The sequence below is a fragment of the Spirosoma litoris genome, assembly GCF_054776755.1.
Genome location: NZ_BAAHBI010000020.1, coordinates 248,712 through 306,382, shown reverse-complemented (window position 1 = coordinate 306,382; position 57,671 = coordinate 248,712). Strand labels below are relative to the sequence as shown.

37 protein-coding genes (1 of these 37 only partly in view) are annotated in these 57,671 nt (G+C 46.6%); 31 read left to right on the top strand and 6 right to left on the bottom strand.

Annotated features, from left to right (window positions below; translation table 11 throughout):
- The 4 genes from ACYVGR_RS13425 to ACYVGR_RS13410 all read left to right on the top strand — a co-directional run.
- Window positions 1-237, top strand: partial view of an imelysin family protein gene (locus tag ACYVGR_RS13425; protein ID WP_460957385.1) — the 3' end only. Its footprint begins 882 nt before the window's first position; only the last 237 of its 1,119 coding nucleotides appear in the window; its start codon lies beyond the left edge, outside the window; it ends in the stop codon at window positions 235-237.
- A gap of 4 nt (window positions 238-241) precedes the next feature.
- On the top strand, window positions 242-1,609 hold the full coding sequence (locus tag ACYVGR_RS13420) for an HTTM domain-containing protein (RefSeq protein WP_460957383.1): 1,368 nt from the start codon (window positions 242-244) through the stop codon (window positions 1,607-1,609).
- A 5-nt stretch (window positions 1,610-1,614) separates the two neighbouring features.
- Window positions 1,615-4,044: a TonB-dependent receptor domain-containing protein gene (locus ACYVGR_RS13415; RefSeq protein WP_460957381.1), complete on the top strand. Its 2,430-nt coding sequence runs from the start codon at window positions 1,615-1,617 to the stop codon at window positions 4,042-4,044.
- A gap of 279 nt (window positions 4,045-4,323) precedes the next feature.
- On the top strand, window positions 4,324-4,716 hold the full coding sequence (locus ACYVGR_RS13410) for a T9SS type A sorting domain-containing protein (protein WP_460957379.1): 393 nt from the start codon (window positions 4,324-4,326) through the stop codon (window positions 4,714-4,716).
- A 134-nt stretch (window positions 4,717-4,850) separates the two neighbouring features.
- Here ACYVGR_RS13410 and ACYVGR_RS13405 read toward each other — a convergent pair whose 3' ends face one another.
- Window positions 4,851-6,230, bottom strand: a complete 1,380-nt coding sequence (locus tag ACYVGR_RS13405; protein ID WP_460957377.1) for a vanadium-dependent haloperoxidase — start codon at window positions 6,228-6,230, stop codon at window positions 4,851-4,853.
- A 477-nt stretch (window positions 6,231-6,707) separates the two neighbouring features.
- Between ACYVGR_RS13405 and ACYVGR_RS13400 the strand changes: the two genes are divergently transcribed.
- The 18 genes from ACYVGR_RS13400 to ACYVGR_RS13315 all read left to right on the top strand — a co-directional run bounded on the left by ACYVGR_RS13400 (window position 6,708) and on the right by ACYVGR_RS13315 (window position 35,904).
- Window positions 6,708-9,335 (top strand): Kelch repeat-containing protein, encoded by a 2,628-nt coding sequence (locus tag ACYVGR_RS13400; protein WP_460957375.1) that lies wholly within the window; start codon window positions 6,708-6,710, stop codon window positions 9,333-9,335.
- 523 nt (window positions 9,336-9,858) lie between these two features.
- Window positions 9,859-10,449, top strand: a complete 591-nt coding sequence (locus ACYVGR_RS13395) for an RNA polymerase sigma-70 factor (RefSeq protein ID WP_460957373.1) — start codon at window positions 9,859-9,861, stop codon at window positions 10,447-10,449.
- A gap of 262 nt (window positions 10,450-10,711) precedes the next feature.
- Window positions 10,712-11,953 (top strand): FecR family protein, encoded by a 1,242-nt coding sequence (locus tag ACYVGR_RS13390; protein WP_460957371.1) that lies wholly within the window; start codon window positions 10,712-10,714, stop codon window positions 11,951-11,953.
- 242 nt (window positions 11,954-12,195) lie between these two features.
- Window positions 12,196-15,627, top strand: a complete 3,432-nt coding sequence (locus ACYVGR_RS13385) for a TonB-dependent receptor (protein WP_460957369.1) — start codon at window positions 12,196-12,198, stop codon at window positions 15,625-15,627.
- Between the two features lie 43 nt (window positions 15,628-15,670).
- Window positions 15,671-17,203 carry a RagB/SusD family nutrient uptake outer membrane protein gene (locus ACYVGR_RS13380; protein WP_460957367.1) on the top strand — a complete coding sequence of 511 codons (1,533 nt, stop codon included), beginning with the start codon at window positions 15,671-15,673 and terminating at the stop codon, window positions 17,201-17,203.
- Window positions 17,204-17,387: 184 nt separating this feature from the next.
- Window positions 17,388-19,427, top strand: coding sequence for a hypothetical protein (locus ACYVGR_RS13375; RefSeq protein ID WP_460957365.1), 2,040 nt, complete (start codon window positions 17,388-17,390; stop codon window positions 19,425-19,427).
- A 262-nt stretch (window positions 19,428-19,689) separates the two neighbouring features.
- Window positions 19,690-21,870 carry an outer membrane protein assembly factor BamB family protein gene (locus ACYVGR_RS13370; RefSeq protein ID WP_460957363.1) on the top strand — a complete coding sequence of 727 codons (2,181 nt, stop codon included), beginning with the start codon at window positions 19,690-19,692 and terminating at the stop codon, window positions 21,868-21,870.
- A gap of 14 nt (window positions 21,871-21,884) precedes the next feature.
- Window positions 21,885-22,859, top strand: coding sequence for a hypothetical protein (locus ACYVGR_RS13365; protein WP_460957361.1), 975 nt, complete (start codon window positions 21,885-21,887; stop codon window positions 22,857-22,859).
- 46 nt (window positions 22,860-22,905) lie between these two features.
- Window positions 22,906-24,270, top strand: coding sequence for an enolase C-terminal domain-like protein (locus tag ACYVGR_RS13360; RefSeq protein ID WP_460957359.1), 1,365 nt, complete (start codon window positions 22,906-22,908; stop codon window positions 24,268-24,270).
- A gap of 122 nt (window positions 24,271-24,392) precedes the next feature.
- Complete coding sequence (locus tag ACYVGR_RS13355; protein ID WP_460957357.1) at window positions 24,393-25,505, top strand: bile acid:sodium symporter family protein; 1,113 nt, start codon at window positions 24,393-24,395, stop codon at window positions 25,503-25,505.
- Complete coding sequence (locus ACYVGR_RS13350; protein WP_460957354.1) at window positions 25,486-27,810, top strand: outer membrane protein assembly factor BamB family protein; 2,325 nt, start codon at window positions 25,486-25,488, stop codon at window positions 27,808-27,810. Before ACYVGR_RS13355 ends, ACYVGR_RS13350 begins: the two co-directional genes overlap by 20 nt.
- Window positions 27,811-27,922: 112 nt before the next feature.
- Window positions 27,923-28,834 (top strand): sugar phosphate isomerase/epimerase family protein, encoded by a 912-nt coding sequence (locus ACYVGR_RS13345; protein WP_460957352.1) that lies wholly within the window; start codon window positions 27,923-27,925, stop codon window positions 28,832-28,834.
- A 15-nt stretch (window positions 28,835-28,849) separates the two neighbouring features.
- Window positions 28,850-30,799 carry a family 16 glycoside hydrolase gene (locus tag ACYVGR_RS13340; protein ID WP_460957350.1) on the top strand — a complete coding sequence of 650 codons (1,950 nt, stop codon included), beginning with the start codon at window positions 28,850-28,852 and terminating at the stop codon, window positions 30,797-30,799.
- A gap of 315 nt (window positions 30,800-31,114) precedes the next feature.
- Entirely contained in the window at window positions 31,115-32,398 is a 1,284-nt protein-coding gene (locus ACYVGR_RS13335) for a glycoside hydrolase family 71/99-like protein (protein WP_460957348.1), read from the top strand.
- A gap of 473 nt (window positions 32,399-32,871) precedes the next feature.
- The gene (mnmA, locus tag ACYVGR_RS13330; RefSeq protein WP_460957346.1) at window positions 32,872-34,017 is read left to right on the top strand and encodes a tRNA 2-thiouridine(34) synthase MnmA; all 1,146 of its coding nucleotides are present in this window, start codon (window positions 32,872-32,874) and stop codon (window positions 34,015-34,017) included.
- 198 nt (window positions 34,018-34,215) lie between these two features.
- Window positions 34,216-34,923: a 3-keto-disaccharide hydrolase gene (locus tag ACYVGR_RS13325; RefSeq protein WP_460957344.1), complete on the top strand. Its 708-nt coding sequence runs from the start codon at window positions 34,216-34,218 to the stop codon at window positions 34,921-34,923.
- Between the two features lie 37 nt (window positions 34,924-34,960).
- Window positions 34,961-35,212: a hypothetical protein gene (locus ACYVGR_RS13320; protein WP_460957342.1), complete on the top strand. Its 252-nt coding sequence runs from the start codon at window positions 34,961-34,963 to the stop codon at window positions 35,210-35,212.
- Between the two features lie 11 nt (window positions 35,213-35,223).
- A complete protein-coding gene (locus ACYVGR_RS13315) occupies window positions 35,224-35,904 on the top strand; it encodes an HAD family hydrolase (RefSeq protein ID WP_460957340.1) in 681 nt (226 codons plus the stop codon).
- A gap of 13 nt (window positions 35,905-35,917) precedes the next feature.
- Here ACYVGR_RS13315 and ACYVGR_RS13310 read toward each other — a convergent pair whose 3' ends face one another.
- The gene (locus ACYVGR_RS13310; RefSeq protein ID WP_460957338.1) at window positions 35,918-39,157 is read right to left on the bottom strand and encodes a leucine-rich repeat domain-containing protein; all 3,240 of its coding nucleotides are present in this window, start codon (window positions 39,155-39,157) and stop codon (window positions 35,918-35,920) included.
- A 97-nt stretch (window positions 39,158-39,254) separates the two neighbouring features.
- Between ACYVGR_RS13310 and ACYVGR_RS13305 the strand changes: the two genes are divergently transcribed.
- The 6 genes from ACYVGR_RS13305 to ACYVGR_RS13280 all read left to right on the top strand — a co-directional run bounded on the left by ACYVGR_RS13305 (window position 39,255) and on the right by ACYVGR_RS13280 (window position 46,643).
- Entirely contained in the window at window positions 39,255-40,298 is a 1,044-nt protein-coding gene (locus tag ACYVGR_RS13305; RefSeq protein ID WP_460957336.1) for an agmatine deiminase family protein, read from the top strand.
- A gap of 205 nt (window positions 40,299-40,503) precedes the next feature.
- Entirely contained in the window at window positions 40,504-40,842 is a 339-nt protein-coding gene (locus tag ACYVGR_RS13300) for a n-acetylglutamate synthase (RefSeq protein ID WP_460957334.1), read from the top strand.
- A gap of 20 nt (window positions 40,843-40,862) precedes the next feature.
- Window positions 40,863-41,588 carry a hypothetical protein gene (locus tag ACYVGR_RS13295; protein ID WP_460957332.1) on the top strand — a complete coding sequence of 242 codons (726 nt, stop codon included), beginning with the start codon at window positions 40,863-40,865 and terminating at the stop codon, window positions 41,586-41,588.
- Between the two features lie 98 nt (window positions 41,589-41,686).
- Entirely contained in the window at window positions 41,687-44,047 is a 2,361-nt protein-coding gene (locus tag ACYVGR_RS13290) for a peptidylprolyl isomerase (protein ID WP_460957330.1), read from the top strand.
- 139 nt (window positions 44,048-44,186) lie between these two features.
- Entirely contained in the window at window positions 44,187-45,563 is a 1,377-nt protein-coding gene (locus tag ACYVGR_RS13285; protein WP_460957328.1) for a peptidylprolyl isomerase, read from the top strand.
- A 117-nt stretch (window positions 45,564-45,680) separates the two neighbouring features.
- Window positions 45,681-46,643, top strand: coding sequence for an AAA family ATPase (locus ACYVGR_RS13280; RefSeq protein ID WP_460957326.1), 963 nt, complete (start codon window positions 45,681-45,683; stop codon window positions 46,641-46,643).
- Window positions 46,644-46,745: 102 nt separating this feature from the next.
- Here the strand turns inward: ACYVGR_RS13280 and ACYVGR_RS13275 are convergent, their stop codons facing one another.
- The 3 genes from ACYVGR_RS13275 to ACYVGR_RS13265 form a co-directional block, all read right to left on the bottom strand.
- A complete protein-coding gene (locus ACYVGR_RS13275; protein ID WP_460957324.1) occupies window positions 46,746-46,916 on the bottom strand; it encodes a hypothetical protein in 171 nt (56 codons plus the stop codon).
- A gap of 199 nt (window positions 46,917-47,115) precedes the next feature.
- On the bottom strand, window positions 47,116-48,120 hold the full coding sequence (locus ACYVGR_RS13270; RefSeq protein ID WP_460957322.1) for an ABC transporter ATP-binding protein: 1,005 nt from the start codon (window positions 48,118-48,120) through the stop codon (window positions 47,116-47,118).
- A gap of 67 nt (window positions 48,121-48,187) precedes the next feature.
- Window positions 48,188-49,813, bottom strand: a complete 1,626-nt coding sequence (locus tag ACYVGR_RS13265; protein ID WP_460957320.1) for an NADP-dependent glyceraldehyde-3-phosphate dehydrogenase — start codon at window positions 49,811-49,813, stop codon at window positions 48,188-48,190.
- A 228-nt stretch (window positions 49,814-50,041) separates the two neighbouring features.
- Here ACYVGR_RS13265 and ACYVGR_RS13260 point away from each other — a divergent pair, with 228 nt between their 5' ends.
- The gene (locus ACYVGR_RS13260) at window positions 50,042-50,698 is read left to right on the top strand and encodes a hypothetical protein (protein ID WP_460957318.1); all 657 of its coding nucleotides are present in this window, start codon (window positions 50,042-50,044) and stop codon (window positions 50,696-50,698) included.
- A 156-nt stretch (window positions 50,699-50,854) separates the two neighbouring features.
- Here the strand turns inward: ACYVGR_RS13260 and ACYVGR_RS13255 are convergent, their stop codons facing one another.
- Complete coding sequence (locus tag ACYVGR_RS13255) at window positions 50,855-52,579, bottom strand: hypothetical protein (protein WP_460957316.1); 1,725 nt, start codon at window positions 52,577-52,579, stop codon at window positions 50,855-50,857.
- 285 nt (window positions 52,580-52,864) lie between these two features.
- Here ACYVGR_RS13255 and ACYVGR_RS13250 point away from each other — a divergent pair, with 285 nt between their 5' ends.
- Together ACYVGR_RS13250 and ACYVGR_RS13245 are read left to right on the top strand one after the other, a co-directional pair.
- Entirely contained in the window at window positions 52,865-54,181 is a 1,317-nt protein-coding gene (locus ACYVGR_RS13250) for a glycoside hydrolase family 2 TIM barrel-domain containing protein (protein ID WP_460957314.1), read from the top strand.
- Window positions 54,182-54,273: 92 nt separating this feature from the next.
- Window positions 54,274-57,671 (top strand): glycosyltransferase family 2 protein (locus ACYVGR_RS13245; RefSeq protein ID WP_460957312.1); only part of this gene is annotated, 3,398 nt, incomplete at its 3' end.

Below are 57,671 nucleotides of genomic sequence, written 5' to 3'. Positions count from 1 at the left end.
ATAGGGGCTAAATCAAGCACTGGTGGCTCGCTGAATGATGTAATCAAGGCGCAGTTTGCCACAGCTACGGCTAAGTTGCAAACCTTGTCTGATCCGTTATCCGATGCCATCAAAACGAACCCAACCTCTGTTACTACTACCTATACCGAATTACAAAAGCTACTCGTGTTGCTCAAAACAGATATGACCTCCTCATTAGGCATTCTGATAACCTACGGCGATAACGACGGCGATTAAGGTTATGTCCGACTCCCTGAAGGAGAGAATGCGCTCCTTTTTTATTGGGCATCAGCACATTGCTCCCCTGGCCGTCTTCAGGATCGCCTTCGGGAGCATTATGCTATTGAGCACCATTCGTTTTGTGCTGAAGGGCTGGGTGTATGCTTTCTATGTCAAACCGAAGTTTCATTTCACGTTTTACGGGTTCGAAAGCGTACAGCCACTCGGCGAAACAGGCATGTATTGTCTGTTCGGGCTGCTCATCGTTTCGTCACTTTTGATTGCCCTGGGTTTGTTTTATCGGGTGGCTATCCTGACGTTTTTCCTGTGCTTTATGTACGTAGAACTCATTGATAAGACTACCTATCTCAACCATTACTACTTCATCAGCATCATTGCGTTTCTGTTGATACTGGTTCCTGCCAATCGGTATTTTTCGGTTGATGTTTTCCGTAAGCCCCTGCTTACCGTTACGCAGGTTCCTGCCTGGACAGTCTCCATTTTTAAGCTCCAGCTGCTGCTGGTCTATTTTTTTGCGGGACTATCCAAACTCAATTATGACTGGCTGATGGCCGCTCTTCCGCTCAGAATATGGTTGCCGGCCAATAGTCACTTACCCATTATCGGCCCCTGGCTAACGCAACTATGGGTGGCGTATGCTTTTAGCTGGTTCGGGGCTTTGTTCGATCTGGGCGTAGGCTTTTTTCTGTTATGGGATAAAACCCGAAAACCAGCTTATGCCTTTGTTGTCCTTTTCCATCTGGCTACGGGTTTGCTCTTTAAAATAGGCGTGTTTCCGTACATCATGATTGCCGTAACGCCGATTTTCTTTTCGGTTGATACTCACTTACGAATCATTACTTTCCTGCGGAAACTACTCTTAGCACCGAAACCTCAGTCGAAGGCAATCCAACGTATCTATCATCTTTCGGATAGGCAGCAAAACCTGGTTTGGGCCGTGTTGGGGCTGCATTTTACGATTCAACTACTACTTCCTTTCCGTTTTCTATTATATCCGGGAAAACTATACTGGACCGAAGAAGGCTATCGATTCTCGTGGCGAGTCATGCTCATGGAAAAAGGCGGAACGGCTTTTTTCCACGTAAAAGATCCCGCAACCGGGCGGCAATCCGAAATCGTTAACGCACAGTATCTGACTCCTTTGCAGGAAACGATGATGGCTACACAGCCCGATATGATTCTGCAATACGCTCATTTTCTGGCTAAAGAGTATGAGCAAAAAGGAATCAAAAATCCAATTGTAACGGCCGAAAGCTACGTAACGCTCAATGGCAGCGGCAGCCGTCTTTATATTGACAGTACGATTAATCTGGCGACAGAACAGGAAACTTTTGGCCACAAAGCCTGGATTCTGCCTTTTCGCCAATAAGCAGCATGAACAAAAACGGTATACTACTTTTCCTGATTCTAACGATAACCTCACCCGTACTGGCCCAAACCTTCACGGTGAAGGGGTACGTAAAAACAGCTTTAGGCGAAGGCATTCCCAATGCCTCCCTTGTATTAACCAACACCGACTATGCTACGGTTTGTGATTCATCAGGCAGCTACCGCTTAAAAAAAATAAAACCTGGCGATTACACGCTTGAAGTGTCGGCGGTTGGATATAAGTCGGCAGCCCGTACGCTCAAACTCACTAACAATCAGACCATTAATCTAACATTAGAAGAATCTATTCAGCAATTGACAAGTGTTGAAGTGAGGGCTGAAAAAAGTAAAACGTTCGGCATCACTCGCCTAAATGCGATAGAAGGAACCACTATCAATGCGGGTAAAAAAAGTGAGGTAATCGTACTGGACGATATTACGGCCAATAAAGCGACTAACAACAGTAGGCAGATTTATGCCAAAGTCGCCGGGCTCAACATCTGGGAAAACGACGGGGCTGGCATTCAGTTAGGCATCGGCGGACGGGGCCTTAATCCCAACCGGGTAACCAACTTCAACACCCGTCAGAATGGTTATGACATCAGCGCCGACGCTCTGGGATACCCAGAAAGTTACTATTCGCCACCCGCCGAATTAACCGACCGGATTGAAATACTGCGGGGCGCTTCTTCTCTACAATACGGAACGCAATTCGGGGGGCTTATCAACTTCAAACTGAAAGAAGGCCCGCTCAATAAACCCATTGAAGTAATATCGCGGGCAACTGCGGGATCGTGGGGATTTTTTAACACGACTAACAGCATTGGCGGCACCGTTAAAAAGCTGCAATATTACACCTTCTTCCAACATAAATCAGGCAACGGCTGGCGACCTAACTCGGAGTTTAACGTGAACACCGCTTACGCATCCGCCACCTATGCCTTCACGAACAAGCTGTCGCTTACGGTTCAGTATACCTACATGAACTACCTCGCTCACCAGCCCGGAGGTTTGACGGATGCGCAGTTTGCTATTGATCCGCACCAATCCGTTCGGGCACGGAACTGGTTTAACGTCAACTGGAATCTGGGAGCTGCCATACTGGATTATCAGATCAGCGACCGCCTGAAGTTTAACTCCCGCTTTTTTGGTCTGGCTGCTGGTCGGTTTGCACTGGGCAATCTGGATTATATCAACCGCTTAGATCCGGGTCTGTCCCGCGATTTGTACAAGGATAATTATAATAATTATGGCAACGAAAGCCGATTGTTATACACCTACAAGTTAAATGGTAACCCACAGAATCTGTTGGTCGGACTGCGGTATTATCGGGGTAATACGGATCGATCACAGGGGCTTGGCAATAGCAATTCGACCGGCACTCCTGCCGACTTCATGTTCGTCAATCTGGCCGATTATGCCTACTCGCAGTATACATTTCCAAACTACAATCTGGCGTTGTTTGCGGAACACATCCTGCGGGTCAACTCCAAGCTAAGCATCATTCCCGGCATTCGATTTGAAAATATTACCACGAAAGCGGACGGTTTCTATTCGGTGATCAATAAAGATCAGGCGGGTAATGTGATTTTCAATCAGCGGATCGAGGAACATAAAAACAATGTCCGGCATTTTCTGATCGGTGGTATCGGTCTGAGTTATTTCCAGAATCAGGCGCTTCAGGTTTACGCCAACATTTCACAGAATTACCGGGCCATTAATTTCAACGATATCCGTTCCGTAAACCCCAATATTCAGGTCGATCCAAACCTACAGGACGAACGGGGCTATTCGGCCGATATTGGCGTACGCGGCAACTTGTCTGGCACTCTAAATTACGATGTGAGTTTATTCACGATCAACTATGCCAACCGAATCGGGACGGTGCAAAAGTCGGACCCCGTAACGTTTAATATTTATCGCTATCGGACCAATGTTTCCCAATCCAGAAGTCTCGGCCTGGAGTCGTTCGCCGAACTGGAACTGTTGCATTTCATCGACAAACAAAACAGTCGCACCAGGCTTTCGGTATTTACCAATCTCGCCCTGATCAACGCCCGTTACATTAACAGCGACGAACCGGCCTACCGCGACAAAAAAGTGGAACTGGCACCCGATGTGATTTTCAAAACGGGCTTATCTTTTCAGCACAAACGCCTGTCCGCTACCTATCAGCTCGCTTACACCAGCAACCAGTTTACTGATGCCACCAACGCCGTCTTTCTGGCCAATGCCATTGATGGACTTGTTCCGGCCTATACCGTCATGGACCTGTCGGGACAATACAAACTGAGCAAAGTTTTCATGCTACAAGGCTCGATTAACAACCTGGCGAACGCCCGCTATTTCACCCGCCGTGCCGATAGTTATCCTGGCCCCGGTATCATCCCTGCCGATGCCCGCAGCTTTTTCCTGACAGTGCAGGTCAAGCTCTAATTCCCAGCTTTAGCTAGTACTTGTCCAATTTAGATTCTAGAGATTCTCGGGTTCGCCCGCGCGGTTGATTCTAATTGATAGTCTAGGCATTGATTATTGATTATTAGCAAAATAGATTCTAGGGGATTCTATTTTGCCAAAGCACTAGCTCCATCGCTCGACGAGCCGCATTAGCTCAAAAGTGCTAGTAATTGACTCATTTGAGATAATGCCTTTCCCAAAACCACCCGACCTTTGACCTGTTCAAAAACGAAACACAAACACAAATACAATAAGGTCATGAAAACGCTCATCAAACCCCTGCTTGTTGCTTTCACCCTGGTGATCACCACTGCCTATACTACGTTCGCTCAAGCTCCTGCCAACGCTCAACCAAGCCCTGCTTTCCAAAGTGGCATCTATACCAATAAGGCGGGCAAATTGCAGATCGCTCTGGATAAACAAACGGGTCATGCTATCCAGATTCGGTTGGCCGATGGCACTGGGCAACTGTTCTTTGTGAAACGAGTGGGTAAACAAGAAACCGCTGTTCGCTTACAGCTCGATATGAGTGACTTACCTGACGGAGCTTATCAATTGAGCATCACCGACGGCAAGCAAACCACTCAACACACGGTAACGCTGGGAACCCCGAAACCCCAGGATATCAGCCGATTGGTAGCCATCAACTAATAGCGCTCTATCTGATCTATTCGCCATACCCTTAATCAACATGCGTCCTCCCGAATTTTGTTAGAAGCTTCTCAAAATTCGGGAGGACGCATGTTGATCAATTCAGATGTAAAGCACTTGAGTACTATTGCTCTTTAGTGCCATTTCAATGCGTTAATATTTCCCCCAATCTTAACTCCTTCAACTAAACCTACTTCGTTGTCGTAACGGGTATGAATACCGCCCATTAACCGGGATTCAGCACATTCCTGAGCCGCGTCCCAAAATGATTTATAGTGCCGGGATTTATACTTCAGTTTGTTGGTATACGAGTTAAAATAAGCGGTATAATCCGCCTGCGTTGGTTTGTCAGGTAGTTCATGGCGATACGTATATACGAGATCGGGGCGAGTGACGTGGGTATCATCCGTGAAGGGAAAACTAGTACCGTATAGCGCTGTCAGCACAGTAGCAGTAGCCGCCGACTGAACAGCATGACCGGAATAGAACGACGGAAAAGGTGGCTCTAGAAAGAACGGTAACCATTGAGGCCACCATTGGCCATTTTTGCCATTCGGACGAAGTATGTTCTGGGCGTATGATGAGGGGCGCTCCACATTGTAAGCAAATTTCACTTTCCAGCAGATAATGAAAGCATCGGCCACTGCCATCCCAATTCGGGCATAGGTTTCAGCGGCTTTCACCAGATCAGCAGAACTGTTCCAAATCGCAATGCTACCCAAATTATACGAGTGGCCAGGAGGAGAGCAGGTTTCAGTAGGGTCATCGCCCCACCACATCACAATTGCCCGATCGGCCTCAGTAAGCGTTCGATTACGATCAACTACTTCTTTATAGTGTTTGTAATACAAACTGGTTGTATCGGTCGAATATTCCAGGGGCTTTGGCATCGGCAATTCCTGATTTCGGCGAGAGAATGTCCGATTCTGGCCCCAGGTTGGATGCATGGGAATTTTTGTATTCGATTGTCCAATGGCAGGTGGTACCCACAATCCCTCTCCATTTGGTCGCACAAAATCTGCGGGAAAATTGCGTAAATAGCCTTCGTGCCCGCCATCATTTTTTGCCCACTGGTAAATTTTAGCAGCAATGGCTTTCCCATATTTTTCAGACCGCTCAACAACATCCAGACTAAACTGAGCTGCATATCGGTCATGAATTTCCTGCTCTAGGGAGTCGATTGGTTGCGTTTTTTCGGTATAGGCATAAAACGCTTTGAGCATATAAGCCTGACCGGCGTTGAGCGCCAATTCCCAACAATACGCTTTTTTCGGATCAACTTTAGGCAAGGCGAGTGTGTCGACTAGTTGACGAATGATTGATCGATTTTTGGGCGCTGAATGGACAACGGTTTCGTACATAGTCAGCCCCAGATACCCAATCGCCCGAGACCCATAAGTAGGTGTATTCTTCGGCGCTCTGGTCATGACTCGCACCGTCATGTCAGCCCAGGTAGTAGCCACTGAAGAGGAGGTCGCGCCTGTATTAATTGATTGAGCCTGAGTAATAGACACATAACTACATACTAGACAAACTTGAAATATACAAATTTGAATAAATTGTTTCATGAGATGGCTCCGTTGTTACTAACTAATTTGTAGGCAGACAAAAATCCTGCCAGATTGGGAATAAATTAACATTTATACAAGGATCACAACTGGCCAGACCTTCAGGAGAACAGAGCGATAGTTCAATAAACTCAAGCAATACCGACAAATTACGACTCGCTATACAAAGGCAGCTCGAAGCTTCATTGATGTTTATTCTATCCGTCTGGTACTTTTACTAATTAGACTTAAAAGTTATATTTTGTAAATTTTCTAATTAGATTCAGTAAGCATTGCTCATTTTGATAGCTAATGAATATCCAATAAATTAGAGGCAATAGGCTATAGAGCAGAGCATATACTTGTGTGTTCAGTAGAAAGCAACGAACCAGCACTTAGCTTTCCCGTTATAGAAGTTGAATACGATTAGCAACCAGAAGAACCTTGACAATCTATCGGTATATATATCATCGATTCGTACGCGATATCGCTTACTGCGTAGTTGCGCTATTGATGGCTTCGACCACCATTCGTGCCCAATCGTACGGATTACATTTTGTAGGACATGAAGAAATCCAAGATAGTCGTACTTCCCTGAATCTTACCCCTGACCATCCGCTGTGTCTTAAGGGCATTGTCGAGGTTTCGTTTGATCTGGCGCTAGTCCCCAATTATCAAACGTACTTTGGCTATATCTTCAGAATTATTCAGGATGACAAGCAAAATCTTGATCTCCTGTACGATCAGAAGTCCAAGAGCTTCAAACTGATTATTGGTGGTCGTCTGGCCCAATCGGTAATTCAAATTGATTCGGTAACGCTGTTTAACAAATGGAATCACTTTACCATCAACTGGGATCTTAACCAGCGATCGTTGCTTGTGTCTGTCAACCATAAAGTGATTAGTAAGGATCATGTACCTTTTAATGAGAGCGGGTGTTTCAAACTGTTTTTTGGCAGCAATGAGTTTGGGCAATTCAAATCGAAAGACTTGCCTCCCATGAACATCAAAGACATTGTTCTGACAGAAAATGGCCAGCGAAAACATTACTGGCCGTTGCAGGAAGTGAATGGCCTAATAGCCAGAGATGAGGTTGGTGGACAGCTAGCTACGGTCAAAAACCCCATCTGGATCAAATCCTTGCATACTGAATGGAAAAAGGCGGATCAGCTTACCTTAAAAGGCAACGCGAGCGTTACTTTTGACCCCATTACCGAAACAGTTTACGTGATTGGTTCCGATAAGCTATATCAATACGCCGTTCCGACGCATCGGACTACTGCACAGCTCCATAAAAACCCTCCCCAAAATCTGTTTCAGGGTAGTCAGGCCATTTATAATCCGTTTACTGGCCGACTCTATAGCTATTTTGTCGATCAAAAGTCCGTATATAGTTGCAACCCAGCCACTAACGACTGGACTGTCGAGACCATTACCCCAAATGCGGTTAAGGTAACGGAATACTGGCACGCGAATAAATTCATTTCCCGATTTGATTCGTCACTGTACATTTTAGGCGGTTATGGCCAGTTAACGTATAAAAACAGTATTCTGCGCTACCATTTTGCCTCCAGAACATGGGATACAATTAGTTCGAACAGCAACGTATATACACCACGTTACCTCGCTGCTTTGGGAACAACTTCTTCGATTGATACGGCTTATATAATAGGAGGCTATGGAAGTCTAACGGGAGAGCAGATGCTTAACCCTAAAAATTCGTACGATTTATTAGAATATCTGGTTAGGCAAAATACCTTCCGAAAGGTCTATGAGTTAACTGTTCCAAAAACGGATTTTGCCTTCGCCAACTCGTTGATGATCGACGCAAAATCGAAGCAGTATTACGGACTTATCTTCCCCAATCAGCAGTTCAAGGCTCAGTTGCAGCTGATTCGAGGGTCTTTAAAGACGCCATCGTACGAAGTGTTGGGAACCCCTATACCTTATTCGTTTCATGATATTCACTCGTACGCTGATTTGTACTACTGTCCAGTCAGCCAAAAACTAATCGCTGTTACATTATATCAGAACGAGGATACCAATACAACGGACGTAAAACTCTATTCGATTTCATTCCCTCCCAATACCCTGACCGTGCAGACACATCAGGAAGAAGCAGCAATTCTCTCCTATTGGTGGCTTGCCTTTGCTATCTTGGCAGTTAGCGGAGCGGTCTTCCTGTATACCCGTCGGAATCGTCGCTTAGAGAGTGCTGAGCTACATGACCTGGAGTCGGCTCCTGTTCAACAACCGCCGTTATTAGTCGATAATTTGACGCAACCAGCTTTACTAATAACCCCGGAAATTCCGTCAACTCGCTCTGACTTGCCAACGGAATCAGCGTTGACATCCAGCATTTTCTTTTTTGGCAACTTTCAGGTACTCGATCACTCGGGTAGCGATATAACCAAATCCTTCACTCCGCTGTTGAAAGAGCTTTTTCTACTGCTGTCGCTTAATAGCTTAGGTAAGCAACGGGGAGTAGCCTCCGAAAAGCTGAATGAAATTCTCTGGCCTGATAAGTCGGGCCGGGAAGCCAGTAATAATCGCTCGGTCAACATTACGAAACTGCGAAATCTGTTAGAGAAAGTGGAATTTTGTTCGCTCTCCAAGGACTCTGGCTACTGGAAAATAGAATTTAATTTTAGCCAGCAACTATATGTTGATTATGAACGATATACGGCCATTATCAATGACAAGACCATTCTGACGAAGCAGGCCATTATTGAGTTAGGGGAGCTTACGAAACGGGGGCCTTTCCTCCAAAATACGGAGTATTACTGGTTAGACGACTTCAAGGCAGATATTTCCAACAAGATTATCAATACGTTCCTAAAGTATGCTAATACGCTAACGATCAGCGAGGAGCCGGAGCTTTTAATCCAGATTACAAATTATATTTTTGATTATGATCCCGTCAATGAAGATGCCATCATTTTAAAATGTAAAGCCCTGTCGTTGATGGGAAAACATACGCTGGCCAAGAACACCTTCGAGCGGTTTATTCGGGACTATAAAACTATTTATGGCGAAGAATACGAACAGCCCTTCTCGGCTATTATTGACTAAGGTCGGTTGAATTCGAGAGACGAGGGTTTACCTATTTCGTATTTTGGCCCATAGGGCCTTAACAGCGCAGTGTCGGTAGAATAAACATGAAGCAGCTAACATCTGTGCCGTCAGGTACAGAACCTGTCGCGTACCTAACGGCACGCAGGTTGTCTTAAGGCAATCTTATACTACCGACGCTATGCTGTTAAGGCCCTACGGGCCAAGATGGACCAACTGCCATACCTCCATTTCACTGTATTTTAATCACGCTTCGACGGGCTACTTCTAAAAATTAAGGTTTTATTAAGATTTTATTAAGGGGCCACACTGTACTTAGTGCCGAATTAATCCAGAAAAATAATGGATTTTTGAAATTATTAACACAGAATAGGCTGAATAGTATTCTTTTCAACCAGGCTAATAAAAGGGCCACAAGTTGATTCTGCTAGGTTAATTCGGAGTTAAAAACTGTATCGATTAGCAGTTAGCAGTAAGTATTAAACCAGCGTTTCTGCTTTTTCTACGTAAAATTCACCTTGTTATGAGTGTGCTAAAGCAACTGACCTCGACAAAAAAAAGTCCAGTGGCGGCTTCGGAGACGCTAGAGCTAGACTCTCTTTTTAAAGAATTTTATGATCGGCTTGTCTACTTTTCAGTACAAATAATATGGGATCAGGCGCAGGCACAGGACATCACGCAGGAAGCATTTATAAAATATTGGCAGGAACGAGAGGCCATATTTCCCAATAAAGTGGCTATCAAAAACTACCTCTACAGTACCGTACGAAATGCCAGCCTGAATGTAATCCGACATAACAAAGTTGTTGACGACTATCGGGAGCACCATGGCCTTCCAGAAATGGAAGAACTGACCATCATGGATGCGATCATCTCCTCCGAGGTCATGGCTGAACTGCATTCAGCCATTGAAGCACTGCCCGCTAATTACCGCACGATCTCCGAGATGAGTTATATGGAAGGCAAAAAGAATCAGGAAATTGCCGATGAATTAAACATGTCGATCAATACCGTTAAGAAGCAAAAACAACGGGCACTTGAATTACTCAGAATGCGGCTTTCACCTGAGGTATTTGCTATCTTAATCACTATCGGCAGTGTCCATATGATGTAATGAACTTGTTTAGGGTTACGCAAAATAGATTTTTTGTCATCTCGAAGGAGAGATCTCAAAATCGCCACCTTGAGACCTCTCCTTCGAGATGACAAAAACTACCGTGATAATGGTTTAGAAAAGGACCTAAAATGAACTACGAAACAGTTTCAACGTCTCGACATTCTTCATTTTTCCCTATCTCGAAAAAAAATAGATTAAAATTTATATTCGCTTTATCCTATTTCCTGGTTTGCGTGTCTCTATGGAGTAAAGCAATGCCATGGAAAATTATAGCCGTTATTTTAGACAGGGTGACTTGATCGCTAAATACCTCAAAGGGGAACTCAGTGATCAGGAGCGGGAAGAGCTGGAGGATTGGATTGCTCAAAGCGATCATAATCGGGCACTGTTTACCAAATTGACCCAGGAAGCGACTATTAATACTGAACTGTCAAAATTCGGTTCGTCTGACAAAGCAGAAGCCTGGGAGAAAATAGTATCTGAGACAGGGTACAATACGTCCGACCGTAGATCGTATATAGGTAAACGTTTACTTCGTTACGCAGCAGCCGCTGTCGTTGTCATTCTGGCAGGGCTACTACTCTATCCTTTCAATCGCCAATCGCAGTCAACCAAACCAGTTGCTCAACAACCAACTGATTTTGCTCCCGGTAGTAGTAAGGCAATTCTGACATTAGCGGATGCCTCTAAAATAATTCTGGATGATGTGGCAGATGGTCAAATTGCCCAACAGGCGGACGTAGTGATCACGAAAACCGCTGATGGACAATTGTTATATGCCAAAAGTTCAGCAGCGACTTCGCCCGAAGCACCTATAACCAAGTCCAGTTATAACACCATTACCACCCCTCGCGGTGGGAAGTTTCGGATCATTCTTCCTGATGGGAGTAAAGTCTGGCTCAATGCGGCTTCATCGCTGAAATATCCCACAAAATTCGTTGGTAACGAGCGAAGCGTGACGCTTATGGGCGAAGCGTATTTCGAAATAATGCCCCTGAAAAATGCCCACAGGCAGGCTATGCCTTTCCGGGTTCGTTCAGCCAGTCAGGTTGTCGAAGTGTTAGGCACACATTTCAACATCAACAGCTATGCCGACGAAAGCAGTGTAAAAACGACTTTGCTGGAAGGCAAAGTGAAGGTTATTAAGACAAGCCCAGATCGGGCAGAAAGTTCAACGGAGATTATCCTTAAACCTGGCGAACAGGCGCAGTTAACTGCCGATGCGAAGCGCAGGCTTAATCTGATTCCGAAAGCTGACCTGGAAGAAGCCGTAGCCTGGAAGAATGGGCAATTTCAGTTTAAAGATACCGACCTCCCTACCATCATGCGCCAGATTTCCCGCTGGTACGATGTGGAAGTTGATTTTCAGGGTAAACTGCCCGATACAAAATTCAGAGGTAAGATTTCGAGGGACGTACCGCTCTCCCAGATTTTTCAGATTCTTCAGTTAAGTGGTATCAACTTTAAAATAGAAGGCAGAAAAATAACCGTAAAATCCTGATCGACAATCGCTAAACCGGGCAAGGCTCGGAATAGCCACAGAGGATTCCATAAAAAAAGCCGGAACGTGTTGCGAGCACTTCCGGCAAAAGCTGGGATTTCTCTGTCCCAAAAAAACAGAAAAGCAAAACCTGTTGACGTACAAGTTTTTACCAACCCCAAAACCAGCATAAAAGTATGAATTATTCTACTTTTTACCTACGGCTGTGTCAGCAAGAAGCATGGACACAGCTTAGGCATCGAATGTCCCCCCGACTACTCCATATGAGTCGGGATACGAAACGAAAATGGATTATGCGACTCAATTTTATCAGCATATTCTTATTAATTGCCTGTCTGCACGTATACGCAGCTAGTTATAGCCAGCTGGTTTCAATTAATGAACGGAATGCACCGCTTGAAAAAGTACTGGATAAATTAGAAAAACAGAGCGGTTATTCCTTCTTCCTGCAAACGAATCTGCTGGCCAGCAGCAAGCGTGTTACGGTTCGGCTGAAAAATACGCCGTTGGAAACGGTTCTGGAAGAAGTATTTAAAAACCAGCCACTAAGCTATTCCATCGTTAGCAAAACCATCGTTATTAAAAAGAAGGAGGGCGCTACTACCCTTAAACCCGTTAGTGAGGTACCGTCGCTTTTCCCCGACGCTAAAGCTGGGCTGAAACTGGATGCCAGTGCGGAATTTGAACGGAAAACAAGCGAACAACTGGTTGGTCGCGTACAGACTATCCGGCCCTTATTAATTCCGATCATTGGTAAAGTTACCGACGAAAAAGGCGAAGTCTTACCAGGCGTCAGCATTGTTGTGAAAGGCACGCAACGCGGAACCACAACAGACCCAAGAGGCCAATTCCAGCTTGATATACCCGACCGATCGACTACGCTGGTTTTCAGCTTCGTAGGCTATGAAACGCAGGAAGTTAAGCCCGGCGATCAGGAAACCTTAAATGTAACGTTAAAGGTCAGTGAGCGCGGTTTACAGGAGGTAGTCGTCGTTGGTTATGGCGAACAACGCAAGAGCGACGTAACGGGCGCTACCAGTACCGTAACGGCCAAAGAAATTGCCAAGCGGCCTCTGGTTCGGGTCGAACAGGCGTTACAAGGCACTACTTCCGGAGTTGTTGTCGCTAGTAGTAGCGGACAGCCGGGCCGTGGTTTAAGCGTTCGCATTAGGGGAGCCAACTCAATCACGGGTTCTAATGAGCCGTTGTATGTAATTGATGGCTTCATTGGTGGAAACATTGAGTCACTTAACCCGAACGATATTGAATCGCTGGAAATTCTAAAGGATGCTTCGGCAACGGCGATTTATGGATCTCGGGGATCAAACGGTGTCGTTCTCATCACCACCCGGTCGGGTCAGGAAGGCAAAGCCAAGGTTAATTTCAGTACGTGGTTCAGCAAAGGGATGATGCCCAGAGAACTATCACTGATGAATGCTTATGACTTTGCGCGGACAGTTAATACGCAGTTTGCTTCGACGGGCAACCCGCCTGCTTTTTCGGATGATCGGCTCCAGCAACTAAAAGCCAACGGCGGCACCGACTGGCAACGCGAACTTCATCAGGAGCCGCTTATTCAAAACTACCAGATTGATTTATCAGGTGGTACGTCGGGGGTGCGGTATCTGATTTCAGCCAATTACCTCGATCAGCCTGGTTTAATTCTCAACCAGTATTACAAACGGGCCACCTTGCGGGCAAATATCGACGCCAAGATCAACGAAAAGATCAACCTGAAATTTAACGTAGCGGCTGTAATTCCTCAGAACCGCAATACAAACTACTCGGGCGACCTGACCGATCCGTTCACGCAAGCAACCGAATGGGACCCAACCTCGCCCGTGCGCGATCCAACAACTGGTGCGCTCGTGTATACAGCGCCCTATGCCTCCATTCAGTACAGCCCCGTAGCGCGGGCACTTGGTCAGTTCGATGAAGGGCGGAACACAAACATTGCGGGAACTGGTATACTAACGTACCAGATTCTGAAAGGATTGACGTTCACCACGAATACGACCTATCAGATTTCCTCGCCATTTAACCAGACGTTGTTTGGGCCGGGGACGGGCAATGGGGTCTTGTATGCCCAGGTTAATTCGTCCAGAAACTGGAATTTCCAGAACAGTAACTTCCTGACCTACAAAGGCAATTTTGGTGATCATGCCGTTACCGTAACAGCGCTGTACGAACAGCAACAGGGGCAGGGCATGTCGGCAACAGCTCGTGCAAACAGCCTGTCGACCTATGCACTTGGCTACTACAATTTGAGTCTGGGTGGCACACAACAGACCTCTTCCGGCTACTCTGCCGACGCCCTGCAATCGTATATGGGGCGGGTCAACTATGCCTACAAAGAGAAGTATCTGCTCACGGCCAGCGTACGCGTAGATGGCTCTTCGCACTTGACCGAGAAGTATAGCACCTTCCCTTCTCTGGCGCTGGCCTGGAACTTGTCGAAAGAAAGTTTCCTACAAACCTCTAAATTGTTTTCAGACCTAAAAATCAGAACAAGTTACGGGCAAACGGGCAATCAGGCGGTGGGGGCTTATGCCACCATTGCACAGATAACCACGGGTGGAAGCCAACCAGCTTATTATTACGATGGCAAGACCCCCAGTGTAGCAACCCCGCTCGGAGCGCCCGTATCCAATAGCCTGAAATGGGAAACCACGTCTCAATATGATGCGGGTATCGACGCGTCGTTCCTGAACGGTCGCTTACGATTTACCGCCGATGCTTATTTGAAAAACATTTCCAACCTCTTGTATAGCTACCAGGCTCCCTTCTATTTGGGCGGTGGCGATTACCTTCGAAACATTGGTAGTGTTGAAAACAAAGGGCTCGAATTTTCGCTCAGTGGCACCCCAATTGCAACAGGCAAACTCCGCTGGACCAGCAATTTCAACATCTCCTTTAATCGCAATAAAGTAACCGATCTGGGTGGCCTCGACAATGTGATCGTAAATGGCGTTGGTTCTGCGCTGAACAGTGCGTCTATCCTGCGGGTTGGTCGGCCATTGGGCGAGTTTTACGGGTATCAGTTTCTGGGAACCTGGAAAACGAGCGAAGCCGACCAGGCAGCTCAGTTTGGGATGAAACCTGGTGACGCCAAATACGTGGATGTCAACGGTGATCATGCCTATACAGCCGCCGACCGAGTACCGATCGGTAACGGAACGCCTAAATATTCGTTCGGTTTCATCAATGACATTAGCTACGGCAATTTTACCCTTAGCTTCATGTTCCAGGGAACGCACGGCAACCAGATTTACTCGCAGACACTGGCGTACCTCTGGGGCGGTTTAGGTGATCAGCGAAACGCCACCACTACGGACGCGCTGAACATCTGGACAGCCCAAAATCAGACCGACAATCCGGCATTCAGCAATACCAGCAAGAACTTCAACAACAGTAGCCGTTACGTGTACGATGGCAGCTATACCAAGCTGAAGAACCTGTCGCTTACTTACCGGGTGCCTGGTAATCTGTTGAATAAGGCAAAAATCCGCAACCTCGAAGTGTACGTGAGTGGTCAGAACCTGTTTATGATCACCAAATACCCTGGCTATGATCCCGAAGTATCGAACGGAACGAACGCCATCACACAGGGCCTGGAAATGGGCGTTATACCAAACCCAAAAACGTATACGATTGGCGTACGCCTTGGCCTGTAAGTGCTGTTTGTACGATTACAACATTCAATCAGAAGACAAAACCATGAACACCAAATATTCCTTATTCCTTGTCTTTCTTGCCTTGATTTTGGTTAGCGGCTGTCAGAGTCTAATTGAAGATCCCAAAGGCAGTTTGACACCCGGAACCTATTTTAAAACGCAGTCGGATCTGGATGCATCCGTGGCGGCTATCTATATCCAGTTTGCACGCGATGGCGCCTGGGGGTTTACAAACCGAAGCACCTCGTACTTTGGCTCAGATGATTTTACCACCGATCCCGGCCTGAATAAAGAAGATTTCCGGCTGTTTGACCGCCTGAGTGGTGGCAGCGGCAATGGCAGTCTGGTAGCCCAATGGCAAGGTCCTTGGCAAGGCATCTATCAGGCGAACAACGTAATTGCTAACTATACAAAAGTGGGTTCTACGGATGTTCTGAAAAATCAGGCAGCTGGTCAGGCGTATTTCCTGCGGGCATTGGGCTATTATTATCTGGTTCGAACATTCGGCCCTGTCCCGATCATTCTGACCCAGATCGATGTGAACGACCGTCCTCCCCGCGATCCGGTCGACAAAGTGTACGCAGCTATCATCAGTGATTTACAGAAAGCGAAGGAGCTGTTGCCCATCTCGTTCCCGAACCAACCCGGCAAGGCGAACCAGATGGCCGCCCGCTCACTCCTGGCCGATGTGTACCTGAGCATGACGGGCTGGCCACTAAACCAGGAGAGCAATTACAAACTGGCGGCCGATGAAGCGAATTCGGTCATGCAATCGGGCGTTTACAACCTCAATACGCCTTACGCAACCGTGTTCACGACGAACAATAGCTCCGAGTCTATTTTTGGTTTTCAGTACAATGTAAGCGGAGGGCTTCCGCTTCGGAGTTCAGGGTCTTCTTCTGTACCGCTCGACGAAATCGCAACGAACGGATCGAGTGGCTGGGATGATTATTATCCGGAAATCAATTTCTACAAAAACGCGCCCAAATGTTCCCGGACGGATGCTACGTTTTACACAACGATCAAGCTACGCCAACCCGATGGAAAAACGTTTAAACTGGTTCCCTGGGATTCGCCCGAAACGCACGCGGGTCACCCCTATTACAAGAAGTTCCGGGCGGGTTTAAATGGCGATGGCGTTTCTGAAACCGAAACGACTATTGACGCCATCAATCCGAGTACGAACAAAGTGTATGATGTCATTCGCTACCCGCAGGTTCTGTTAATCTATGCCGAAGCGTCAGCCATGGCAGCCGGTGGCCCAACAGCGGCAAGCTATAGCGCCATCAATCAGGTACGAAAACGGGCGGGTTTGCCCGATCTAACGACGGGTCTTTCGGCGACTGCCTTCCGGGATGCGGTCGTGTATGAACGAGCCTATGAATTTGCGGGCGAGTTTGGTGTGCGGTGGTTTGATATTGTCCGGTTACAATTATTGCCCCAGATAGTAGCCGCCCGAAGTTCAGCCGAAAATCCAATTCCAGCGAATACAAATTTTGCCCAGAAATATTTAGCCCCCATTCCAGTGAACGAAATGTCCAGAAATCCGGGCTGGGCGCAGAATGACGGATATTAAGTGAAAGAGCGAAAGAATGAAAGAGTGAAAAACAGTCGCATCAACTTATCCGCTCTTTCACTCATTCATTCTTTCGCTCTTTCATTATAGGTTGGCTTGGAAAGCATAGTGGAATTTCTGCTATGCTTTTTACAAACTAAGGGTATTTTTCAAGGAAGACATATTGCTTTTTACTACGTTACAGATGACTGCTCTGAAAGAATATACGCCCTCGGTAAAGCCTTCTTCTAGGCGAATTGTCATCTATAAATTCACCGCCATTTTATTCTCTATTTTTTTTCTGGTTCTTATCGAAATTATATTGAGGGTTTTCAATTATGGCCATACCGTAAATTTATTTATTGATTATCCTGATGATAAAAATTACTATGTATTAAATCCAGATGCATCTAAAAAATATTTTAGTAATCAAAAAATAGCAACTACCGGAAATAGCGAGCCCTTTAAAAAGAAAAAAGACGAAAACACCTTACGCATTTTTGTCCTGGGTGAATCCACAACAATCGGATATCCTTATTTCCACAACGGTTCATTTCATCGCTGGCTTCAGTATCGATTAACCCACACGTTTCCTAATCGAAATTTTGAGATTATCAACCTCTCATTAACAGCCGTTAATTCGTATACAACATACGGTTTTGCCAACGAACTAATCGATTATGAGCCAGACGCTGTCCTGATTTATACGGGGCATAATGAATACTACGGTGCCCTCGGCGTGGGTTCTACAGAAAGCATTGCCGGTACCCCCCAACTCATTGACCTTATTCTTTATCTTCGTCAGTTTCGGCTTGTGCAGTTGCTCACCAATGGCTACGAAACAATACAGCGCATGGCCGCAGGGGATAAGTCGAGTTCAGGTGGCACACGTATGAAATTAATGGTAGCGAACCAGCAAATTCCCTATCAATCAGACCTATATGAGCGGGGAGTAGCGCAGTTCCGCCGGAACATGGATCGAACCCTTCAACTGTTCGCCAAACGCAACATTCCTGTCTTTGTCAGCAATTTGGTTAGCAATGAGAAAGACCTGAAACCGTTTGTAAGTTTCCCTGTCGATACAGCCAAATCGTCGAAATTCAACAGCGCATACAACCTTGGTTTAGCCGCGCTGACGAACAGTAATCTGCCAACAGCTTACTCGTATTTCAAAACAGCCAATCAGTTGAACAGCAACCATGCGTTGTGTACGTACTATTTGGGACGAACAGCCTATTTGCAGGGTGATTTCGGGCAGGCGAAACGGCATTTCTCCAGAGCCAGGGATTTAGATGGCCTGCGCTTCAGAGCACCAGAAGCCTTCAATACCATTATTGGCCAGCTATGCCAGCAATACAAAAACACGCATCTTGTAGATACCAAAGCCCTTTTTGAAGCCAATTCTGCCAATTCGATTATTGGCGATGAGTTGATTCTGGAGCACGTTCACCCCGATCTGAAAGGCTATGCATTGTTGTCGGATGCGTTTTATGAGGCTCTGAAGAAGGCCCGGTTCGTCACCATAAAGGATGAACCGGAAATGAGTTTTGCCCAGCTACTTCGCAATATGCCAATCACGAAAGTCGATTCCCTGGCGGGTCTGTATAAAGTGGCTAACCTCAAACGAAACTGGCCGTTCAACGAAGTTATGTCGGCTCAGTCGTTTAGGGTGGAGTCGGTAGAAGAAAAATTAGCCTACAGCCTAACGACGCAACAAACGACCTGGAACGACGCCCTCAGTCATTTGTATGATTTTTATATGCGCAGTCATGCGTTGCGCGACGCCCGAAAAGTAGTCGAGACACTCGTGCTGGAATACCCGACCGACGCACGTTATTATGAAAAGGCAGCCATGCTGAGTGGCGAACTGAACGATCAGGCAACGGCTATTTTCTATTTCAAAAGAGCCTTTGCCTTAGCCCCAACCTTCGACAAAGCACGCTATCTTTTTGTGCTTTACCTTCAGCTCGACCGGCCCAAGGAAGCCCTACCCTATCTGGATTATGCCATTCAAAATAACCAATCCCAATTCGATTTACAATCGGTTAAAGCCAATACCGAACAAATTATTTCTCTCGAACAACGCACTGCTATTGACTCGACTAATGTGTCGATTTTAAATCAAATTGCCAGCGCCTATTATCGAATGGATAATAAGAAAGGGACATTAAACTATGTACAAAAAGTTTTAACGATTGACCCCAAAAATAAAGAAGCCTTGGCTCTATTCACACAACTCAACTGAGCAGTTTTCAGTGTGACCCCGTCGGGGTCAAATGTTTATAGTGATAGCGGTTTTCTATAGACATGTGACCCCAACGGGGTCACACAAAAAAACTAGAATTCAATTTTCATTTACCATAATGTTTACCACTCAATCATTCGCAAAAATTTCACCCAAACTACTCTCATTCGTTATCCGGTTTCGTTCTTCATGTGTCTTTATAATGAATACGAATTTGCTCACCGCTGACGAAACGAATTAGCACACAACACACACTGATTTTATGATTCGATTGGATCAAAAAGGGGCACTCTTTGGGCTGGCAGTCGGTAGCATTTTGGCTGCCAGTATGGTAACAGGCGAAAGCCCCCTATCGACGGGTAAAGACTGGCCCAATTACGGGGGCAATAAAGCGGGGAATCGTTATTCACCATTGACCCAGATTAACACCCAGAACGTAACGAACTTACAGGTTGCCTGGATGTACGATGCCTCCGAAAAACCCGACGCAAACGGTCGTCGGCGCGACCGGGCCATTCAGTGCCAGCCGATTGTGGTAGATGGAATTCTGTATGGGACTACGCCCGATCTGAATCTATTTGCCCTGAAAGCAGGTACTGGCGAGCAACTCTGGCGATTTGAACCATCACGAAACGATCGGCGCAACTCGAATCGGGGGGTTGTGTACTGGCAAAGCGGAACCGATAAGCGGATTCTGTATACGGTTGGCTCCAGTCTGTATGCTATCAATGCAGCAACAGGTGAGTCTATTGCCAGTTTCGGCACCGACGGTAAAGCGGATTTACACGAAGGACTGCAAACCAACCTGGATCACGATGTGAGCAAGCTATCGGTCAATGCGACCTCGCCGGGGATTGTGTACCAGAATACGTTTATCATCGGATCGAGCGTATCGGAGTCGGGCGATGCGGCTCCGGGTCATATTCGGGCGTTCGACATAGTTACGGGTAAACTGAAATGGGTATTTCATACGATTCCGCAACCGGGTGAGTTTGGATACGACACCTGGCCGAAAGATGCCTATAAGAAAATCGGTGCCGTTAACAACTGGAGTGGCATGTCGCTCGATGAGAAAAGGGGCGTTGTGTATTTCGGGACAGGCTCACCCGCATCTGATTTCTACGGTGGCGACCGCAAGGGCCAGAATCTGTTTGCCAATTGCATCATGGCGCTGGAAGCCGAAACCGGCAAGATGAAGTGGTATTACCAGACTATTCACCACGACCTGTGGGATCGAGATCATCCCTGCCCGCCGAACCTCATTACCCTGAATCGCAATGGAAAGCGAGTCGATGCGGTTGTACAGACGACCAAAGATGGTCTGGTGTACGTACTGGATCGGGATAAAGGCACCTCGCTCTTTCCGGTGGAAGAACGCAAAGTTCCGGTCAACGGCTTAGCTGGAGAACACTCCTGGCCGACGCAGAAATACCCCGTTAAACCGCTCCCATTAAACCGGCAGGTGTATACCGAAGCGGACATTACGAATCTGTCGCCGGAAGCACATGCGTATGTAAAAGAGCGTTTTCTGCAACTAAAAACGGATAATAAGTTCGCTCCCCCGTCTGAAAAAGGTACACTGCTTTTCGGGTACAGCGGTGGGGCCGAATGGGGCGGCAATGCCATTGATCCGTCGGGGATTCTTTACCAGAACGTCAACGAAGAACCCTGGGAACTGATCATGACCAAACGGGCTGATCTGGCGCAGCGCAACACACCCGTTACGGCTGGCAATGCATTGTACATCGCGAATTGTGCCGCCTGTCATGGTCAGGATCGACGCGGGAGTGGCCCCGAACTGCCTTCGCTCATCGATATTGGTAAAAGGCGATCGGTCGATGAAATCAAAAACCTGCTAAAAACCGGAAGCGGTCGGATGCCGTCGTTTGGGCATCTGTCGGATAAAGATCGTGATGCCCTCATTAGCTTTCTGCTGAATACAGAAACGGGTTCGCCTAAGGTTGCCCAGACGTCAACGAGTACGTCTGCTACAGGAAGCAAGAATGGGTTTCCCTACGTACCAACCTACGTGAGTAAAGTCTGGCAGCGATTTACCGATAAAGAGGGATATCCGGGCATCAAGCCCCCCTGGGGCACGCTGAACGCTATTGATCTGAATACAGGCGACTATCTCTGGCGGGTACCACTGGGCGAATACCCGGAACTGGCCAAGAAAGGTGTTCCTACAACCGGAACCGATAGCTACGGCGGGCCATTGGCCACGGCGGGAGGTTTGGTGTTTATTGCGGGAACCAAGGATGAAAAAATTCGGGCGTTCGACAAAAAAACAGGTAAGGTCGTCTGGGAATACCAGCTTCCGGCGGGCGGTTTCGCGACACCCATTAGTTATGAGGTGAATGGAAAACAGTACATCGTTATTGCTGCTGGTGGCGGACGAGGTCAGAAAGTTGGAGGGAACTATATCGCCTTCGCTCTGAAATAGATAGCTGAATTTATATGAAAACCGCTCTTTCACTCTTTCTTTCTTTCGCTCTTTGCACTAACCTAAAACCAGCAGTAGACATTCCCGAAACAGAGATTTCTAACGGGCTGATTCACGCACAGTTGTACTTGCCTGATGGGCAGAACGGTTACTACCGGGGTACGCGCTTCGATTGGTCGGGCGTAGTAGCCAGCCTTGATTATAAAGGCCATACGTATCATGGCAAGTGGTTCGACACCTATAATCCAACAACCCACGATGCCATCATGGGGCCGGTCGAAGAATTTGGCCCGCTGGGATATGCGATCGCTAAACCGGGAGGAACGTTCATTAAAATTGGCATTGGAAGCCTGATTCGACCCGATGAGAAGTCATACAACTCCTTCAAATTTTATACGATTGCTAATCCGGGCCAATGGACGATAAAAAAGAAAGCGGATCAGGTGCAGTTCAGGCACATACTCACGGATAGCGCTTACGCCTATGAGTACCAGAAAACGCTGAAACTCTTGAAGGGGAAACCGGAACTGGTGATTACGCACAGCCTGAAAAACATGGGTAGGCTCCCGATTGAAACGTCTGTTTACAATCATAATTTCTTCGTCATTGACCAGCAATCAACCGGCCCAGCCTATTCAGTCACGTTGCCAGCAACCAGCCTTTCCACCGAAGGTGGCAAAGGTTTAGATGACTTAGTCAAACTTCAGAATAACCAGCTTGGCTACCTGCGCGAGTTAGGCAAACGTGAGCAGGCTTATTTCCCCAATCTCACTAACGGAAAATCAGTGAGTTACGACCTTACTGTCGAAAACACAAAAACCGGAGCGGGTGTCCACGTAACGGGTGATCGGCAGATTGACCGGTTGGTATACTGGTCTTCCTCTACAACGGTTTGCCCAGAACCCTATATCAACCTGAATGTGGAACCGGGCAAAACCATTACCTGGCAGATTACCTACCAATATTATGTAAAAGACCCAGCCAAATAACTCCCGAAACGAACAGATTTCTAGACCATTAACCGAATACATTCCTATGGCGAAGCCAGAAATACAAACCGAAACGAACCGCCGGAACGCGCTTAAAATGCTGGGCTTAGGTTCAACAGCAGGCATCTTTGGTCTTTTCGATAGCCCTAAAGCCAGGGCCAAACACTACACGACTCCAGCCTACGCCAAAGGTGCGGCTCCCGTAACGATCAAAAGTGTTCGGGCCATCACAACGGCACCGGGAGGATCTAACCTGGTTATTGTGAAAGTCGAAACCTCCGAACCGGGCTTATACGGCCTGGGTTGTGCAACGTTCACGCAGAGGGCTCAGGTGGTCATACCCGCTATCAATACCTATCTGAACGATTTCTGCATCGGGAAAGATGTTGACAACATCGAAGACATGTGGCAATCAGCCTATGTAAGTTCCTACTGGCGGAACGGCCCCGTACTGAACAATGCCCTCTCCGGCCTCGATCAGGCACTTTGGGACATTAAAGGGAAACGGGCCAATATGCCGGTTTATCAACTTTTGGGAGGAAAAACCCGAATTGCCGTAGATACCTACACCCACGCCAGCGGCCCAACGCCCGAAGCCATCGCGGATAAAGTACAGCAATTTATGGAAATGGGGTTCCGACATGTGCGGATTCAGCAGGGCGGTTACGGCGGAGTTGGTGCGATGAATGACCTCAAACCCGACTTCAAGACGGCTGGTTTTGGCCGGGAAACCGACGACTTTTCGGATCAACGGACGTATCTGAAACGGGTGCCTAAAATGTTCGAGGTGGTGCGCAAACGCTGCGGGGAAGATGTTCAGTTGTTGCATGATATGCACGAATTGACCGAGCCCATTGACGCCATCAATATGATCAAAGGTTTGGAGGAATATCGACCTTTCTTTATCGAAGATCCTTTCTCCCCGGAGAACATGAGCTGGTTCAAACTACTGCGTCAGACAACCGCCGTACCCATTGCGATGGGCGAACTGTTCAACAACGTCAATGAATTCAAAGAACCGATGGCCAACCATCTGTTCGACTTTATCCGGATTCACATTTCGCAGATTGGCGGCATTACGCCAGCCATGAAAGTAGCTCGTTTGGGTGAGTGGTTCAATGTTCGCACGGCCTGGCATGGTCCCGGCGACACCTCGCCCGTTGGACATGCAGCTAACAACAGCATCGACATTACTGTCTGGAATTTCGGAATTCAGGAGTCGCAGATGTTTAATGACAAAGTGAAAGAGGTATTTCCGGGTTGTCCAATCATTAAGAACGGCTATTACCAGGTGAGTGAATCACCAGGTTTGGGAATTGACATCAACGAAAAAGAAGCGGCCAAGTACCCCATTGGGACTAAGTCGCGCTGGACGGTTCGCAAAAACGACGGTACCATTTTGAAGCCGTAAAATTCCCCTCCCCCCGGCCCCTCTCCCCAAACGGGAGAGGGGAGAAAAAGAAAACTTAATGGCCTTTAGGGGTAACTAAAATCCTCATCCCCGACGGGATTCTCTCTCATTTTCCTGTATTCATGAACGCTTACAAAGTAATGCTAAGCCTGGGTGGGCTATGCTTATTGATTGCCCTTTACCTGGCTATTACCAACGAACTAGCTCAAGCTGGGCCATTTTTTATTGCCTTTTTTGTGGCCCTGGCCATCGGTTTCAGGGGGTATGAAACCTTGAAAGGCTTCTCCTATACCGTTGTCATTTTCGCTTCCGTTACGACAGCCCTGTATTACCCAGGCTATTTTGTGGAAATCAACGGGTTCAAGTTATCCGGCCTGATCACTCCACTCATTCAGTTAATCATGTTTGGCATGGGTACCTCGATGAGCGCCGAAGATTTTGTTGGAGTCGTCAAAATGCCCAAAGGGGTTTTCATTGGGGTCGTCAGCCATTTTTTGATTATGCCGTTATTGGGTTTTACGCTGGCAAACCTGAGCGGACTACCTCCCGAAATTGCGGCTGGCATCATTCTGATTGGTTGTTCGCCCAATGGGATGGCGTCGAACGTGATCTCGTATCTGGCGAAGGCCAATCTGGCGCTTTCGATCACCATTACCGCTATTTCGACAACCATCTCCCCTTTCGTTACACCCTTCTTAATGAAGTTACTGGCGGGTGCTTTTGTCCAGATTGACGCCCTCCACATGATGTGGGACATTATCAAAATGGTGATTTTACCGATCGGGGCTGGCTTACTGTTTAACAAGTTTCTGAGCGGCAAATCGAAATGGCTCGATAACGCCATGCCGCTGGTATCCATGTTCGGTATCGCCTTCATCATTGTCGTAATCACGGCAGCCGGTAGAACCAATCTCTTGACTATTGGGCCTGTATTGATTGGCTTGGTGCTCATTCACAACCTATGCGGGTATTTGCTTGGCTATTCGTCGGCCCGCTTATTTAAGATGGACGAACGCGACTGTCGGACTATTGCTATTGAAGTGGGTATGCAGAATGGCGGATTAGCTTCTGGCATCGCCAATCAAATGGGCAAAATGGCAACGGTTGGTCTGGCTCCGGCCATTTTTGGCCCGCTGATGAACATTACGGGTTCCATTCTAGCTTCCTGGTGGCACCGCAAGGCGAAAGACGTAACGAGTTCAACCTTTCCTGCCGATGAATATACGACGCATTGAACGGATGTCATCCGGCTATTGGTGGATTTTTCTGGCCCTATCAACCTGGTTGGGAATCGCGATGATGGGCCTGAAAGGTATTGATCCACGGATCGATCAGCCAGCCACGGATTCGAACTGGCCACAGTACGGCGGCCGCCCGGACCAGTCCAAATTTGTGAATCTAAGTCAGATCACGAAGCAGAATGTGGGCCAGTTAAAAGTGGCCTGGCATTACCCGACGGCCGATAAAGTCGAGTATCTGTTTAATCCGATCATTGCCGGTGGGATGATGTATGTGCTGGCGAAGAATAATTCGCTGGTGGCACTCGATGCGGCAACGGGAAAGGAAATCTGGATTCACGCGAATCTGAACGGCATCACCTGGCGGGGCATCAATTATTGGGAAAGTAAGGATCGTACAGATCGGCGACTACTTTTCTGTTTAAACAACACCTTACAGGCCATCGACGCGCAGACGGGGAAGTCGATTCTGAGTTTCGGCAATAATGGATCGGTTTCATTACGGGAAGGATTAGGCCGCGACCCATCGACAATTGGGCGTGTTCAGTCGACTACACCCGGCTGTATTTTTGAGAACCTGATTCTATTGGGTTCGTCGCCCGGCGAAAACTTGTTTTCGGCACCGGGGCATTTGCGAGCCTACGATGTGGTGACCGGAAAGATGGTCTGGGTATTTCACACCATTCCGCAACCGGGCGAATTTGGCTACGACACCTGGCCGAAAGATGCGTACAAATACGTCGGAGGTGCCAATACGTGGGGAGAAATCACGCTCGATGAAAAGCGCGGCATTGCCTATTTCCCCATTGGCTCACCAACGTATGACTACTACGGCGCTGACCGGATTGGCAGTAATCTGTTTGGCAACTGTCTGCTGGCACTCGACGCCCGTACCGGCAAACGACTCTGGCATTTTCAGACCGTTCACCACGACCTTTGGGATTATGACCTGACAGCCGCCCCGCAGTTGTTAACCGTTCGACAAAAAGGCCGGTCTGGAGAGACAAAAATCATTGACGCCGTTGCCATAGCCACCAAGCAGGGCTTCTTATTCGCCTTCGATCGGGTAACAGGCAAGCCGTTGTGGCCTATTGAGGAGCGGCCCGTTCCGGCGAGCAATATGCCCGAAGAACAAGCCTGGCCAACGCAACCCTTTCCGACTGTAATACCGCCGTTTAACCGACAAAACATAACCGTTAATGACATTAATCCGTACATGACGGCGGAAGAACGGGAAGCCTGGAAAACTCGAATTGCCGCAGCCCGTACGGGTTTGTTTACTCCTCTTTCCGATCAGTATGAGGTGATTGCCATGCCCGGAGCCGTGGGTGGGGCCAATTTCGGAAACACGGCTGCAAACCCTCAGAAGGGAATCATGTACGTAGCGGCTCAAGAATACCCATCGGTCTATCGACTTGCCAAAACCGAACTGGGCCAAGCTGCTCTTTCTGCCGATCAGGTAACGCAGGCCATGACTATCTACAAGACCAATTGCCAGTCGTGTCACGGTGCCGACCGGGCGGGTGTTGTTGGTCCGTCCCTGCTCAATCTGGGTACACGACTCAATTTCGAAAATTTCAAAGCTGTGGTGGCTGTGGGTAAGGGGCAGATGCCCGGTTTTCAGCACATCGATGAACAGACGCTAAGTGCCCTGTATCGGTTTCTAGGCGGCACCATCGAATCGGCCAACCGACGGTCACAAGGAGGCCCAACGGATTCCGTAACAATGCCCGATGGACCCGTTGTCGCTTCAGGCGGGGCACCGGATGTACCGAGTGGGGTTGCGGCCATGCGATCTACCAATGCCTTACGCGCTTATCCGGAGGGAGTTACCAGACCTGCCAATAAATATTCTACTGGATACGGTCTGGAATACTCCAACCTGCTGAGTCCGCCCTGGTCGTTTATTGTCGCTTACGACCTGAACACTGGCGTCATTAAATGGAAGAAGATCATCGGGCAAGACATTCGGGTGCTAAAGCAAGGAGGAAAAGAGACTGGTACACCCATTGGCTCACAGCGGAAAGGGATGATTGTTACGTCAAATGGCCTACTGTTCGCAACCTCCAAAGGAGGCAAAATCTATGCCTTCGATGCCGAAACAGGACAGACACTCTGGACCGATGAATTGCCGAAAGAAACGCAGGGACTACTATCCATGTACGAAGCGAAAGGTCGCCAATATCTGGTCGTTAGCTCTACGGCCAATTTTACGGTTGAGAGTGTCGCCAAGGGTGATACAAGCATCCGGGCTAACGGATTGCCATCGGGTTATGTCGTGTACGCCCTTCCTGAGAAATGATCAAAAATTAATAGAACCGCACGGGCGGCCCCGGCTGATTTTTATGATTTACACAGATCATAATTAATCGTAAAAATCATAAAAATCAGCGTTCTATTAGACTACTAATATTATGGAACGAAGAACCTTTCTGATCAACACATCCGGCCTGCTTATAACCGTTTGGGCTTCGTCGGCTTTTCGCCCTGTGCTCGCTGACAAAATGGAACGTATTGCTATGGGGACAGTTTTGTTTCGCTACCGGTTTAAACAGACCAAGCCAAAGGAAATAGCCACCATCGCTAACGAGCTAACGCTTTTGGATGTACCGGGTTATTACAAAAAACGGTTTGGCATTCAGCAGCTTGAGTTCTGGAGCAACCATTTCGAATCGCTCGAAAAATCGTATCTGGATCAGCTCAAAGCCAGCATGAAAGCCAGCTCGTCGCGTCTGGTGAATGTGCAGGTGGATAGCTCATATGACTTAGCATCCAACGACGAAACCGAGCGGCAACGGAGTCTGGCGCACGTGAAAGAATGGATAGATGCGGTGGCTTATCTTGGATCGCCCTGCGTTCGCATTAATCCTGGCCGGGCCAATGGTTCAGTTGAGAAGAGCATCGAATCGATGAAAGCGGTCAACCAATATGCTCAACGCAAAAAACTCATTCTGCTGACCGAAAACCACTTCGGATTAGAGATGAATCCCGATGTACACGTGCGCATCGTACAGGAGGTGGGGAAATCCAGCACAGGGCCCAAGAATATTTACACCCTACCCGACTTTGGCAATTATTCACAGGCAGCCCGTTTCGATGCGTTGGCGAAGATTATGCCCTACGCTTATCTGATCTCGGCTAAAGCGGATAGTTTCAACGAGAACATGGAACATACTTCCTACGATTTCGACCAATGCGTCCAATTGGCCGAACGAATGGGGTTCAAGGGCATTTATTCGCTGGAACAGTACAGCGGTAAGTACCAGAATCTGGATTACGAGAAAGTAGCTGACTGGCTTATCAAGCACGTGAAACGTAACATCTAGGCAACAAAATCATCCATGAAAACGCTACTGTCTTGCCTTCTGTTGTTCAGCGTTACCGTTTCGTTCGGGCAATCTGGTACGCCGGAAGCCAACCCCGGAACCGGGCTAACGTTTGTACCTGATGTGATCATCAAAGGGACGAATCTAACCGGCTGGCACTCGCTGGGACAGGCCGAGTGGCGGGCAGAAAATGGCGAGCTGATTGGTACGCTAAAATCTGAATCTTCGGGTGGCTGGCTGGTGCTGGATCGCTCGTATCAGGATATAGGATTTCATGCACAGTTCCGTTGCACAGGAGGTAGCGAAACGGGTGTGTTATTCCGACTGGAGAAAACAACAGATGGCTATAAAGGCATTCTGGTGTCGATACGGGAAACGGAAGTAGGCTCCTATCGTATCACGCTGGACACACAAGGACGAGAGCTGACGCGGGAGAAACTACGTTCAGCGGGAAGCATTGTTCGACTGGCGCCACCACCTAAACCCAATGAGACAACAACTAATGAATCTGCTAATCGGAATCGTCGCCCGGCTTATTTTGGATTGAAATTGCCCATTTCGCGCGTAGAAAGTAGTTATCGTCCGAACGACTGGAATCAGGTTGAGATTTTCCTCGACAACAACATCATCCGTACGTTTCTTAACGACAGTGGCGAAATGGCCGGAGGTGCAGCCGATGAAGAATCCGGTCGGTATGGCCCCATCGCCTTGTATGCGGGCGGAACCGGAGAAGTGCGCTTTAAAGAAGTCGGTTATAAAGATGCGGCCATGCGGACTATGCCTACCGAAAAAACGTCGGCTCGTTTTCAGATGCAGCGCATCAACGATATGTACTATTCGTGGGGTGCAGGAGCAGGTGATTTCAATCGGGATGGACATACCGATGTTGTAGCCGGACCTTATATTTACTACGGCCCTGATTTTACCCGGTCGCGGGAAATTTATCCGGCGTTCCCGTTTAATCCATCGAAAGAATTTACAGACGTTAACTGCCAGTATACCTACGATTTTAATGGCGATGGCTGGATCGACATTCTGACGGGGCCGCCCCGCGCTACGTTGTATCTGAACCCCAAAGGCGAATCGCGACGGTGGGATAAATTCGAAGTCGTAGTTCCTGTTCAAACGGAAGTTACCTTGTTTAAAGACATTGACAACGACGGGGAACCCGAATTGATTTACGGAGCAGAGGGTGAACTACGCTATGCCAAACCCGATCCGGCGGACCCAACGAAACCCTGGATTGTGCATCCTGTCTCTGAAAAAGGGTATTTCCTGGCGCATGGTATCGGTATAGGCGATATTAACGGCGATGGCCGAATCGACTTTGTGAACCCGAACGGCTGGTGGGAGCAGCCTACTACCGAAAACAGTGGGAAACTTTGGGCGTATCACCCGGAAGCCTTCGCGCGCTATGGTCATCGGGGGCCGGGTGTAGGGGGTAGCATGATGGCCGTGTACGACGTCAACGGCGACAAACTGAACGACGTAGTAACGGGTCTTAACGCACACGGTTTCGGCTTGGGCTGGTACGAGCAGAAACGCGACCCCAGCGGAAAAATCACGTTTGTTCAGCACATAATCAGCGACGATTTCTCGACGAAAAATGCTGGTAATGTGACGTTTTCGCAACCGCACGGTTCCACACAGGCCGACATCGATGGGGATGGTATTCCGGATTTTATCGTAGGGAAACGATACTGGTCGCATCTGGATAACTACTTCGACCCCGACCCGTACGGTCCTCCGGTTCTGTACTGGTACCGAACCGTTCGGAACCCGAAAGTGCCGGGTGGAGCCGAGTTTGTACCGGAACTGATTCACAATCGGTCAGGCGTCGGATCAGATGTGCTGGCTACAGACCTGAATAAAGATGGCACTATTGATATTGTTACATCAACCGACCGGGGGACGTTCATTTTCTGGAATCAGAAAGATCAAAAGCAGAGCCGTATAACGAACTAACTTCGAAGTGTAAAAAAACTGTCTACAGTTCAGTTTGGTGCGATTTTGTCATCCCGACGCAGGAGGGATCTTCGGGTAAGGCTGAAAACTTCCGGCTACAGAAGATCCCTCCTGCGTCGGGATGACAAAAAACGGCTACAGACTACTTCGATGAATAATTACGAAAGACATATTTTAACGAATGAAAAAAAATACTCTGGCTCGGTAGTTTGCTGATTATTTCCCTTCTGGTAGTAACCTGTCAGGTCGCTCGACAAGGTACACAATCGACAGCCTAAATTATGCCCCCAACCGATAAAAAGCCATTCTAACGCTATGCGAACGTTCCTATTCCTATTACTTACCTGTTGGTTACTAGGCGTTACTGTTGGCAGAAGCCAACCTGTCGAGGTGAAGTATGATGAAAGAGGTTGCCTCTATACCAGCTACAAAGGCTTGGTGATGGCTGGCTACCAAGGTTGGTTTGCCGCCCAGGGTGATGCGTCGGAACGAGGTTGGTATCACTATCAGAAACGGGGTAAGTTCGAACCGGGGTACGCGTCGATTGATTTCTGGCCTGATGTGAAAGACTATCCGATTACGTATAAAACGGCCTTTCAATTTGCCAATGGTGAAGCTGCTCAGGTATACAGTCCATACGACGAAAGCAGTGTCGATCTGCATTTCAACTGGATGAAAGAGTACGGTATCGACGGGGTATTTATGCAGCGATTTCTGGCCGAAGTGAAGTCGGAAAAAGGTAAACGGCATTTCAATAAAGTATTGGAAAATGCCCTGAAAGCAGCTAAAAAATACAGTCGCGCCATCTGCATCATGTACGACCTGAGCGGTTCTACCTCCGCCGATATGGACTTGCTGGTAAAGGATTGGGAGGAAGTACAGCAGCTTTTTTCGCTGTTCAGCAACAAAGACAATCCAACTTATTTGCGGCACAATGGCAAACCGCTTTTGGCCATCTGGGGCGTTGGTTTCAACGACGGTCGCCGATACACAACGGCCGATATTCAGACGCTGGTGGACCGGGTAAAAGGCCCGACGAAGAAAACGTCGATTCTGCTGGGCGTACCGTACTACTGGCGAACGATGACCAAAGATACCGAAGCGTCGGATCGGCTCCATCCGCTCATCAAAAGTGCCGATATCATCATGCCCTGGGCTGTGGGTCGTTATAAGCCCGAAACGTATGCCACCGTAGCGGGCAGTACACTAGCAGACGACATTACCTGGTGTAAAGCGGCTAAGGTAGATTACGTACCGCTGGTTTTTCCGGGGTTTAGCTGGGGAAATCTCAAAAATAGTCCCAATGTCTACAACCAGATTCCGCGCCTGAAAGGCGATTTTCTCTGGCAGCAGGTGGCTGGTGCTAAAGCAGCTAATGCCCAGAGTCTTTATGTAGCCATGTTCGATGAAGTTGACGAAGGCACGGCCATATTCAAAACCCGCAGAGAGAACGAATTACCCTTGAATGGGGAAGGTAGGTTCGTCGGCATCGAATCCGACCTGGCTTCCGATTATTACCTCTGGCTCACGGGACAGGCCACCCAATGGTTTCACGGTAAAAAAGGCTACAGTGCCCAAAAGCCTGTTCGCAAAAAATAAACGCAGCATGAATTAGCTACTACGTGTAGTCACCCAGCGACTCACATACTACGTCGATCCACTCATTGATTCGTTCGGGCACGGCCATGTGTTTGTAGGCGCCAATGTCCCGCTTGGTGGCGTTCAGTTAGAGCCGTCGAACATCTATATAGGATGATTTCCGGTCGATGGTGACATGAATGGCGAGTTGAAAAAAGTGGCTTGATTAGCTTTCTTCTGTAGAACAACTTTGAGTGAGGAGGCCCTAGAATTATCAGTATATGCTGAATGGATTTCCGTCAAAAATTGTTAAACTGTACCTTTGGGCATTGGTCGCTTGTACAAAGACAACCAATTGACATAACCAACTGGCATAACATAGGTACAGTAAATGGCGATTTAACAGCCCTCAAAATTCACTGATAATCAGCACATATTAACACAAATAGTACCATATCAAACCATAAATCGCGGGGCTTTGAACCCCGGCAGAGATGAGCAAACACGGACGAATTCTGGTCGCCATGAGTGGCGGCATCGATTCTTCGCTGGCAGCGGTATTGTTGCACGAAGAAGGTTACGAGGTCATTGGCATGACCATGAAAACCTGGGATTATGCCTCCTCAGGAGGTACAAAAAAAGAAACGGGCTGTTGCAGCCTCGACAGCATCAACGACGCCCGCAACATTGCGGTTAGTCTCGGTTTCCCCCACTACATTCTGGACATTCGGGAAGAATTCGGTGATGCCGTTATCGACCATTTTACGGGTGAATACCTCGAAGGTCGGACACCTAATCCCTGCGTTATGTGCAACACGCATATCAAGTGGGACGCCCTCCTACGTCGAGCCGATCGCCTTGATTGCGAGTCAATTGCAACCGGACATTATGCACACATACGCACTGAGGGCGGTCGGCACATTCTGTCGAAAGGCGTTGATACTCTGAAAGATCAATCGTATGTTTTGTGGGGTGTGTCACAGGAGAGTTTGAGCCGAACAAAATTGCCGTTGGGCCATTTACGCAAATCTGAAATTCGTGAGATGGCTACTGAACGGGGCTTTATCGAACTGGTTACCAAATCAGAATCATACGAAATCTGCTTCGTGCCCGACAACGATTACCGGGGCTTTTTGAAACGCCGGATGCCGGGTCTGGAAGCCGAAGTAGCAGGCGGCAATTTCGTGATGGAAGGTACAGGTAAAATTCTTGGCAAACACCAAGGATATCCTTTCTATACAATTGGCCAACGTAAGGGACTTGGTATGGCGTTTGGCCAGCCGATGTTCGTTACCGAAATCCGGAAAGATACCAATGAAGTCGTACTAGGCGTCGACAAAGACCTGCTTCGCGATGGCATGATTGTCAGCAAGTTAAATCTGCAAAAGTATGACCACATCAATGGTCCACTCGAAACCGTAACTAAAGTGCGGTACAAAGACTCTGGCACTCCAGCAACCATTTCGCAAACGGGCGACAAAATCGAGGTACTTTTCAACGAAGGCGTATCGGCCATTGCACCGGGCCAAGCGGCTGTATTCTACGAAGGCGACGATGTGATTGGCGGAGGCTGGATTATGAAAAGCTTCCGGCAAAACGACCCTTCATTCGATCTGGCTCAGCTTGCTGTGGGTGCCTGATATTTTTCGACAGGATTTTCAGGATTTGTTTTGCTAATCTCTTCAGTCAACAAATCCTGAAAATCCTGTTAATCCTGTCAAAAAAACTTGTCTTACATCTAGACACACAGTACCAAGAGCTTTTACGTTTTCTCTATGTACTTTGTGTTTAAAATCGAAACGGCTACTTTACGAATAGACATTTCACTAGTGCTTTTCATGAAAAAATATCTGTTGTTCATTGGTTTCGCGCTGGCATTAACGAATCAGCTTTTTGCCCAAACGACCCCCACCGTTCCAGTTCCAAAAGGCCATCCGAATCCAAGTGGTGCCGGCTGGAAACCCCTCTTTGCCAGTGATCTTTCGGATGCCGGTTTTCCCAAAGGCGTCTGGACTGTCGACGATGGGGGCGTTTTGACTGCTTCGGCCGACAAAACCATCTGGACAGCAGTGCCTTATGACGACTTTGTTCTGGATTTATTTTTCAAAACGGCCGATGGAACCAACAGTGGTGTGGTTGTTCATGCTAGCGATACGACCAACTGGATTCCCAATTCAGTAGAGATTCAGATTGCCGATGACTATGCCAAACAGTGGTCCGAATCGCCTACCAACTGGCAGTGTGGCGCTTTTTTTGGACATCAGGCCGCAACCAAACAACAGGTCGTTAAAAAGCCCGACGAATGGAATCGGTATACGATCACCTGCCAGGGCAAGATGATTTATGTAGTGCTGAACAATCAGTTAGTCAATACCATTGATTTGTCAAAATTCACATCGGCCAAGAACAATCCCGATGGCACTACCGCACCCGCATGGTTTAGTAAAGCACCTGCCGACTTACCACTTCATGGCTATATCGGCTTACAAGGGAAACACGCCGGAGCGCCTATCTATTTCCGAAATCTGAAAATCAAAGCATTATAAGTAACGCGGGTTTCCACCCGCGCGACTACTCACTCCCATGCAAACCGAACCAGTAACTCGCCACAGCTCTGCGCTACCCGAATTGCGTTTTTCGCTTAGCCTTCTGTACATAGGCCGGTTTCTGCTAGGCATGAATGCGTCCTCAACCACTACCGATGAAGGGATCGACGCATTCGATGAGCGGATTGAGGAGGTTACAGATGAATTGGTTTCTACAGAATTACTCCACGAAGCGGCTGTGCTGGCCGGCGATATTTTACCCACAGCTACTCCAGATAACCCGAATTAAATTTTAGTCTAATGCCCGATTCTTCTTTCACCCCTACCTGGGCGGCTCTTTTCGATATGGATGGTGTATTGATTGATAACGCCAATTTTCATATCAATGCCTGGTTACAATTTGCTCAACAGCACAATCGTCCACTTACCAAAGACCAATACCTCGAAAATATCAACGGTCGTGTATCTGCCGACGCGATGGCCTACGTATTTCAGCGGCCCATTTCACCGGGTGAACTGATCGTACTGACGGAAGAAAAAGAAGCCATTTATCGGGAATTATATCGGCCGCATCTTCAGCCAGCACCGGGTTTGCTGGGCTTTCTGACAGCTTTAAAAGCACAGCACGTTAAACTGGCCGTAGGCACATCAGCCCCAGAAAGTAATGTGGTGTTCACATTAGATGGCCTGCCCTTGCGACCCTATTTCGATGCGATCGTGGACGCCAGCATGGTGCACAAAGGCAAACCCGACCCTGAAATCTACCTGACTGCCGCCAACCGAGTAGGTGTTGAACCAGCCCGATGCGTTGTCTTCGAAGATGCGTTTGCGGGTATTGAAGCCGGTTTACGAGCGGGCATGAAGGTCATCGCCCTGGCAACAACCCATACTCGCGACGAGCTAGCAGACACAGGTGCGTCGTTAATTGTTGATGATTTTACGCAATTGACCGTAGAGGCTGTGCAGACATTGCTCGATTAAGTACTTTTCCTGTTTATTCTGGTTTTACCAATCGCTCTTTCGTAGCATCCGTCAATTGACGCAGGGCAGTCGCTTTATCGATGGGGAACTTACCTCTCGCCAACCAGTTGTCGAACAGATCAAAGCTCCAGCCATAGATTTTAACGGGATGTTTAGTAAGGTATGCGGTAAAGCGTTCCGTGGCCTGCTCTGTGCTTTGCTCATTCGTTAGCACAGCCAGGCAGGTTTCAAGGTATTCCTTGAGCGTTGCATACCCATCCCGTAGTTGTTCGGTAGGCAGGTTGGCGAGTGCCTGTTTTGCCCGAGTGTATTGCCCCGTCAATAAACTTAATTCAACAATTGTCAGCCGAATGCCGGGGTCTGCGTAAATTAACTTCTCATAGGCACGAATCGCCTTGCGGTAACTGGAGTCGGCTTCAGCTAGTTTATTTTTCATCGTCAGATAGCGGCCCTGTTCCGTTAAAATCTGCCCTATCTGTTGGTGATTGTTGGATGTCGAGATTAGGACTTCAGCCTTCGTGATAGCAGATAAAGCGGGATCATATTGGCCCATCGCGCCAAAAACGGCCGCTTTCTGTTGCCAAAAGGACGCTACCATCCGATTTGCGTTTAATGTATCCAGATACTTTTCGGTACGAAGCTGTGGAGCAAACTGAATGGCTTTGTCATAATCGGTCAGCGCTTCGGTATACTCTTTCCGATACATATGAAAGCCTGCTCGTAATGCATACGAAAAGGAACGAATCGTATCTGGCGCATAATCAATCGCTTTGTCAAGATCACTGAATGCACCATCCCAATCACGCTGACGAAATTTATCCATCGCCATGTTCTGGTAAGCCATCGCTACCTTCCGATTCGGCTTACTTATACTTCCGGGTTGTAACAACCCCGCTTCTATAAATGCAACCCGCAACGCATCCTTGCCATTGAAGCTACGATTCAGAGCTTCAGGAAGCCGGTTTTCCTGTACCGAAAAGTTTTCCAGAGCGGGTGCGTCTAATATGCTTACAGGTAACTCCGTTAGTAGATTGTTGGATAAGATCAGCGATTGCCAGGGAGCTTTTTTCCAATCAATAGCCGGTAACGTACTGATACCACAGTTTATGATTGTCAGGCGCTTAAGACTTTTCATTTCTACAGTTTTGGCAAACACATCATCACCATCCAATTGGGGTTGGTTCTGAATAGTCATGTTCTGCAACTTCGTACAATGTACAATACTATCGGGCAGTTGAACAATTCCCCCCACCCCACCAGCGGCATCTTTCTTACTGCTGATTCTTAACGAAGTAAGCTTATGCAAACGACCAATCGTATTGGGTAACCCTTCCAATTTATTGCCATCGAGCGATATATCCGTTACCTCTTTCCACCCCCCAATACTGTTGGGCAGTGCAATTAACTCGTTATCAGACAAGAATACAGATCTCAATTTAGTCAGTTCACCAATATTTTCGGGCAGTAGCCGTAACCGCGTGAAGGAAATATGAAGCGTTTGCAGATTGACAAGGTTACCGATTGATGCAGGCAGTTCTGAAATGGGAAGTTGCTCAATCTGCAATTCGGTTAATTGCCGTAGGATGCCAATATCAGCGGGAAGGGCTGTTAACTCATTTGCCCCAATTTGTAGCGACTTTAAATTAGTCAGCCTGGTAAAACTAACAGGGAATGAGCGTAATCGATTTTTACCAATTGTCAATCGGTTTAATGAATCCAATTGCCCAATACTCGTTGGCAAGCCTGTTAACTGGTTATTATAGAGCGATAAGACCTTTAGTCTCCGCAATTTCCCAATATCGTCGGGCAGCTGTTCAAGCTGGTTATTTCCCAGATTCAGATTCTGCAAGTTCACTAGCCGGGCAAGTGAGTTAGGAAACTGCGTCAATTTATTCTGGCTGACATCTATCTCATTCAATTGGGTTAGCTGACTAATGTCGTCGGGCAACACACTGAGTTGATTATTTGATAGATGCAGTTGACGCAAGCCCTTTAATTGCCCTATAAACGGCAGAGACTGAAGCCGATTTCCTTGTAATAACAATTCCTCCAAGGCAGTCAATTGCCCTACTGAGGCTGGCAAGGAGTCTAGTTTGCAGTTCGACAGGCTCAGTTTTTGCAACCGATGTAAGGCGCTTATCTGCGCTGGAAGCCGATTGAACGATATACTTTCCAGGCGTAATTCGGTCAATTGATCTAATTGGCCTATGCAGTCTGGAAGCTGATATGTCCTGTTATCTCGGAAATTATTGCCACTAACGATTAGCGTTCGTAACTGCGGGTGTGCACAGATGCCCGACCAATCGAAAGACTTGGAGCCTTGACTAACCAGCCGTTCGAGATTCGTTAAACCGACAAACGTAGTTGCTGTTACTTCCAGGTCAGAATTGTAGACCAAATCAACCGATTTAAGGTTCTTCAGTTCACTTAATTTCAGGTTTCGTAACGATTGCATGCTCTCTAATGAGATCGTTTCTAAGCGAGAGAGACTAGCTAACGACCGCTGAAATGTCGTTGTATCCATCTTGACGTTCGACAAGGTCAATTCACTCAATTGACTTACACCAGCAAAAGTTTCTGGTTCAAACAGCCAGCCCTGTCCACTGATTTTCAACTTTGTAAGTTGTAGTAACACCCCCAGCTTAAGTCGCTGTTGAGGTGTTGTCTGCCAGCGGCTTACTTCCAGATAACGCAGTGTTTTTAGTTCTACCAGCGTTTTTAGCGACTCGTCCCAATTAAAACTAGCTCCTCCAAGCCGAACATCATGCAATTTGGGCAGACGAGCCAATCCAGTTGGCAAAGCCACTATCTGGACACTTCCCGTTTTATTGCCATAGGCAGGGTCGATAGAATAGGTAAGCCGTTCTAAAGTTGGCCAGTTCTGAATTACCTGAATGAGCGAATCGAACTGTTGTGGCGTTGAATTACTCAACATAACGCTCAAAACACGTACCTGCTGCAAGGCCCGTAATTTCGCTATTCCTCCTTTTTCCAATACACTCCCGTTGATTTGCAGAGCCTCTATCTTACTACCTGACTTAACTTTTTGGAGCAAGTCATCGAAGCTTGTGTAGCCTTTGAACTGTTCAGGAAGACCGTACTGAAATTGATATGAATCTTCGATCGGAAACCAGTTTGGTAATCGATCCAGTTCCGATAAGGGCTTTGTTGCATACTGAGCGTTGCTTTCATAAAATCCGATCAGGATCAGTCCAATCATGAAGAACCACTGATTCCACTTATTGAGCAGCATATTTTATTGTACTTTTGTGGTGCGTTTAGTCGCCTGAAATATACAGGCATTTGTTTAACTAGCAAATTGCCGATAAATCGAAATCAGAAAACATAACATGTCCTTCATACCAGCCCGAGAGGGCTTTTTCTTTCCTCCCGAGTGGCATCCACACGTAGCAACCTGGCTCAGTTGGCCCCATACCGAAGCATCCTGGACGCGCGAGCGGCAGGAGTTGATGTTTCCGGCTTACATCGATTTTATTAAAGCCATCGCCGAAAGCGAGCACGTGTGCATCAATGCGCATAACGACATTGTCATTCAGACAGCCAAATTGCGTTTACTAGCCGCTGGCGCCGACATGAGTCGCATTACGCTCCTGCCCCATCCAACGAACGATTCGTGGTGCCGCGATCATGGTCCGGCTTTCCTTATTAATCCTGAGAAAAAAGAGCGGATGATCGTTAACTGGGGATACAATGCCTGGGGAGGGAAATATCCGCCTTACGATCGCGACGACCTGATTCCGGTAGAAATTGCTCACTATCGCGGTTTGGAGTATGTTACGCCCGGCATCATCATGGAAGGCGGTTCCGTAGAGTTCAACGGTGCCGGAACGGTGCTGACAAGCCGAGCCTGCCTGCTCAATCAGAACCGGAATGCACACCTAACCCAGGCGCAGATCGAGCAATACCTCTGCGATTACTACGGTGTTCAACAGGTACTTTGGGTTGAAGAGGGGATTGTGGGCGACGATACGGATGGGCACATTGACGATACGGTTCGTTTTGTGAATGAGGACACAGTCATTGCCGCTTACGAATCGAATCCGAACGACGCCAACTATCCCTTCCTGCAGGAAATTCATCAGGAGTTAAAGGAAATGCGGCTTCTGAACGGCAAGCAGCTCAACATCGTTGAACTACCCATGCCCGATCCGGTTGAGAGTGATGGTCTACGGCTTCCTGCATCTTATGCCAATTTCCTGATTACGAACGGATCGGTCATCGTGCCAACGTTCCGATGCGCCAAAGATCAGCAGGCTCTAGACATTATCGGCACCTGTTTTCCTGATCGTAAAATCGTCGGTATTGATTCAACAGACATTGTTTGGGGATTAGGCAGTTTCCATTGTTTAAGTCAGCAGGAGCCAAGTGTCTGAACCAGGATTTTCAGGATTTAACTGATTTTGCTGAATTGACGAACGGCCAGTGTGACCCCGATGGGGTCAGATGTCTATAGAAAGGCCCTATTTGCTATAAACATTTGACCCCATCGGGGTCACACAAAGTATAGCTCAGTTTTAATCTGTGTACTTGTTTAAAATCATACTGCTCAGTTAAATCAAAAAAATCCCGGTTCAGACAATGTACAACAACAAAACCTTCCGCTCCGTCACCAATACGCCCAATGGCGAAGTGAGTGGCGACACGCTTTTTCATTACCACCAGGAAGGCCAGATTGTGTGGGCTGAGTATAGTGGAGGAAGCATCGTCAAAGGCTTTCTGATAGCTACACTATTGACCGGTGATTGCCTTGATATGCGCTACCAACACGTCAATACCCAGGGTGAGCTAATGACGGGTCGATGCCATTCCACCCCCGAACTGCTCACTGATGGGCGTATTCGCCTTTACGAACGCTGGCAGTGGACCAGTGGCGACAATTCATCCGGCGAATCAATTGTTGAAGAAGTTGCTGACTGAATTGATTAAAAATCTGAATCATGCGAATCTATTCACTCATTATCTCTTTCACTCTTTCACTCTTTATAATCGGCTGTGCCCCGCAACCAACCCTCACCGCGGAGTTGGTTCCCCGGTCATTGAGGGCGGTTAATCTGGAAGAAACCATTAGTCGGCGGGATGAACTGATGATGGCCTACTCGTTAACCAGTTACGATGCCAAGAATAAGCCTGTCGCTGTCGTGAATGGAGGCTGGGGGGTAGAACCCGTAAAGAAGGATGACCAGCTTGATCTGCAAACAGGCAAGACGAATGGCAGTAGTTCAGTCGAACACAGTCCAGCAAAACCGATTAGCCTTCAGCTTCCTCGTAATGGCCGCATTGTAGCATCGGTCGTATTGATTGAGGTCGACGATTATAATCAGGCTCGGCAAACAATCTCTAAAATACAGAAGATCCATAATATAGTGGCCCTTCCGATTGGATTATTGCTGACCGCCACTGAAGTGCTGACACCACTGAAATATGTCTCGGCGGGGCTGGTGGCGTCGGGCATTGGCTTACAACTCGTCGATAAACTCGATGACGATGATTTATTAGGCCAAAGCAGTGTTGATCTTCGCGAAGCCGATTTGCGTCAGAAAAAACAACAGCTTGTGCATGTTCCAGCCGTATTTACAGGTCAGAATATGAAAGACGCATTCGATTATCGATTGGAATATGACATTATACTGAAAACCGTTAAAATTCAACCCGTTCGCCAATAAGCGATTCTGCCCATTCGTTCCCTAGTTAACTAAGAAGCGAATGTTTTTTCTATAGTATCTGTTTTACCAACATATCAAAATTTCCTTTACTAGACGCTATGCGCCATTTAACAGGCGGTTTTTTATTGGCCATTCTTGTAACAGCCTGTAAAACAACCACGCCGGTTGTTCAGCAAACACCCCCACAACCCGTTATTCTGACGCTGGGGAACAAAGCTTTTACGACCGATGATTTCTTTCAGTCGTTCACCAAAAATCAGTTATCCTCCGATTCGGCCCAGCACACCGATGTAAAAGGATATTTTGATCTCTATACAAATCTTAAGCTGAAAGTACTGGCTGCCGAAACCGAAGGCCGCGATACAACAGAGGCTTTTCGGGAGGAAATGAACACCTACCGGAAGCAGCTGGCGCAATCGTACATGACCGACAAAGTACTGGTCGAATCGCTTACGGCCGAGGCTTATCAGCGCATGCAGGAAGATGTCAATGCATCCCATATTCTGATACCGGTTTCCGAAGATGACCTGCCTGCCGATACCCTTAAGGCGTATGAAACAGCGCTGGCGCTGCGAAAAAAAGCGTTGGCAGGCGAAGATTTTGCCAAACTGGCGAGCGCCCATTCGCAAGACGCAAAGACCGCTCCAAATGGAGGAAACCTGGGTTATATTACTGCATTTGGCGTTGTTTACCCGCTCGAAACAGCCGCTTACACAACCCCCGTTGGCGGTATTTCGCAACCCGTCCGAACTCGGTTTGGCTACCATATTCTCAAGGTAAATAATCGCCGGCCGAGTCGGGGGCGTGTTCGGGTAGCACATATATTGGTCCGCATGAGTCCAAGTGCCGACGATGCAGGGCAAAAAATGGCGAAAGAACGGATCGACGCAGCCTATGCCCGTTTACAAAAAGGAGAACCCTTCGAACTGGTTTGTCGTGACCTATCCGATGATGCCACTTCGAAAACAAACGGGGGTGTTTTACCCATGTCTACCCCCGATCGACCCTGGGTTCCGGCCTTCGACGATGCAGCTTTTAGCCTAGCCAAACCCGGCGATTATTCTAAGCCTGTTCATACCAACTACGGCTGGCATATCATTAAGCTCATTGAACGCAAAAATCTGGAGCCCTACGCAACGATGGCCCCTTCGTTACATCAGCGGGTTACTACCGACAGTCGAGCCGAAGTACTAAGGCAAGCCACGATCCTTAAACTTCGTAAAGAATATGCTGTTCAGGAAGATAAGTCTACACTGGAAGCTGCGTTAACCAAGGCTGATACTACTTTACTTCGGGGCCAATGGCGTTATACAGAGCCTCTAGGTCCGGATTTGCAAAACAAGACTATAGTTACGATCTCCGGCAAACCGTCGACGGTTAACGATTTTTTCGCCTATGTTCGCCAACGGCAACAACCTCCCCGAAACCCAGCGTTGTCGGCGGCATCGAGTGCACCCGCCACCACGCTCGTTCAGGGGTCTCCCCTCGTTGCGATGCGCCGGTTATTTGATCGATTTGTGGGGGATCGCCTTTTGGCCACCGAAGAAGCGAATCTGGATAAAAAGTCAGCTGAGTTTCGGTCGCTAATGAATGAAATCCGGGACGGCGTATTGCTTTCGCAGGTCATGGAGAAAAACGTGTGGGAACGGTCGATGGTCGACTCTACGGGTCAGCGTCAATATTTTGAACAGCGTAAAGCCAATTATCGCCTGCCCGAGCGTGCCGTTGCAACGCTTGTTGTTGCCCAAAACGACAGCCTTCTGAAACAAGCCACAACAGCACTTAACGGCCGCCCGCCCTACCAACTTCGTCGGTCGGCGGCTCCGATAACGTTTGACAAAAACCAGACAGTTCTCACGCAAAATCTGCGTGAAACCCTCTTCGACATTCTGGTTGCAATGGGCCATAATCCCGATTACGTTATTGAGGTAACCGGTTCACATGACCCTACCGAGCGTGATTCTGTTTCGGCAAATCGGATTCGGAGCGTTGTGAGTTATTTGCAGAAAAATGGCATTTCGCTGAGTCGCATTATGGAAAAAGATTACCAGGGAGCCCGACCTGGTGTATCCAAAGATGCCCAGCGGAACGTAACCTTCCAGTATTTCAGCAATGCCAAGGACGATGTAATCAAAACCATCAACAGCAAATATCCAGTAGCTACTGGCGCGTTACCTGCATTGTCTCTTACCGAAGGCGTCTTTGCCCAGGGAGCTAATCCCTACCTCGACGCTATCGACCAATGGAAAGTAGGCACAACGATCCTTCATCGTGACAATAAGGCCATTGCCGTGATCATCAGCCGAATTGAACCTCCACGAGCTAAAACATTTGCCGAAGCACGTGGCACGGTCATTAACGAATACCAGGCCATGCTCGAGCAACAATGGCTTAATCAACTTCGGCAAACCTATCCGGTGAAGGTCAACGAAGCCGAAATTCAGAAGTTAGTTAAATAGATTTAAAGTTTCAGGTTTAATGTTCCAAGTTTCCATTCGGTAGGCAACATGAAACTTGGAACATTAAACCTGAAATCTGAAACACATAAAATTTCTTAAAACACAGACCACTTGCCGTTCTGTGCGTATCTTTGAGAATATGAAAAAAGTAATCAGCAGTGTGCTCTTTATTTTGGTTGGTTGCCTTCTGACAGCACCTACCTTTGGCCAGGGGCAGGGCATCAGTCTTAACAAGATCATCGCAAAAGTAGATAACTACTATGTGCTGAAATCGGATCTTGACGAAGCCACCCAATCGTACGTTGGCCAAAACCAGACACCTCCCTCAAAATGTCAGTTATTGGAAAGTCTTGTTGTCAACAAAATGATGCTAGCCAAAGCTGAAATTGACTCGGTTGTCGTCGATGATAAAATTGTAGACAGCGAACTCGATTCCCGGATGCAGTACATGGTGCAGCAGTTCGGTTCTGAAAAAAGCATCGTTGAAGCCTATGGCAAAAGCCTGGAAATGCTGAAAAGTGAACTTCGGACGCAGGTAAAAGAGCAGAAGGTTGTTCAGAAAATGCAGCAGAAAATCACAACCGATGTGAAGGTGACGCCACGCGATGTCCGCAAGTTCTTCGATGCGATTCCTAAAGATAGTCTTCCATACATGCCTGCTGACGTAGAAGTGGGGCAGATAGTGCGGTTTGCGAAACCTACCAAAGAACAAAAAGAAGCCCTTCGTCAGCGATTACTGGACCTCAAACATCGAGTTGAAAAAGGGGAAGACTTTGCGAAACTAGCCAAAGAAAACTCTGAAGACGTTGGTTCAGGAGAGAAAGGTGGAGACTTAGGTTTTGCCAAACGGGGAATGATGGTTGCGCCTTTTGAAGGAGCTGCCCTGAAATTGAAACCGAATGAAATGTCGGATATTGTGGAGTCGGAATTTGGTTTGCACTTAATCCAGCTGCTGGAAACCCGTGGTGCCGAATACCATGCCCGCCACATTCTGCTTCGCCCTGACTACAACCGTTTAGATTTAAGTGGGCCAACCCACTATTTAGACAGTCTTAAGAATCTGATTCAACTTGATTCGCTGAAATTTGAAAAAGCAGCTCACGACTATTCAGAAGACAAAAACACAGCCGATGCTGGGGGCTTACTCCGTGATCCTCAAACGGGTAGCAGCCGCATGGCGATGGATGGCTCAATGGAATACGCAATGTTCCAGATGCTCGATACCATGCAGGTAGGCAAGATTTCGTCGCCACTACCCTACCGTACGGAAGATGGCAAAAGTGCGGTACGATTATTGTATTTTAAGACTAAGATTCCACCTCACACGGCCGACTTCACGAAAGACTTCGAAAAATTGCAGACAATTGTGCTTCAGAATAAAAAGAACCGCGCCATCGATGACTGGTTCAAAAAATCAATCGCCGACGTATACATCACGGTTGATCCTGAATTCCACAGCTGCCGAATATTCGGAACAACTCAGAACAGTGCGGCCAACCTTAGTGGAGGCAATTAATTTTGAATGAGTGAATGAGCGAATGAGTGAATACCATCCGGCGAACTATTCTTGCGTCAGCTATTCACTCATTCACTCATTCACTCATTCTGTCATTCTAAATTAACCTGATTTACTGTGCCTTACTCATCAGACGTCGCGGCTGCAGAAGCCCTCAGCAACTCTTACCAAAAACTCAAAAGCGAAATCTCGAAAGTCGTAATTGGTCAGGACGAAACCGTTCGGCTGTTGTTGACGGCTATTTTTTGTCAGGGACATTGTTTGTTAGTAGGTGTGCCAGGGCTGGCCAAAACGCTGCTGATCCAGACAATTGCTGGGGCGTTAGATCTGGATTTCAACCGAATTCAGTTCACGCCCGACTTAATGCCTTCGGATATTCTGGGTTCTGAAACACTTGATCAGGAGCGCAATTTCAAATTTATCAAAGGCCCTATTTTTGCCAACATCATTCTAGCCGATGAGGTCAACCGGACTCCGCCTAAAACGCAAGCCGCTCTGCTGGAAGCGATGCAGGAATATTCGGTAACGATTGCGGGTCAAAAATACAGTTTGGGTCGCCCTTTTTTCGTATTGGCTACCCAAAACCCCATTGAACAGGAAGGTACATATCCGCTCCCCGAAGCGCAGTTAGACCGGTTCATGTTCAATATCTATCTGGATTATCCGTCTTACCAATCAGAAGTTGACATCGTAAAAAGTACCACCTCTGATCGTAAATACGAGGTTCAGCGGGTAGTTACGGGCGAAGAAATTCGGGAGTTCCAGCAATTAGTGCGCCGAGTGCCTGTAGTTGATAACGTGGTTGAATACGCAGTTAAGCTCGTCCATAAAACCCGCCCTAATACCGAAATGGCGTCTTCTGATGCGAATCAATATTTGGAGTGGGGCGCAGGTCCACGTGCCTCGCAATCGCTCATTCTCGCGGCCAAGTGTAATGCCTTACTTTCTGGCAAATACTCCCCCGATATTGAAGATGTTCGGGCGGTAGCGTTACCAATTCTGCGCCACCGGGTTGTCCGAAACTTTAAAGCAGAAGCCGAAGGAATTTCCGTTGAGCAATTGATCAAAAGAATGTTGTAAATAAAGGAGTAAAGGGACAAAAGGGAGGAGGGGGAAGAAAGGAACTAAGGGGAAAATAATCATCCCATTTTACCTTTCCTCCCCCTCCTCCCTTTTGTCCCTTTACTCCTCTCTTGTGTTCGTTTTTCCTAGATAATCGTCATCACCCATTCCGGTAGATTTATCATCTACGCCAGTTGGCTTTACATTTTCGGTTTCTTCACCAACTAAAAAGTCATCGGTTCCATTCGGTTCATCCTGGCCGGGGTCTTGTTGCTCATCTAATGTTTCCATAATGTAGTATCCTTGGTTATTTATGAAATAACCAACATGCATTCTCACAGGTTACAAAAAGTAAGATTCTGGTGCCTTATTTATGGATTCCTTCGTAGAAGCTAGATGTGGAGGCTGTTTAAACTTTCTTTTTTACCAAAAAAACACTCAATTCCCACCTATTTTTAAAAGTTTAAACAGGTTCGTGGTTTAAAAGGATTTAAGCCCTCATCTGCCACAATTTGTTATTTCGCAATCCTATTCGTACAACCTGACCAACGTGTATATCATTACGAGTAGTTAACAAGCGTAGGGATACGTAGCGAGACACTTCGACTTCAAGCTCATAGTGGCTCCCTTTAAAGTACACCGCCCGAACCAAGGCTGGCGTCCCAGTCTCATCTAGCTTTAATTGTTCAGGCCGAAGACAAATTAAGGATTCGGGCGCATCAGATTCAGGCAAACCCACCAAGGGCAGGTACTTCGCTTTAACGATATTGACTAGACCTGTCATCCGGGCAGCATAACCCGTAACAGGCTGATGATAGACCGCTACGGGTGTTCCCAACTGGATTAGCTTTCCATCGCGCAAAATTCCAAGCGTATCGGCAATGGAGAGTGCATCGGAAGCATCATGCGTGACAAACAGACAGGATGTCGAGCGCGACCCGGCCTGCTCATGTCGAACCAGATCGAACAGTAAGTCACGCACGATTAGTCGGTTGGGCAGATCGAGGTGACTAAACGGTTCATCGAGTAATAGTACCGCCGGTTTGTCGGCAATGGCACGCGCAATAGCTGTACGCTGTTTTTCGCCACCCGATACCTGACGTGGTATTCGGTCCTGAACGTCCGTCAGGCGGCACAGCTTTAAGAGTTCATTAACCCGGAACTCCCGATAACTTTTCTCGAAAAACCGTAAGGCGTAGGCAATGTTTTCCCGCACCGATACATTCGGCATTAGTTGATATTCCTGATGGACCAACCGAATGTCTTTATGACCCGGCACTAATACCTCCGACGGTCCTGGTACCCGTTCGTCGTTAAGTCGAACCTCACCTGTATCGGCATCGGCTAAGCCTGCTAACAGATTCAATAGTGTACTTTTACCCGATCCACTGGCCCCAACCAGGGCCATTATCTGCCCTGGTTCGAGCGTAATGGATACATTTCGAACGGCCTGAACCGAGTTATACGCTTTTACTAGTTTAGTGGCAGTGAGCATGGTGAACGTAACCTGGACGTCTACGTCCGGGTGTAAATACTACCCGGACGTAGACGTCCAGGTTACACTAAAATATAAAATTAGTACTCAAGAATGTGGACTGATGATGCCCTACAATCTCGTTCAGGATTTCCTTATTATTCGCCGTGCCTTTTGTAGCCACCGCCGACCGGATTGAGAATGAACGAAGTGCATCCTCAACCGACAAGGTGCCTTCTGCCGAATCTTTACGGCCCGTGAAGGGAAACGTATCGGGTCCGCGCTGACACTGTGCATTGATATTAACGCGGCTAACGAGGTTCACCAATGGGTCGATGAGCCGGGCGATTGCAGCCGTATCGGTGCCAAAAATACTAGCCTGCATCCCATGATCATCTGTAATCAGATAGTCGATAAATTCTTCAACATCGTCGTACACAACCACCGGAATTACGGGGCCAAATTGCTCTTCCCGGTAAAGTCGCATACCTTCTTTAACAGGATAAACGACCGCTGGCTTGAACAGGGAGGCTATTGTTTCACCCCCACCTTCATTTACGATTGAAGCCCCACCAGCGGCTGCATCGGCAATAATGTCGGCCAGGTACTGTGGTTTAGTCGGCTCAGGTAGCGGTGTAATTTGCACCTTGGCCTCCCAGGGCATACCGGGTTTGAGCTTACTGACTTCCGGACTAAACTGCGCCAAAAACTTGTCGGCAATAGACCGATGCGCCCAGATGATTTTGATAGCCGTACAGCGCTGCCCATTAAACGACAACGTGCCTAGCAGACATTCCTGTACAGCTATGTTAAGGTCGGCGTCGGGCAAAATGATAGCAGCATTTTTCGCGTCGAGACTCATGATTGACCGAAGCCGATTAAGTTTTGGGTGCTGCCGTTGCAGTTCGTCGGCTACACGGCTGGAGCCAATGAGTGTCAGGACGTTTACTTTTCCAGACTGCATGACCGGTGGAATCACATTGGCTCCTCGTCCGTAAAGTGAATTGACAACGCCCTTCGGAAAACTGGTTCGGAATGCCTCCAGCAGCGGATAATGCAGTAACGATCCATGTTTAGGCGTTTTGAACAAGATCGTATTCCCCATCAGAATAGCCGGGATCAGCGTTGTATACGTCTCATTGAGCGGATAGTTAAACGGTCCCATAGCGAGTACAACGCCTAATGGCGACCGACGGATTTGTCCAATAATCCCTTCTTCAATCCGAAACCGCGACGAGTTGCGGTCCATATTTTTGAGCGTATCGATCGTATCGTAAATGTATTTCACCGTACGGTCGAACTCTTTGGTAGCATCGGCAAGGTTCTTACCGATTTCCCACATAATCAGGTTAATGACCAGTGTCCGCTGCTCCAGCATTTTCCCAATGAAGGTTTCCATGCAACGAATACGATCGGCCACCGACATCTGGGGCCACTCACCACGGCCATTATCGTAGGCGGCTACCGCAGCGTTCAGAGCCTCAACAGCTTCTGTTGGGCCCGTTACTGGAAAACTACCGACAAGCTGACGCTGTAACGTGCCATCAGCATCAGGCAGGCAAACGGGAGAATACACTTCTGAGACAGGACCGTTCCACGGGCGCATTTCACCGTCGAGTAAATACTCGCGCTGGTGAATGGGTTCGATACGGTACTCGGCAGGAATCTGGTCTGTACTGGTTGGGAAGAGTTCACTAAGTTTCGAATCGTTCATGGGAAGAGATGATTATTGAAAAGAAACGGGGCAAACGTCGCCATTTGCGGGGCAAAATCCAATCTGATTTGGTATAAATAAGGGTCCTTATCCTGCCGATTATGGGCTAAATCGATACCTGGACGCAACCAGGCCCGAAATTTCTGCGTACCGGGGTAAATGACCAGCCCTTGTGTGCTCCCGTTTTACGAACTCATTACTCAGTCAAAACTTCGTCTTTCTCTCATCATGGCAAAACTTTTCGTTATTCTTCTGATCTGTGTTAGTCTACAAGTTCACGCGCAGGATACGTCGTATGTTGTACAACCTTTTGCTACCGCTACACCCATTGATAATCAACGCTTAAGTACTTCTCCAGATTCGCTACTTCTACCTCATAAAATGCTCCTGACACAACGGGTATTCTGGGGACCGAACGGGTTACTTCGGGTTCTTCATGTTTCTCCATTCACTTTAGAAGGACGGCAGAAAGAAGTTAAAATACGTCAGTTTATGCTCTTGTCTCACAAGGTTACGGGCTATGCCACGCTGGCGGGTTTTGTGGCGCAGGGAATTCTGGAACTTAAATTAGCTAAAACCTCAGGGAGCGAGTACAATCAGCTACTCAACGCACAGCAAACCGTAACCACAATCACCAACATTGCTTATGGTACAACGGCTCTACTCTCATTAACCGCCCCACCTAAACTAATAGCCGATCAGAAAGCCCGAAGTGGGATCAAATTGCACAAGTATCTATCGATTATTCACTTAACCGGCTTCATTGCGACCAATATTCTGGCCAGTCAGGTAGCCCAACATTCCGAACTCCGCCCCTATCGCCAAGTAGCAGGCTTTACCACGTTAGCCGCCTTTGCGCCTGCTTTGATAGCGCTTAAATTCTGAGGTAGGGTACTTTTACTAAAACGTACAAAATCCATTATTTGACAGTCCTTCCAGGGGGGAGTTCTCGGAACCATACAATAATGTAGGATATCATCAATTACTCACTAAGAAAATGTGATCAAGCATATCTTCTCATTGGAATTGTATGTTCCAAACTCATATGGCCCCTTTTTCGCTCTTCATCATTGGTAAGCTACCACCCAATAATTTGATAAAATAATTAAAAGTAGTTTTACTCACTCCCCAATTTGGTGCAGGAATATTACCCCATACCTCTGGATTATCGGCTAAATTGAAATAACAAACGCCCGCTATTTCAGAGTGGTGGTTGATGACCTGGGCGGCTTCTTTAAGCCATGCTTGCTGAAACTCTTTAGGCCCTTTAACGCCAAATTCAGTAATAAAAATAGGCTTATGTGCAAATCGCATTCGGTAATATTTACGTTGATAAATTGTCTTAAATGATTCCTGTTTAGTTGGATCTGTTATGTTCTTATCAGGTAAGCCGTAGATTGCCATACTAATGTAGTCAACCACATCGGAGCCAGGCCACCATTCCATTGAGCCACGATCGCCCGCAGGCCCCCATACTCTTTTAATATTATTAGGCTTACTTTTAGTAAAACCCATAAAATATCGAAAGGCTTTAATATATAAACTTGGATCTTTACTTTGCCATGGATAACGATTGATAGGAATTTCCATCTCATGAGCAAATCGTAAATAAACTATTTGTTTCACGTTGGAAATAAGCTGATAAATCTGAGTAAATTCTTCATCGTATACCCCATTAACTGTATTTAATAAGGCACTAGAATCGGGTCTATTTTTTTTGTCGCGCCAAGGTTCAACCGTAATAATTATATCGTTTTTTCGAGCGACAATAGCGTTAAATTCTTTTTGAAAAACTCCAGTCTGTATATTTCCTAAGTCAACAAATATATGTTCAACGCTAACTTGTTTTAGATTAGCTAAAGTAAGCCTAGGATCATAAACGCCTATTTTGACTATACTTGATGGTCTATTAATTGAGGTATTGATAGAATTCGTGTCGACAAGGGTTGAATAAATTATTTTCTCTTCTGCCTTTATTTTACTTATAGCTTGTTCAAATTGATTACGAATTGACACGTTTTGCCTTAACCTCTCAGTTCCTAAAACAAGAATAGGTTTATCCATAAACCTCATTCGCTGTATTTTTCGTTTAATCATAACAGCAATAGATGGTTCTTTAGGGTAAGCAGTAGTCATTAATTCAGATTTGCTATCCAGTGTAATACTTATTAAATCGACAACGTCCTCTCCGGGCCAATATTCTTCAACACCCGGATAGCCAGATGTACCCCACACAATACGGATATTTTTAGCTAAGGATTTGCAAAGAGTTGAGAAATGCCGGAACGTATTAATATAGACAACAGGAGATTTATATTGCCAGGCATAAAGATTAACTGGCACTTCCATATCTGGATTGAATCTGAGATAAATTGTTTTATCAATTTCAGATAAAAATGCACAAAGGTCTTTAACCGTTTTATCACAAGAATTGGTCAAATCACTTTTATTTATTGACTCCTGAAAAGCTTGTGGACATTCTACCGTAACCAGGCAAATTCCATTAGCAGGAGCTGTAGAAAAGAGCCGTTTAAGTTGTGGTTTGTCAAACCCCTGCCCCAGCCGAATGCGTGCGTGACTAAAGGAAGTTAAATCGATTTGTTTTACCTGCTCTTTATGGTCAAATAAACCTATAGCAAATTCTTCAAATACTTGAGTAGATAAGAATGGAGCCAATTTGTCACCATTTATTAGTATATTAATGCCTTTAATAAGCAAAAACGTAACAATTGCACCCAATAGGTATATTATATATATTTTTTTCATCTTATTTGACTATAATTACGATAAAAATATCACTAAAACGATAATATATTTGTAAATATAATTTATAAATCAACAGTAAAGTAACACATAGAAGATCAACCACTTGGTAAATCATCAACTAAATAGGTATTACTCTTCTAACACTTAGTCCGAATTTCCCATTGATTACAATGGACGCATTGTCCATACCGGTTCTGTCTAGCAATGTAAAAAAGCCAAAACAGCACTCGAGAATTCTTACAATAAAATTGAATAAACCTCAATATTTTTCCTCAGCAATAGACTATGCGTAATTTATATTTGTTCATGCTGATAGGCTTTATTTATCCTATTTGGCTTCTATCTTGTCAACATGCTAATAAAAATGTCACACTAAAGAAAGTGACCATTATTAAAGAAAATAGCAAATATAACCTATATCGAAATGGTAAGATTTTCAGAATTAAAGGTGCGGCTGGCTATTCACATTTTAGCGAATTAAAAAAACTAGGTGGAAATACCATTCGTATATGGGACACCCTAAATCTAGCTACTATTTTAGATAGTGCATTGGCAAATGACATAGCCGTCATTGTTGGGCTCCCAGTCCCTAATAATGATGATTATATGAGCTTTTATAACGATCCTCAAAAAATATCATTTCAATATAATTCTTATAAAAAGATAGTTAATAAATTCAAAAGTCATCCAGCTGTTCTTATGTGGTGTGTTGGCAATGAGTTATCATTTCCTTATAAATTATCATATAACAATTTTTACAATGCATTTAATGGTATAGTCGATATGATTCATGACGATGATCCAGATCATCCAGTAACTACAACTATTTTAAATTTCGATAAAGATTATCTTATCACCCTAGCATTACGCTGCAACATAGATATTATTTCTTTTAACATTTTTAACAGTATTAATGATTTAAGAAAGGATATAAGCAATTTTTCCTGGTTTTGGAATGGCCCTTATTTACTAACAGAATGGGGCGTTGATGGACCCTGGCCAAATTCCGAACATACAGCCTGGGGGGCTTTTATCGAAAATACAAGTACAAAGAAAGCGCAATTGCTTCTGAACCGATATAGACAGTTTGTACCTGTAGAAGATCCGAGATTTCTGGGGGCATTTATATTTTTCTGGGGACAGAAACAAGAAACTACCCCAACCTGGTTTAGTATTTTCGATGAAAAGGGGGCTCGGTCAGCTATTTTTAACACTATGAATTACATATGGACTGGAAGAAAAGATAAATACAAAGTTCCGGCTATAAACTATATGTTAGTCAATGCGAAAGGTGCCCGTGATAATATCTTATTAAGCCCTAACGAATTTTCAACTGCCGAGGTATTTATGGAGTCGCTTTCGGATTCTATTAAAATAGTCGATTGGCAAATTGTTCGGGAAGATTGGTATAAAGAAAATAATATAAATATCGATCGAAAAAATAGACCGCTCAAGACTATTTTTAAAAGTCAGAACAAACTAAAAACAAACTTTATTTCTCCTCCATGGGAAGGGCCATACCGTATTTCGGCTACTATTTATGACAATCAGGGAAATTTTGCGACTTGTAATACACCCTTTTATGTGGTGAGCGACCGATGAAACCGACTTTATCCGCAAAATCACCGTCACGAAAGGAACGGTTTACCTTTCGTTTATTGATCAGTTTAGGATTGGTATCCATGATTTTTTTTATGGACCAGGTAGTGTCAGTAGCAGTCCGTGGCAATAAGTATTTGTACGCACTACTTCTGTTGACCTTCATTTACACCTGCCTGAAAATTCTTCATGAATGGGTTCATTACTTCTGTATTACTGTACCTAGAACTCCTCTCACATCGAAGGTTTATACGGTTGATATTTTCACAACCTTCTGTGCAGGAGAGCCTTATAGTATGATTGAGGAGACATTGACGGCTATCCAGGCTATAACCTATCCTCACCAGACCTACCTCTGCGATGAGGCTGATGATCCCTATTTGCGGGAAGTGTGCCGTCAATTAGGTGTTCATCACGTTACCAGAATCGATAAAAGAGATGCGAAGGCAGGAAACATTAATAATGCGCTGAAAAATTCATCAGGTGAATTATGTGTTGTTCTAGACCCAGACCATGTTCCCTTTCCCAATTTTTTAGATCCAATTGTTGCGCATTTTGATGACCCTAAAATTGGCTATGTCCAGATCGTTCAGGCCTATAAAAACCATGACGAAAGCCTGATTGCAAAAGGAGCCGCTCAGCAGACGTATCAGTTCTATGGCCCAATGATGATGACCATGAATGCCTACGGAACGGTATTAGCCATTGGGGCAAATTGCACCTTCCGACGTGCCGCTCTTGAGTCAATTGGGGGTCATGCGGCCGGCCTGGCAGAAGACATGCATACATCCATGCAGCTACATGCCAAAGGCTGGCAATCGCTTTATGTTCCGACTATCTTAGCTCGCGGATTAGTGCCCTCCACATTATCAGCCTATTATAAGCAGCAATTAAAATGGTCACGTGGTGTTTTTGAATTACTGGTCAGCACGTACCCCAAGCTTTTTCGGCAGTTTACCTGGCAACAAAAATTACATTATGCTGTAATTCCCTTGCACTACATTTCCGGGTTTATTTTTCTGATCAACTTTATTATTCCCATCATCGCGGTGTTTTTTGGCGCTAGTCCTATACAGATTGATGTTGTGGAATTCGGGTTGATTGTCTTACCATTTGTTTCGGCTGTTATTCTCATTCGACACTACGCTCAGGAGTGGGTAATGGAAGACAAAGAAAGAGGATTTCATGTTGTCGGGGGGCTTCTCATGATCGGAACTTGGTGGGTATTCATAACCGGTTTTGTTTATACACTTATTAGAAAAAATGTCCCCTATATACCTACGCCCAAAGACAATCAGGAAGCCGATAACTGGGCGTTAAATATCCCGAATCTCATCGTAATAGGCCTTTCAATTGCGGCAGCGGTGTATGGATTATCAAAGGACTGGAATCCCTATAATCTGGCGATGGCAGGGTTCGCAATTGTAAACTCCCTGATTCTTAGCTTTACAGTTTTGGCTAGTCGACAAATGCAGTTCGAACGCGTTATTGACCAGTTTGCGTGGTTAAGCCGTTTTATGCAGGGCATTAAAGCGATTAAAATTAACTTTTGGTTAGTACGACGCCGGATCTATTCGAATGTGCGAAATATCGCGTTGCCGATAACGTTTCTTCTGGCTTGCTGGATTGGTTATATTGCCTTCACGAAAGTGGGTGGTAAAGAAAATCCGTTACGTGCCTCGTTAAAATTGAGTCAGTTTACCCTGGGTTCAATTTTAGCTGACCGGCTCGCATCTCCTGCCTTTACGAACAACAAGTCTCCTATCAACATACTACCTTTAGCCCTCGGCGAAACGGTAGAAAATATGGTAACAGCTACTATAGCTGACTCTATTTATCAAAAAGGCGCATACCCAATTATCACCTGGGAGCCATGGCGCACCAAAAACCATCAAACGAATGCCTATACTGTTTTTCAGCATATTAATAATGGAGACTATGATCCATATTTAGACAACTTTGCAGCGCAAATTAAAGCCCTGGATCGTCCGATCTACATTTGCTTCGCACCTAGTTTAGGCAATTCATCAGTCACGTTGGAAAATATACAAAAGGAGTATAAAGCTGCCTGGAAATACGTTTATTCCTATTTTATTGATCACGGAGTGAACAACGCGATTTGGGTATGGATACCGGGTAATCTGTCCGCTTTAAATACGTATTTCCCCGGCAAAGACTATGTGGATTGGATCGGACTAGCTAATATCAAGACTGATACTTCTTTTATAGAGTTCTATCACCCTTTCCATCGACATCCGATTTTTAGATCTGGCCTGCCAGTTATGCTTATCAAGACGGATGCGTCGGCAAATGGAGAGCAGCCTGATCGTTCAGTAAGTACGCTGGCACCTTATCAGATCAAATACCCTGAACTTAAAAGCTTAGTCGTATTAACTCAGAACAAAAAGAAGGGACAACCGGATTTACGGCAAATACTGGCTAAGCCAACAGCGTCAGCAGTACCTAAGCTCCAGATGCTGAATCAACAGAATTATCCTACCGTTTCATCATCGAAACGCATTCCGTTTTCAAATTTATTTGGCGTAACCTATACAAAAGGCCAGGATTGGAACAAAAACCTAACTAGTTTTTCGAAAAAAGAGCTCCTGTCCGACATAAACGAGATGAAATGGTGGAAGATAAATACGATACGGCGTTACGGACCTTCCATATACGATTACAACATTCTTAATGCAGCTCGATCCGCCAATATTAATGTTCAATATGGCTATTGGATTCCCGATTATTTAAACTTCCGGACGGATCAGGATGAACTAGAATCGTTGAGAAACCAGATTTTGACACGAGTGAATGAGCTTAAAGATGAAAAGGTCATCCTTTCCTGGCATCTGGGAAATGCGGTTTTACAGAACCTGAGTCGCTATTATGTAAAGCCCGAATTGCTCTACCAGCAAGATGCTTACCTAGATTGGCTCAAAAATTTAATTCTAACCATTAAACGAATAGATCCAGGCCGAGCAGTCACTATTGACGTAAACGCATCAGAAACGTTGCCCGAAACGGTCACTATGATCTCTCGAATCATTCCTCAAATCGATTCGTTTGGATTAGTACTGGAAAATCATGCCAAGGCACAGACGATTCGCCTGAACGAGTTATCAGTACCTTATTTTTTTAGCGCTATTGAGGTTGCAGACTATGCCAAATTCAGGAATAAACAAAAGAGTGTGTTCTTCCCAAATTGGCAAGATGAGCAAACTACAGAAGGGGTAACGTTCAATGGGCTCAAGGATCATTGGGGGCGAAACAAATTTTCGCTGTTGCAACTCTGGCATATTCAGAAAAGAGTACCGCTCTCCGATTCGCAGCCTGTAGTCAAGATTTTGAAACCTGCTCTGGCAACCGTGCCTTATACGGAACTTACGTATCATGCTATCATTAAAAAAAGAGGAAAATGGAGTTTGATAGATTCTACTTCATCGAATTTCCGCTTTGAATGGAAACTCGTTCAACTTGATCAACAAAGGAATCC

What these genes read in the sequence shown, in the direction of transcription:
- ACYVGR_RS13420 (WP_460957383.1), top strand. Translation starts at nt 242, where the DNA reads ATGTCCGACTCCCTGAAGGAGAGAATGCGCTCCTTTTTTATTGGGCAT.
- ACYVGR_RS13415 (WP_460957381.1), top strand. Translation starts at nt 1,615, where the DNA reads ATGAACAAAAACGGTATACTACTTTTCCTGATTCTAACGATAACCTCA.
- ACYVGR_RS13410 (WP_460957379.1), top strand. Translation starts at nt 4,324, where the DNA reads ATGAAAACGCTCATCAAACCCCTGCTTGTTGCTTTCACCCTGGTGATC.
- ACYVGR_RS13395 (WP_460957373.1), top strand. Translation starts at nt 9,859, where the DNA reads ATGAGTGTGCTAAAGCAACTGACCTCGACAAAAAAAAGTCCAGTGGCG.
- ACYVGR_RS13390 (WP_460957371.1), top strand. Translation starts at nt 10,712, where the DNA reads ATGGAAAATTATAGCCGTTATTTTAGACAGGGTGACTTGATCGCTAAA.
- ACYVGR_RS13385 (WP_460957369.1), top strand. Translation starts at nt 12,196, where the DNA reads ATGTCCCCCCGACTACTCCATATGAGTCGGGATACGAAACGAAAATGG.
- ACYVGR_RS13380 (WP_460957367.1), top strand. Translation starts at nt 15,671, where the DNA reads ATGAACACCAAATATTCCTTATTCCTTGTCTTTCTTGCCTTGATTTTG.
- ACYVGR_RS13375 (WP_460957365.1), top strand. Translation starts at nt 17,388, where the DNA reads ATGACTGCTCTGAAAGAATATACGCCCTCGGTAAAGCCTTCTTCTAGG.
- ACYVGR_RS13370 (WP_460957363.1), top strand. Translation starts at nt 19,690, where the DNA reads ATGATTCGATTGGATCAAAAAGGGGCACTCTTTGGGCTGGCAGTCGGT.
- ACYVGR_RS13365 (WP_460957361.1), top strand. Translation starts at nt 21,885, where the DNA reads ATGAAAACCGCTCTTTCACTCTTTCTTTCTTTCGCTCTTTGCACTAAC.
- ACYVGR_RS13360 (WP_460957359.1), top strand. Translation starts at nt 22,906, where the DNA reads ATGGCGAAGCCAGAAATACAAACCGAAACGAACCGCCGGAACGCGCTT.
- ACYVGR_RS13355 (WP_460957357.1), top strand. Translation starts at nt 24,393, where the DNA reads ATGAACGCTTACAAAGTAATGCTAAGCCTGGGTGGGCTATGCTTATTG.
- ACYVGR_RS13350 (WP_460957354.1), top strand. Translation starts at nt 25,486, where the DNA reads ATGAATATACGACGCATTGAACGGATGTCATCCGGCTATTGGTGGATT.
- ACYVGR_RS13345 (WP_460957352.1), top strand. Translation starts at nt 27,923, where the DNA reads ATGGAACGAAGAACCTTTCTGATCAACACATCCGGCCTGCTTATAACC.
- ACYVGR_RS13340 (WP_460957350.1), top strand. Translation starts at nt 28,850, where the DNA reads ATGAAAACGCTACTGTCTTGCCTTCTGTTGTTCAGCGTTACCGTTTCG.
- ACYVGR_RS13335 (WP_460957348.1), top strand. Translation starts at nt 31,115, where the DNA reads ATGCGAACGTTCCTATTCCTATTACTTACCTGTTGGTTACTAGGCGTT.
- mnmA (WP_460957346.1), top strand. Translation starts at nt 32,872, where the DNA reads ATGAGCAAACACGGACGAATTCTGGTCGCCATGAGTGGCGGCATCGAT.
- ACYVGR_RS13325 (WP_460957344.1), top strand. Translation starts at nt 34,216, where the DNA reads ATGAAAAAATATCTGTTGTTCATTGGTTTCGCGCTGGCATTAACGAAT.
- ACYVGR_RS13320 (WP_460957342.1), top strand. Translation starts at nt 34,961, where the DNA reads ATGCAAACCGAACCAGTAACTCGCCACAGCTCTGCGCTACCCGAATTG.
- ACYVGR_RS13315 (WP_460957340.1), top strand. Translation starts at nt 35,224, where the DNA reads ATGCCCGATTCTTCTTTCACCCCTACCTGGGCGGCTCTTTTCGATATG.
- ACYVGR_RS13310 (WP_460957338.1), bottom strand. Translation starts at nt 39,157, where the DNA reads ATGCTGCTCAATAAGTGGAATCAGTGGTTCTTCATGATTGGACTGATC.
- ACYVGR_RS13305 (WP_460957336.1), top strand. Translation starts at nt 39,255, where the DNA reads ATGTCCTTCATACCAGCCCGAGAGGGCTTTTTCTTTCCTCCCGAGTGG.
- ACYVGR_RS13300 (WP_460957334.1), top strand. Translation starts at nt 40,504, where the DNA reads ATGTACAACAACAAAACCTTCCGCTCCGTCACCAATACGCCCAATGGC.
- ACYVGR_RS13295 (WP_460957332.1), top strand. Translation starts at nt 40,863, where the DNA reads ATGCGAATCTATTCACTCATTATCTCTTTCACTCTTTCACTCTTTATA.
- ACYVGR_RS13290 (WP_460957330.1), top strand. Translation starts at nt 41,687, where the DNA reads ATGCGCCATTTAACAGGCGGTTTTTTATTGGCCATTCTTGTAACAGCC.
- ACYVGR_RS13285 (WP_460957328.1), top strand. Translation starts at nt 44,187, where the DNA reads ATGAAAAAAGTAATCAGCAGTGTGCTCTTTATTTTGGTTGGTTGCCTT.
- ACYVGR_RS13275 (WP_460957324.1), bottom strand. Translation starts at nt 46,916, where the DNA reads ATGGAAACATTAGATGAGCAACAAGACCCCGGCCAGGATGAACCGAAT.
- ACYVGR_RS13270 (WP_460957322.1), bottom strand. Translation starts at nt 48,120, where the DNA reads ATGCTCACTGCCACTAAACTAGTAAAAGCGTATAACTCGGTTCAGGCC.
- ACYVGR_RS13265 (WP_460957320.1), bottom strand. Translation starts at nt 49,813, where the DNA reads ATGAACGATTCGAAACTTAGTGAACTCTTCCCAACCAGTACAGACCAG.
- ACYVGR_RS13260 (WP_460957318.1), top strand. Translation starts at nt 50,042, where the DNA reads ATGGCAAAACTTTTCGTTATTCTTCTGATCTGTGTTAGTCTACAAGTT.
- ACYVGR_RS13255 (WP_460957316.1), bottom strand. Translation starts at nt 52,579, where the DNA reads ATGAAAAAAATATATATAATATACCTATTGGGTGCAATTGTTACGTTT.
- ACYVGR_RS13250 (WP_460957314.1), top strand. Translation starts at nt 52,865, where the DNA reads ATGCGTAATTTATATTTGTTCATGCTGATAGGCTTTATTTATCCTATT.